Origin of the sequence: Pseudomonas sp. DVZ6 (assembly GCF_024259445.1) — a bacterium.
In the GTDB taxonomy this organism is placed as follows: domain Bacteria; phylum Pseudomonadota; class Gammaproteobacteria; order Pseudomonadales; family Pseudomonadaceae; genus Aquipseudomonas; species Aquipseudomonas peradeniyensis.
This window is the reverse complement of sequence record NZ_JANCLM010000014.1, coordinates 57,041-112,647: the sequence shown is the minus strand read 5'-3', so window position 1 is coordinate 112,647 and position 55,607 is coordinate 57,041. Positions and strand designations below refer to the sequence as shown.

Here is a 55,607-nt window from a genome sequence, read left to right as displayed (position 1 = left end):
ACTTTTACCCGAAACGTAAAGGTGAATGTCATAAGCGGCTATTTTTCCCGCGGGTTCAAGCGCTTATTCTGATCTCACTGGCCGGCACGAAGGGCTCTCCCCCCCGCCTTTCGCGCCCGCTCAGGTTCACCGACGTTGATTTTGAAGCTCCTTGATCTAACGTCTCGATTGGCCGCTGCGATTGCAGCGGCCTTTTTTATTTGTGCAAGAATCGCTTGGCAAAATCTGGTGGGAATGGGCTGGTTGAGAGCGGGCTTGGTACGGGCTGCGTGCGAGCGGGGGCTGCGTACGAGCGGGTATGCGAGCGAGGCTGCATGGGAGCGGGCTTGCCCCGCGATCACGGGCGAAGCCCGTGCCATGTGGCGCCGTTGCCTGGACCGGCCTCATCGCGGGGCAAGCCCGCTCCCACGCATACCCCGCTCGCATGCCCGCTCACAAGCCTGCTCACATGCCACGCACGCAAACCCGACCATGCCGTGATACGCGCGCCTCAACCCAACGGATGCTTTTGCAGGTTCGCCATCATCTGCTGCAACGCCTGCAGGCTGTCCTGCGGATGCCCGGCACCCTCGAAGTCGCCAATCCGCGCCCAGTTGTCCGCCACCTGCTCGGGCGTGAACCCTTCCCGCGGGTCGAAACCCACGCCCTGGCTGCGCTCCCAGCGCACCTTGCCGACCCAGCCGCCGCCCACCTCGAACAGCTCGCCGCTGTCCTGGCACTGATCGCTGCCCAGGTACACCACCAGCGGGCTGATCAGCTCGGGTTGCAGCCGCTCGAACACCTGCGGCGGGATCAGCCCCTCGGTCATGCGCGTGCCGCCGGTCGGGGCGATGGCGTTGACCAGGATGCCGTGCTTGCGGCCTTCGATGGCCAGGGTGCGGGTCAGCCCGTAAAGGCCGAGCTTGGCCATGCCGTAGTTGGCCTGGCCGAAGTTGCCGTAGATGCCCGAAGTGGACGAGGTGAAGATCACCCGCCCCCAGTTCTGCGCCCGCAGGTGCGGCCAGGCGGCGTGGGTAACCTTGTAGGCGCCCTCGACGTGCACGCGATAGACCAGCTCCCAGTCGCTGTCCTCCATCTTGTGGAAGGTCTTGTCGCGCAGGATGCCGGCGTTGTTGACCAGCACATCGACGCGGCCGTAGGTATCCAGGGCCTGCTCGACGATGCGTGCGCCGTCGGTGACCGAGTCATGGTTGGCGATCGCCGAACCGCCCGCGGCGCGGATCTCCTCCACCACGCGGTCGGCCGCCGTTGCGTTGGCGCCTTCGCCGTGGGTCGACCCGCCCAGGTCGTTGACCACCACCCGCGCGCCGCGCGCGGCGAACAGCAGCGCATGGGCCCGGCCCAGGCCGCCACCGGCCCCCGTGACGATCACCACTCGATCCTGCAGACGTACTGGTTCGCTCATGCTCAAGGCTCCTGGCAATGAAGGGATGCAACGCAGTCTCCGCCAGCCGCCGGGGCCGGGCAATCAAGCGCACCGTGGCGAATGCCGCCCGATAACGCCCGGCGATGATCGCCCGGTCAGGACCAGGCGACCTTCAGCGGCACATAGCTCATCGGTTGCTCACGAAAGGCCAGGTAGTGGCGCAGCACCTGCACCGGCGCCTCGGTGTGCGGGTAATGGCCGATGCCCTGCAGCACCACGGTGTCGGGCTCCGGCACCAGTTCGCGGTAGCGTTCGACCATGTGCGCGCCGGACAAAGGATCCACCGCGCCATTGATGAAGCGCAGCGGCACGCCCGGGCGTTGCAGCGCCGCGACCCAGCGTTCGCGCTGGGCCCTGCGCTCGGGCAGGAAGCTGATAAGCCGGTGCAGGATGCGTGGGCCGCGGTTGGAGGCGATCAGGCTCCAGTAGTCGTCCAGGGCGCTTTCGCTGGGGTGGGTGCAGGGGCCGTAGACCTGGGTGACGTTGCGCACCAGGTCGTCGCGCCCGAACGAGCGCCCGACCAGCCAGCCCAGGCGGCTGAGCAGCAGCTTTTGCACCAGCAGCACGCGGCAACTCTCGGGGAACAGCCCACTGTTGAGGAACACGCAACTGGCCACCTCCAGCCGCTGTTCATGGTGCCTGGCCAGCAGCTCCTGGGCGACACTGCCGCCGTAGTCATGGGCCAGCAGGTGCACCGGCTGGTCGATGTGCAGGTGCGCCAGCAACGCCTGCTGCAGGTCGGCCTGCTCGAGCAGGCTGTAGTCGTGGTCCGCGGGCTTGGCCGAGTCGCCGAAGCCGAGCATGTCGCAGGCCACCACGCGAAAACGCTGGGTCAGGGGTGCCCACAGGTAGTGCCAATCCCAGCTGGCCGTGGGGAAACCGTGAAGCAATAGCAGGGGCTCTCCTTGCCCTGCCGTCCAGTAGCGGATGCTCTGGCCCCGGAAGGTGAAACCCTGGCTCCGGGTGCGCCAGACGCACAATGGAATCTCGGCCAGTGGCATCACGGTCGTCCCGGTGGATAAGTGTCGGAAGAGGGCAAGGCTGCGTTCATTGCATGTCACCTCGGCACATACATGTGCTCTCTATGTCGAGGCTCAGTCTAGAAGCCTATACGAAGGTGATAAGTCGCCTTGGCAGCCAGCCTGATGACCGTGCGAGTCAGTGGCACGAACGGTCAGATCAACTTCATCAAAAGCGGCGCCGCCAGCAGGTTGAGCAGCCCGGTCAGGACCATGACCAGGCCGGCCACCGAGCCCTCCTCGCGGCCGACCTCCTGGGCCCGGCTGACGCCCGCACCATGGGCGCCGACGCCGAACAGCGCGCCCCGCGCCAACGGCGTGCGCAGTGGCAGCCAGCGCAGCAGGATGCCGCCGAACATCGCCCCGAGCACGCCGGTGAACATCACGAACACCGCCGTCAGTTCCGGCACGCCGCCCAGGTCCTGGGCCACCGGCATGGCAAACGGCGTGGTGATCGAGCGCGGCAGCAGCGACAGGCTGACCGCATCGTCCAGCGCCAGCAGGTGCGCCAGCGCCCAGGAACTGCCGATCGAGGCCACACTGCCGGCCAGCATGCCCACCAGCAGCGCCGGCCAGTGGCGCGCCAGCAGTGCCCGCTGCTGCCAGATCGGCACCGCGAAGGCGACGGTGACCGGGCCCAGCACGCCCATCAGCCAGTGGGTGTTGCGGGCATATTCGGCGTAGGCGGTGTGCAGCGGCACGGCCACCGCCAGCAGCAGCGCCGGCACCAGGATCAGCGGCGACAGCAGGTAGCGCCCGCTGCGCCGGTACAGCCAGCGGCTGCCCAGGTAGGCGCCCAGGGTCAGCGTCAGCCAGAACAGCGGCATGGGTTCAAGGCTCATGGCGCAACCTCCAGCGGCACACCAGTTCCACGGTCAGCGCGGTAACGACCATAACCAGCAGCGTGCTCAGGGCGATCACCAGCAAGATGCGCCAGCCTTCGCTGCGCAGCAGGCTGCCGTAGTCCAGCAGGCTCATCAGCGCCGGGATGAAGAACAGCAACATCTCGGCCATCAGCCAGCCGGCGCCCAGTTGCAGGGTGGCCGGCTTGAGCACGCCGGTCGCGAACAGCACCAGCAGCAGCGCCAGGCCCATCACCCCGGCGGGGATCGGCCAGGCCAGCCAGGCGGCCAGCTGGCCACCGATCAGGAACAGGCCCAGCAACACCGTCAGCTCGGCGAGCAGGCGCAGGGTTTTCTTCAGCAATTCAGGATTCATGGCGGGGTTCCTCGACAACGTGCCCATTGTAGAAGTCGCGCACCTAGGCCAGAAGCGAATTGTTAGACTGACAGCCATTCCAGAATGGAATCGAGCGATCATGGAATTCAAACAGCTGCGCAGTTTTATCGAGGTCGTCCACAAGGGCGGCTTCACCCAGGCGGCGACCACCCTGCACATCAGCCAGTCGGCGGTGAGCAAGCAAGTCGCCCAGCTGGAACAGGCTATCGGCCAGCCCCTGCTGGAACGTCAGGGTTCGCAATTGCTGCTGACCGCCGCCGGGCGCATCGTCCTGGAGCGGGGCGAGGCGCTGTTGCGCCAGCGCCAGGAGCTGCAGAGCGAACTGGACGACCTCAGCCAGATGGCCCGCGGCGAGCTGCGCCTGGGCCTGCCGCTGCTGGGCAGCGACGCGTTGTTCGCCGGGTTGTTCGCCGAGTACCGGCGGCGGCATCCGAACATCTCGATCCAACTGCTCGAAGGCGGCAGCCGCATGGTCGAGCAGGCGGTGAGAAGCGGCGAGCTGGAACTGGGCGGCAGCCTGACGCCGAGCGATCCGGCGTTCGATTACCAAGCCTTTTGCAATGAGCCGCTGGAGGCACTGCTGCCCGCCGGCCACCCGCTGGCCGGGCAAGCCGACGTCGCCCTGGCGCAACTGGCCGACACGCCGTTCCTGCTGTACCAGCGCAGCTTCGTGTTGAATGATCGGTTGCTCAGTGCCTGCCAGCAGGAGGGTTTCACGCCCAGGGAAGGCGGACGCAGCGGCCAGGCGGACTTTCTTGCCGCGCTGGTGGCGGCCGGGCAAGGCGTGGTGTTGCTGCCGGCGATCGTCGCGCGGGCGCTGGAGCGGCCCGGGGTGGTGCGTTTGCCGTTGCGGGCGCCGGAACATCTGCGCTGGGATATCGCCTTCATCTGGCGGCGCGGGGCTTACCTGTCGCGGGCAGCGCAGGCGTGGCTGGCGTTGTTGCGCGAACATTCAGCCATTCGTTGAGGCGACCGGCCCTATCGCGGGGCAAGCCCGCTCCCACGAGCATCATGCAGCTTTCGTGGGAGCGGGCTTGCCCCGCGATAGGACCGGTCCAGGCAACATCAGCCTTCAAGGGCAGCCACAAACTCCGCCAACCACGGCTCGGCATCGGTCTCCGGCGTCACCGTCTCGCTGGCATCGAGCCGCAGCATCGGCAGCACCTCGTTCACCCCCAGTTCGGCAAACAGCTCGCGCATCTGCTCGCCGCCGCCGCAGTAGGTGTCGCCATAGCTCGAGTCGCCCAGGCCGATCACCGCCCCCGGCAATCCGCGCCAGGCCGCCGGCAGCACGTCGCGAATGGTGCTGTACAGCGGCATCAGGCTGTCGGGCAGTTCACCCATGCCGGTGGTCGAGGTCACTGCCAACAACGCATCCGGGGCAAAGCCCTCGATGTCCTGCAGGGTGGCGCGGGCGGCGTGCCAGGCTTCAAGGCCGGCGGCCTTGAGCAGCGACTCGGCGTGACGGGCGACTTCTTCGGCGGTGCCGTATACCGAACCGGAAATAATGGCGACTTTCATCGGGTGAGGATTCCGAAACTGAGTGAAAACGTAGGATACTAGCACTCGACAGTGGCAAAAGGCCGCCTATGCCTAAAGTCACACACTTCAGGATTATCCGACGAATGACCGGAACGAAGCGTATTGCCCACTGTCCACCACCGTGAAGAAATCGCCCTTACCGATCGCCCCTTCGAGTTCGACCATGCAAGCAGACGCCCTACTCTCCCAGGACGAACTGGATTTCATCCAGGACATGCAGCATTCGCCCCAGCTGAACCTGGCCGACCCCATGTCGAGCCTGCTGGTCAATGGCGACCGTCGTCTGAAGGACCTGCTCACCCGCCTGGTGGCCAACGAGCAGGTGACCCTGCAGGCCAGCTTCAACAACCAGCAACTGAGCTTCCCCCTGCAACTGGTCGAGGACGAATTCCACGCCCTGCACCTGCAACTGGGCTCGCCGGACATCTACGAGGACGGCCCGATGCTGCGGCCCTGGCGCCTGTCGCTGGAGCGGCCGAGCGCCCTGCTCGACGACCATGGCCAGGCCAGCGACCTGTGGGTGCGGGACATCTCGTTCAAGGGCGTGCTGCTGGAAGTCCGTGGCCAGCGCGAGGCGCCGTCCCGCTTCAAGTTGCGCTTCGCCGCCGCGGATATCCCGCCGATCGGCCTGCACGGCGTGCTGCGCCGACGCATCGGCCCGCGCCTGGCCGCCTATGACCTGTCACATAGCCCGGCCGAAGAAATCGAACGCCTGCGCGAGTACATCCTGCAGGCCCACCGCCAGGCTCACCCCGAGCTGCACGCCCAGGCCCCTGCCGCCTTCTGACGACCGTCCAGCCGCTGAAACTGACCGGTCATGCGTGTTCGCGCATAATCTGCGCCCGATTCTTGCAAGCACGCCTGCGCCGCCCACCACCCCGGGCCGCATGCCAAGGGGCCGGCTACCCGCCAGCCCCGTCGCCAGGAGATACACGATGTCTACCCCACCCGTCACCTTGATGGTGTCGCGCCGCGCCGCCTGTGGCCGCTACCAGGACCTGCTGGCCTGGCTGCACGAAGGCGAGCAGCTGGCCACCGACTTCCCCGGTTACCTGGGCTCGGGCATCCTCGCGCCGCCGGCCGAGGCCGATGAATTCCAGATCATCTTCCGCTTCACCGACGAGCAGACCTTGCACGCCTGGGAGCACTCCGCCTCGCGCCGGACCTGGCTGGAGCGCGGCGACGGCCTGTTCGAACGCCCCAAAGAGAGGCGTGTGAGCGGCATCGACGACTGGTTCGGCACCAATACGGTGCAAAAACCGCCACGCTGGAAACAGGCCACGGCCATCTGGCTGGCGTTCTTCCCGGTCTCGCTGCTGTTCAACTTGCTGTTCGGCCACTGGCTGGCAGCGCTGGAACTACTGCCCCGCGTGCTGCTCAGCACCCTGGCCCTGACCCCCTTGATGGTGTACCTGTTCATCCCGCTGTCCACCCGTTTGCTGGCCGGCTGGCTGAACGCCGCGCCGCAGGCCCCGAGCGACCGCCCCCAGGGGCTGCGCAGCCGCTGAGGCACGGGCTCGCAAGGCCGCGCAGTTCGGGTATGCTGGGGCATCACGCACGGACAGACGAACAGACCGCCCGCACATGAACAGCCCAATCCTCATCACCGGCGCCAGCCAGCGCGTCGGGCTGGCCCTGGCCCTGGAGCTGGCCCAGGCCGGCCATACGGTGGTCAGCGCCAGCCGCAGCCTGCATGCCCAGGCGGCCCACCCGAACATCCGGCAGTTCCAGGCCGACCTGACCCGCAGTGAAGACCGTCAGGCCCTGATCGACCACCTGCACGGCCACTACGACGGCCTGCGCGGGATCATCCACAACGCCTCGCTGTGGCTCGACGACGGCCTGGACAACCTCGACACCATGTTCCGCCTGCACGTCGAGGCGCCCTACCACCTCAACCTGGCCCTCGGCGAATGGCTGAACAAGGTGGACAAGGCCGATATCATCCACATCTGCGACGAGACCTCCTCGCGCGGCAGCAAGAGCCACATCGGCTACGCCGCGACCAAGGCCGCGCTGCAGAACATGGTGCTGTCGTTCGCCGAAAAGTACGCGCCCAAGGTGCGGGTCAACGGTATCCTGCCGGGCCTGTTGATCCTCAAGGAAGGCGGCGACGAGCAGTACCGCCAGCAGACCCTGAAAAAGGCCCTGCTCGAATTCGAACCCGGCGCCCGCCCGCTGATCGACGCCGTGCTGTTCCTGCTCGAAAGCCAGTACAGCACCGGTAGCCAGGTGGTCATCAACGGTGGCCGCCATCTGAAGAACCGCATGACCTGAAGAGACCGCCCATGACCCCGCAACAACAGCTCGAACTCGAAGCCGCCGCGTTCCGGCGCCTGGTCGACCATCTGCAGAAACGCACCGACGTGCAGAACATCGACCTGATGAACCTCTCCGGCTTCTGCCGCAACTGCCTGTCGAAATGGCTCAAGGCCGCCGCCGACGATCGCCAGATCGAGCTGAGCCTGGACGATGCCCGCGAGCAGGTGTACGGCATGCCCTACGCCGAGTGGAAAGCCCAACACCAGAAAGAAGCCAGCGCCGAGCAACAGGCGGCGTTCGAACAAGGAAAACCCCGTGACTGACCTGAACACCCTGCGCAGCAGCCTCGCCAGCGGCGAACACGTTTTCGCCGACACCCTGGCGTTCATCGCCGCGAACTACAGCTACCAGCCCCAGGCCTTCGACAACGGCGACGTGCACAATGCCGCCGGGCAGAACGAAGGCTCGTGCAAGACCCTGGGCCTGGCGCTGCTGGAAGGGCTGAGCGACCAGGAAGCACTGCTGGCCTTCGGCGAGCACTACCGCAGCGTGGTGGCCACCCCCGAGGGCAGCGACCATGGCAATATCCGTGCGCTGATCAAGCATGGTTTGGCCGGCGTGAAGTTCACCGCCCAGCCGCTCACGCGCCTGGCCTGACTTCGCGTCTCGCCCATCGCGGGGCAAGCCCGCTCCCACTGCTGGTGGGAGCGGCGGTGCGCCGATGCGACTTGCCCCGCGATGGGGCCCTCAACCGATAACGCGACCCGGCACCTGGCCCTGCAACTGCCCTTCTCGCAGCCATCCCAGCGCAATCGGCCACAAACTTTCACGAAACCGATCGTGAAAGAACGCGAAATGCCCGATCTCCTCCACCGAGATATCCACAGGCGCCACCCGCAGGTGCCGACGCTCGGCCTGCCGCAGATACCCCAACAACCTCTCGGTGGCCGCCACCGTGCCGAACGGATCGTCGGTCAAGCTGACGGCCAGGGTCGCCGCCCGCACCTGTTCGAACGGCGCCGCCTCGAGCAGGCGCCCACTGGGCCGGTGCTCGTAGCGCGGCGTGCGGGTGCTCCAGTCGTGCACCACACCAGCCGGGGTATCCTCCAGCCAGCCCAGGCGCTTGCCGGGAAAGTAGCCGAACACCCGGGTCAACAGCGGCATCAGCACATGCCATTTGCCGAACAGCTGCCAACGCTGCTCCGCCGCGTAGTCACGCCAGTAGGCGAACTGCGCCCCCACCAGCACCGCATGGCGCACCTGCGCCGCCGACGGCGCCAGCCCCAGCGCCCAGCCGCCGAAACTGTGGCCGACCACATGCACCGGCTGGCCGGGATGCTCGGCGACGGCCAATTGCAGCATCGCCTCGAAGTCCAGCCGCCCCCAGTCGCTCCAGGACGCCTGGAAGCCGCGCAGCGTGGCCGGGCGCGATTCGCCGATGCCGCGGTAGTCATAGGTGAGTACGTCGAAGCCCTGGGCGAACAGGTAGTCGGCGAATCGCGAGTAGTAACGGCAGCGCACCGAGGTGGCGGCGTTGATGATCACCAGCGCTCGCCCGGGATCGGGCTCGGCGTGGCGCCAGCGGAATCCGCCGAGGCTGTAGCCGTCGGCGGCGACATGACGAAAGGCACAGGCGGGTTGGGTGAGGCTGCTCATGGCGCGCTCCCTGCGGCGTCGCGCCATGCTGGCGGACGGGCTGTTGTCGTGCGCCCACGCTAGCAAAAAAATCGGTGGCTGTACCGGCCCTATCGCGGGGCAAGCCCGCTCCCACGCTACCCTGCCCAGTTCAGGGTAGCGTGGGAGCGGGCTTGCCCCGCGATAGTTCAAGCAGTCGGCAGGGCCCGCGCCACACCCGGCTTGCGCAGCACCGCCAGGCGCGAGCCGTGGTAGCGGGTCTCGCGGAACAGCTTCCAGCGGCCAAACAGGCCATACACATGCATCACCCGACCCTGCTCGTGGTAACCCATGCGCAGGTGCAGCTTCATGGCTGGCACGTTGTGGGTCTCCACCACATCCACCACCTTGTGACAGCCTTTCTCACGCATGGCGTTCCACAGTTCGACCTGGGCGGTTACCGACAGCTCGCTGCCGAAGTAGGGCCGGGTCATTTCGCCGCCGAATTCGAAGAACTCGCCCGGTTTCACCGGGAAGGTGCAACCGTAGTAGTGCTTGTCGTGATAGTCGAGCACGCTGGCCCAGATGAAGGCCACGGCGTCGCCCTGCTCGTCCAGGTACATGTGCCCGGTGTGCCCGGCGGCGGCCAGTTCGCGCATGGTCTCGACGCGGTCGCCGAAATACGCGGCGAAGGCGTCGGCGTTGGCGGGGGTGATCTGCACCAGGGTGACCGGCGTGTGGGCCTTGAGGCTGTGGGGTGGCACTGGACTGATCAGGTCGCGCTCCATCCACAGCAGTTCCCAGTGGAAGAACACGTAGCGTTCGAACAACGTCTTGAAGGTGCGCTTGAGGCCCTTCTGGCGGATGCGTTCTTGTAGTTTTTGCAGTGCGCCCATTGCTCCCTCCCTGGCCCCGGCGGAATTGCAAGGCCAATAGCTGGGGTATAGATCAGGCGGAGGGTGCCCATGGCAAAGGGCCATTGGGTGATTTGTTTCAGAATATTAACAAGTCGTCGGCGGGAACCGCGCAGCCGTCATCAACGGCTGCGCGGTCAAGGACTTGCTTACAGCTCGATGCAGTCGAACCGTACGTCGGTCGCCACGTCTTCGTCGTAGTTGACGTCAGCGCGCTCGAAGCCGAACAGGTTGAGGAACTGCTTCTTGTAACCAGCGTAGTCGGTCAGCTCGAACAGGTTCTCGGTGGTCACCTTCGGCCACATCGCACGGCAGGCGTCCTGCACGTCATCACGCAGTTCCCAGTCGTCCAGACGCAGACGGCCTTCGTCGTCCAGGGCAGCCGGCGCACCGTCCGCACGGTACATGCGCTCACGGAACATGCGGTCCAGCTGGTGCTGGGTACCTTCGTGGATACCCTTCTCCTGCATGATCTTGAAGACCATCGACAGGTACAGCGGCATCACCGGGATCGCCGAGCTGGCCTGGGTGACCACCGACTTCAGTACGGCCACGTTGGCACTGCCACCGACTTTCTTGCCCAGGCGCTGGGCGGTTTCGTCCAGGTCCTGCTTGGCCTTGCCCAGCGCGCCGTCCCAGTAGATCGGCCAGGTGATGTCGGAGCCGATGTAGCTGAAGGCCACGGTGCGGGCCTGCGGCGCCAGCACGCCAGCGGCGTTCAGGGCGTCGATCCACAACTCCCAGTCCTGGCCGCCCATCACGGTGACGGTGTCGGCGATTTCCTGCTCGGTGGCCGGCTCGATGCTGGCCTCGATGATGGTGTCCTTGTTGGTGTCGATGGCGGTCGACTTGTACGGCTGACCGATTGGCTTCAGTGCCGAACGCACCAGCTCACCGGTCTGTGGCAGCTTGCGCACCGGCGAGGCCAGGGAGTAGATCACCAGGTCGACCTGGCCGCCCATTTCGTTCTTGATCAGCTCGATGACCTTGGCACGGGCTTCGTCGGAGAAGGCGTCACCGTTGATCGACTTGCTGTACAGGCCTTCGGCCTTGGCGAACTTGTCGAATGCGGCGGCGTTGTACCAGCCGGCGGTACCGGGCTTGGTCTCGGTGCCCGGCTTTTCGAAGAACACGCCCAGGGTATCGGCCTTGAAGCCGAACGCCGCGGTGATGCGCGCGGCCAGGCCGTAGCCGCTGGAGGCGCCGATCACCAGGACTTTCTTCGGACCATCCTCGCGCACGCCCAGCTTGCGGGTGGCTTCGATCTGGTCACGGACGTTGAGCTCGCAGCCCTTGGGGTGAGTCGTGGTGCAGATGAAACCGCGAACCTTGGGATGAATGATGGCCAATGTCTGTACCTCGTCAGGTTTAGGCTGGGGCAGCACCCGGATTCGGGGCGCTGCCGTTTGATCTAGAGGGTGAGACTACCCTCGCGGGATATCCGACACATATTACGGGGTGATTCAAAATCCTCGAACATTTTGTAGGAGCGGCCTTGTGCCGCGAAAGGGCCGCGAAGCGGCCCCGGCAATTTCAGCGATCTTCCGAAATCTGGGGCTGCTGCGCGGCCCTTTCGCGGCGCAAGGCCGCTCCTACAGGGACGGTGCTGGCTGCAAGGCTTCGCGCAACCATGCCAGGAACTGCCGCGCCAACGGATCCTCCTGGCTTTCCCAATGCACCAGGCAGCTCCACACCGGCCCGCGTACACGCTGTGCCGACAAGGGTCGCAAACGTCCCTCGTCGACCATCCGCTGCGCCAGCAGCTGACTGACCAGGGCAATCCCCAGCCCCTCGCCCGCCGCCTCCAGCAGCAGCCCCGGGTCGGAGAAATTCAGCCCCTTGCCCTGCTGCCCTACCTCCTCGCCGCCCTCCAGCTGCCAGTGGCTCCAGTCCATCTCGCGCTCGCCGTGCAAGGTCGTGCGCCCGGTCTCGGATAATGTCGGGTGACAAGCCGGATACAGCGTGTCCTGGTGTAGCACAGTGAAGCTGCATTCAGCCTGCGGGCCGATATCGTCGCGAATCGCCAGGTCGATGGTCTCGCTGGCCATGTCCGGCACCTCGAAGCTGGTGAACAGCCACAGGTCCACGTCCGGGTGACACCGGTGGAAATCCGCCAGGCGCGGTAACAGCCAATGCCGGGCGAAGGCCGGGGTGGTATTGACCACCAGCTGGTTGGGCTTGCGGTATTGGTCGAGACGACGAATCCCCACCGCCAGCTGCTGCAGCAAGGCCTGGGTGGTGCTGAGCAGGTCATGCCCGGCATCGGTCAGGCTGACACTACGCCCGCTGCGATGAAACAAGGGCTGTTCCAGGTAGCTTTCCAGGCTGCGGATCTGCTGGCTGATCGCCGACTGGGTGAGGTTCAGGGCCTCGGCGGCCTTATGGAAGCTGCCCAGGCGGGCGGCGGCTTCGAAACCACGCAGGGCGTTGAGCGGGGGCCAATGCTTGAGCATGCTGATAAGCCTGACTAATCAGAAATACGCTAAATCTATCGTTTGTCGCGCCACTTTCCCAGCCATAACATGGGCAGCAACACCCGCGACGGCGGGCTTCGTTGATAAAAACCCCTAATAGATCGGAGTTCACTATGACCCTGTCCCGCGACAGCGGCTGGCGCATGCCTGCCGAATGGGCCCGCCACGCCGCCACCTGGATGATCTGGCCACACAACAAGCCGCTGTGGGAGTCGGGCTGGGGCGTGACCCTGGCCGACGTGCAGCGCGACTATGCCCGCGTGGCCGCCGCCATCGCCCGCTTCGAGCCGGTGAAGATGGTGGTCGATCCTTCGGCCATGGCCATTGCCCGCGAACTGTGCGGCCCCGGCATCGAGCTGGTCGAACTGGCCGTGGACGACAGCTGGTGCCGCGACAGCGGCCCGACCTTCCTCGTCCACCCGCAACAGGGCGTGGCCGGCCTGAGCTGGCGCTTCAACGCCTGGGGCGACAAGTCCGAGCATGGCAAGGACCGCAGCCTGGCCCGGCGCATCCTCGACCACCTCGGCCTCGAAGGCCTGAGCACCCCGCTGTGCAACGAAGGCGGCGCCATCCACGTCGACGGCGAAGGCACGCTGATCACCACCGAGTCGGTGCTGCTCAATCCCAACCGCAACCCGGGCCTGAGCAAGGCCGACTTCGAGGACTGCTTCGCCCGCCTGCTGGGCATCCGCAAGACCATCTGGCTGCCGGGCGACCCGCAGTACGTCACCGGCGACATGACCGACGGCCATGTCGATGGCGTGTGCGCCTTCGCCCGCCCCGGCGTGCTGCTGGTGGACGCCACCCACGACCAGGGTTCGGTGTACGCCGAAGTGGCCCGCGAGAACCGCCGCGCCCTGGAACTGGCTACTGATGCCCAAGGCCGCTCGTTCGAGCTGCTCGACCTGTACGAGGCCACGGCGGCCGTGGACACCGAAGCCGAGGTGTTCTGCGCCTCCTACACCAACTTCTACCTGGCCAACGGCGCGGTGATCATGCCGGCCTACGGCATCGACGCCGACCAGGCCGCCGCGCAGCAGCTGGCCCTGGCCTTCCCCGGCCGCGAGGTCGTGCCGGTGCGCATCGACCACATCGCCCACGGTGGCGGCGGCATCCACTGCATCACCCAGCAGCAGCCAGCGTGGCAGGGGGCGCGGCCATGAGCACCTTGCGCATCGCCACCACGCAGATGGCCTGCAGCTGGGACCTGGCCGCCAACCTCGACCGTGCCGAGCAGCTGGTGCGAGAGGCCGCCGCCCAGGGCGCCCAGGTGATCCTGCTGCAGGAACTGTTCGCCACCCCGTACTTCTGCATCGAGCAGTGCCACAGCCACCAGGCCCTGGCCCAGGACTACCACGACAGCCCGTTGCTCAAGCGCTTCGCCGCCCTGGCCAAGGAGCTGGGCGTGGTGCTGCCGCTGAGCTGGTATGAGCGCGCCGGCAATGCCTTCTTCAACTCGCTGACCGTGGCCGACGCCGACGGCCGCCTGCTGGGCATCTACCGCAAGACTCACATCCCCAACGCCATCGGCTATCAGGAGAAGGAGTACTTCAGCCCCGGCGACACCGGCTTCAAGGTCTGGGACACCGCCTTCGGCCGCCTGGGCATCGGCATCTGCTGGGACCAGTGGTTCCCCGAGACCGCCCGCTGCCTGGCGCTGATGGGCGCCGAGGTGCTGCTGTTCCCCACCGCCATCGGCTCGGAGCCGGGCGCCGCCGAGTTGGATTCGCGCGACCATTGGCAGATGGCCATGCGTGGCCACGCCGCCGCCAACCTGCTGCCGGTGGTGGCCGCCAACCGGGTCGGCCACGAGGTCGCCCGTAGTGACGACAACCTGTCGATGCACTTCTACGGCTCGTCATTCATCTGCGACCACAAAGGCGCCATGCTGCAAGAAGCCGACCGCGACAGCAGCGGCGTGTGGCTGCACGACCTGGACCTGGAACGCATGCGCGAGGACCGCCTGACCTGGGGCATCTACCGTGACCGTCGCCCCAGCATGTATGCGCCGCTGATGACCCTCGACGGCCGTACCCCACAAACCGCGAGGGCCTGAACCATGCCAAGCCGTCCATCGAAACTGCTCGCCATCGCCGCCCTGGTGGCCTGCGCCGGCGCTGCCCAGGCCGAGCAGGAAGCCCTGCGTCTGTACAACTGGGCCGACTATTTTGCCGAGGACACCCTCAAGCGCTTCACCGCCGAAACCGGCATCCCGGTGATCTACGACGTCATGGACGGCAGCGAAGTGCTCGAGGCCAAGCTGATGTCCGGGCGCAGCGGCTATGACCTGGTGTTCCCCGGCGACACCGTGGCCGAACGGCTGATGCGCGCCGGCAGCCTGCGGCCGCTGGACCGCCAGCAACTGACCGCGCTGGATGACATCGAGCCCGGCCTGCGCCAGCTGCACGAGCGCTATCCCAAGGCCAGCCAGGCCACCGTGCCCTACACCTGGGGCACCATCGGCCTGACCATGGACGCGGCGAAGATCCGCGAGCGCATGCCCGACGCCCCGCTGGACAGCCTCGACCTGCTGTTCAAACCGGAGCTGGCGGCCAAGTTCGCCGACTGCGGCATCTCGATGATCGACTCGCCCGACGAAGTGCTGGCCGTGGTCCTCCACTACCTCGGTCGCGAACCACGCAGCGCCAAACGCGAAGACCTGGCCGCCGCCAGCGAACTGCTCAAGGGCATTCGCCCCTATGTGCGCAAGCTGCAGTCACAGCCGGTCACCGAGCTGGTCAACGGCAACACCTGCCTGTCGCTGGGCTACAGCGGCGACGTGATCCAGGCACAGCGCACCGCCGAGGCCGCCGGCAAGGCCATCGACTTCCAGTACCGCGTGCCCCGCGAAGGCACCACGGTGTGGATGGACACCATGGCCATCCCCGCCGACGCCAAGCACCCGGAATACGCCTATCGTTTCATCAACTTCGTCATGCGCCCGGAGAACATGGCCGCGATCAGCAACTTCACCGGCTACCCCACCGCCAGCGCCAAGGCCCGCCCATTGGTGGACGCGCGCCTGCGTGACAACCCGGACATCTACCTCGCCGATGCCACCTACACCCGGCTGATCCCGGGCAAGGACATCCCCCAGGCCGACATGCGTGCGCGCATGCGCGTCTGGACCCGTTTCAAGACTGCACAGGACTGACCCCATGCCCACTCGCCGTACCTTCCTCCAGCAAATGAGCGTCGTCGCCGGCCTCGGCGCCGCCGCCAGCTTTGGCCTGCCGTTCGGCAGCAACAGCGCCCGCGCCAGCGAGGCCGGTCGCTGGTTCATGCCCGACGAGGGTGAACCGCACCAGCGCGCCTACATCGCCTTCGGCGCCCAGGACGCCATCTGGGAAGACTTCACCGAAGACGTCCAGGCCGCGCTCGGGCGCATCGCCCGTGCCATCGCCGCGTTCCAGCCGGTGACGGTGTTCTGCCGCGCCAGCGAGCGCGACATCGCCGAGGAGGAATGCGGCAGCCACAACATCACCTATGTCGAGACCGAGCTGGACGATATCTGGATGCGCGACATCGGCGCCAACTTCGTGGTCGACGACGATGGCGCGCTGGGCGCGGTGGACTTCAACTTCAACGGCTGGGGCGGCAAGCAGCAGCACCGCTACGACGCCAAGCTGGCAGCCCGCGTCGCCAAATTGGCCGGTGCCCAGTACCAGCGCAGCGAGCTGGTGGGCGAAGGCGGCGGTATCGAAGTGGACGGCCATGGCACCGGGATCATGACCGAGAGCAGCTGGATCAACAGCAACCGCAACCCGGGTTGGAGCAAGGCTCAGGTCGAGGCGGAGCTGAAGGAGCGGCTGGGGCTGCGCAAGATCATCTGGCTGCCGGGCATCAAGGGCAAGGACATCACCGATGCACATGTGGACTTCTACGCGCGCTTCGCGGCGCCCGGCGTGGTGGTGGCGAACCTGGACAACGATCCGGACTCGTACGATCACGAAGTGACCCTTGAGCACCTGGAAATCCTGCGCAACGCCACCGATGCCGATGGCCGCAAGTTGCAGGTGCACACGATGTCGCCACCGCTCAAGCCTCGGCGCAGCAAGTTCAGCGAGGACAATCCGGACTTCGCGGCGGGGTATATCAACTACTTCGTCATCAATGACGCGGTGATCGCGCCGCAGTTCGGTGACCGCAGTGCCGACGAGAAGGCGCGGGCGTTGCTGGTGAAGCTGTATCCGGGGCGCAAGGTGGTGCAGTTGGATATCGATGCGATTGCGGCGGGTGGGGGCGGGATTCACTGCGTGACCAACCAGTGCCCGGCGGTGTAGGCACGATTGCCGGGGCTGCTGCGCAGCCCTTTCGCGGCACAAGGCCGCTCCTACAGAGAAAACGCTATCTCCTGTAGGAGCGGCCTTGCCGAGGCGTCGGACCGGCCGGAAAGGGCCGCAAAGCGGCCCCACTTTCACGGGTCCTCGGTAGACCTGCGCCGCCCCGTCACCATCGACCACGGCAGGTTCTCGCGCAGTCGCACGCTCTCCACCAGCGCCGCCAGCAGGTGCACGCAGACCAGCGCCAGCAGGCCATCGGCCAGCCAGCTGTGCACGGTTTCCAGCCACTCGGCGCCCCACAACGCATCCACCTCCAGCATCATCCAGCCGGTCAGGCCCAGGCTGGCGATGCCGGTCATCATCAGCACCATCACCAGCGCGCCGATCGGCGTGTGCCCCAGGCGGTGATAACGCTCACCGCGCCACAGCGCCCGGGCATGGCCCAGCAGCCGCGCAGGCGTCGGCCAGAAGTCCGCCCAGCGCGCACTGCGCGGCCCGACGAAGCCCCACGTCAGCCGTATCACCAGGCACACGCAGGCGTAGTAACCCAGCCACTGGTGCCAGTCGTCACCGGCCTCGTTGAAGAAATAGTCGCCGAAGAACACCAGCGCGAGCGACCAGTGACACACCCTGAGCAACGGGTCCCACAGCCGCACGCTGGCGGTCACTTATGGTACTCGGTCTTGACCGCCTTGCCCGTCACCGGGTCGTGGTAGATCTCGACCTTGCGGCCGTCCTTGTCGAACCCGTAGATCTCGTAGCAGTTGCCCTTGGTGACCTGGAATTTGTTGATCTTGTAGCCCTGCTCCTTGAGCTGGTCCTGGAACTTGTCGGCATCCTGCCAGGTGCCGCGATCGGCGGTGGTGCACTCTGTCTTGGCGAACGCACCGGCACTGGCGAGCAGCAGGGTGATGGCGAGCACTGAACGGCGCATGAATGGACCCCTTCTGGTTGGTGGGAACCAGCCAAGCTTAGCCCGCCCGATTGAAGGCACCGCCGCAAGCCAATCATTCATTTGAATTTCAGATCAATGGCAAAGAAAAACAAACTTCTCAAATAAGCCCCGGGCGGGGATGCTGTGAGGATCACGCCCGCATCCCGGAGAACAACAATGAACGAAGTCGTCATCGTCGCCGCCACCCGCACTGCCATCGGCAGTTTCCAGGGGGGCCTGGCCAACGTCTCCGCCGTGGAGCTGGGCGCCGCCGTGATCCGCCAGCTGCTGGCCCAGACCCAGCTGGACCCGGCCCAGGTCGACGAAGTGATTCTCGGCCAGGTGCTCACCGCCGGCGCCGGCCAGAACCCCGCCCGCCAGGCCGCCGTGAAGGCCGGCCTGCCCTTCGAGGTCCCGGCGCTGACCCTGAACAAGGTCTGCGGCTCGGGCCTCAAGGCCCTGCACCTGGCCACCCAGGCCATCCGCTGTGGCGACGCCGAGGTGGTGATCGCCGGCGGCCAGGAGAGCATGAGCCTGGCGCCCTACGTGATGCCTTCGGCGCGCACCGGCCAGCGCATGGGCCACGGCCAGTTGATCGACAGCATGATCACCGACGGCCTGTGGGACGCCTTCAACGACTACCACATGGGCATCACCGCCGAGAACCTGGTGGACAAGTACGCCCTCACCCGTGAACAACAGGACGCCTTCGCCGCCGAGTCGCAGCGCAAGGCCGTGGCCGCCATCGAGACCGGGCGTTTCAAGGACGAGATCACCCCGATCCACATCCCGCAGAAAAAAGGCGAGCCGCTGGTGTTCGACACCGATGAGCAACCCCGCCCCGGCACCACCGCCGAATCCCTCGGCAAGCTGCGCGCCGCGTTCAAGAAAGACGGCAGCGTCACCGCCGGCAACGCCTCCAGCCTCAACGACGGCGCCGCCGCGGTGCTGCTGATGAGTGCCACCAAGGCCAAGGCCCTGGGCTTGCCGGTGTTGGCGAAGATCGCCGCCTACGCCAGCGCCGGCGTGGACCCGGCGATCATGGGCATCGGCCCTGTGTCGGCGACCCAGCGCTGCCTGGACAAGGCCGGCTGGCAATTGGCCGATCTGGATTTGATCGAGGCCAACGAAGCCTTTGCCGCCCAGGCGCTGGCGGTGGGCAAACAGCTGGAATGGGATGCGGCGAAGGTCAATGTCAACGGCGGCGCCATCGCCCTGGGCCACCCGATCGGCGCCTCGGGCTGCCGGGTGCTGGTGACCCTGCTGCACGAAATGATCAAGCGCGATGCGAAGAAGGGCTTGGCGACCCTCTGCATCGGCGGCGGTCAGGGCGTAGCCCTGGCAATCGAGCGTTAATTCTCGCCGCCTGAACCTCAGCCGTCGCCTGGCACTGGCTTGAACCGGTGCCCGCGGCGGCGCGCCTCAGTCCTCCAGCAGCGTACAGGCCATCACCAGCGCGTCTTCGCGCCCGCCCGCCACCGGATAGTAGTCTCGACGCCGGCCGATCTCGTTGAACCCATAGCGCTCATACAGGCGATAGGCCGACTGGTTGCTGGCGCGCACTTCGAGGAAACACTCGCGGCCATTGAGCTGGTAGGCCCGCGCCATCAGGTGCTCGAGCAGGCGCAGGCCCAACCCGCAGCCCTGGTTTTCCGGCTTGACGGTGATATTGAGCAGGTGCGCCTCGTCGATGATCACGTTGATCACGCCATGGCCGACCTGCTGCTGGCCAACGAACATCAGCCACACTTCATAGGACTTCAGCGCATCCAGGAAGATGCCGCGGGTCCAGGGGTGGCTGAAGGCGGCATATTCGATCTTAAGCAGGGCATCCAGATCCGCCTCGGTTGCCGGGCGGAAACTGATCGAGTCACTCATTCAACGCTCTTCCAGCGCGCCATCAGCCGGCGCATGGCTTTCCAGACGTCCGCCTTGCGTTGCGGCTCGTCCATCAACAGTTCAAGGCCGGGCAAGGCCCAGGCGTTGCCGAGCAGGTCGACCTCGAGTTCTTGGTAGTAGGCTTCGGCATCGGCCTGGCCGGCGAAGCGGATGGCCGGCAGGCCGAGCAGCCACAGGCAGGTGCACGGCGCCTCTTCCAGGCGCGCGGCGATGAAACCCTGGACGAAGTCGCGGGCGGCGTCCGGGCCCTGGTCCATGTTGCCGCGCATCAGCAACGGCCAGCGCACCGGCTCGCCGATGATCTGCGGGGCATCCGGCAGGCCGGCGGCACGCAGCATGTCCTTGAGCAGCAGGTACGACGGGTCGCGGCTCTGGAACGGCTGGCCGGTGGCCAGTTCGACCAGCAGCAGGCAACTGCCAGCGCGCAGCAACTGCAGGGCGAAGCGCGGTGGCGGCACCGGCGCCGGGCGTGGCGCGGGGGCCTCCTGCTCGGCCTCGACCGGCTTGGCGGCCGGTTTCGGCGCGCTGCCCGGGCGCGGGATTTCGATTTTCGGCCGCTCGGCGCGCGCCTGGGGGGCCACCGGGGTGGCGCTCGGCGCAGGCGCGGGGGCGGCCGGACGCACCTCGAAGTCGAGGTCCTCGACCGGCGCCACCGGCAACAGCAGCTCCGGCCGCGACGGGGCGGCGAACGGCAGTTCAGCGCGCGGCAGCCAGTGCACCACTTGCATGGCGGACAGGTAGGCGCGGCGGCGGGACTCGATCAGCAAGGCGCGGGTATCCGGGGATAGACGAAACAGTCGGGCATTCTAACGCCGTTGCCCAGGATGCGCCGCAACAGATTATCGGCCATCGCGGGGCAAGCCCGCTCCCACGCCTTAATGCAGGTGTGGGAGCGGGCTTGCCCCGCGATGGGGCCGGTAAATCCCCCCTTGAGCCTCAGGGTTGTCCCCATAACAGACCAAGGGGTGAAATCCTCCCCCCCGGATGCAGTACAATCGCCCCTTTTATTTGGCAACGAGTCGACCCGCCAATGATCGAACCCAAGCGCGTCCTGCGCGCCCTAGCCGAACACTGGGCCCTGATCGAGCCGCTGTGCGAGCGCTTCGACCAGGGCACCCTGAGCCTGGTCGAGCTGCGCCAGCAGCTGGCCCGCCAGCAGGTGGAAAGCACCCCGCAGGACATCACCCAGCTGCTCGACGTGTGGATCCGCCTGGACATCCTGGTCCCGGTGGCCAAGAGCCCGAACCGTTTCGAGCTCAACGCGCAGATCCACGATTTCCTCGCCTACCTGCGCCGCGAACACCGGCTGGGCCTGTGCCTGGAGATCGAGGCTTACCTGCGCCACCTGGAACGCCTCGCCGGGCATATCCAGGACGCCTTCGACAACCGCGACAGCGACGACCTGGCGCGCCAGCTGCGCCTGCTCGACATGCGCGTGCGCGACGTGTTGAAGAAGCTCGACAACGACGAACAGGCGCTGGTGGCCGTGGCCGAGCGGGCCAAGACCAGCAACCGCCAGATCCCCCTGCGCCAGCGCTACGCCGAAGTGCTGGCGACCTGGGACGAGTACGTCGAACCGATGATCCAGCTGGTCAACGCCGACGGCGCCTTCGAGCAGGGCGTGCGCAAGGTCGAGACCGTGCTGCTGCGCCTTTTGGGCGAGCAGGCGCGCCTGGGCCACCTGGTCGACGACGACATGCTGCTGCGCACCCATGCGCGCATCCTCGAAATGCAGACCAGCGCCCAGCTGACCCTGCGCCACGCCCGCGAACTGCTGCTGCCGCTGCGCGAAGAAGCGCGCCGGCACAACGCCGTGACCCGTGGCGCCGCGCTGGCCTTGTCGGTGATCCGCAAGAAGGGCATCGACGCCGTGCCGCAGGCCGCCATGCCGCTGTTCACCCGCCCGCAGAGCACCTTCCTCGGCAGCGCCAGCCAAGTTGAAGCCTACGTCTACGCCCTGGCCCGCTTCGAGCCCAAGCCTGCGCGCTTCCCGAAGGCGCACAAGACCCAGAAGGGCCCGCTGCCCCGCGCCCCGCGCACGGTCAAGGAAATGCTCGAGCGCTGCGAGGACGCCCTGCCGCTGCCGGACCTGATGGTCTGGCTGCTGGAACAGGAGCCCGAGGGCGCCACCGACGAGCTGCTGTACTGGTTCTCGCGCCTGTCGCGGGAAAAGCGCTTCAGCCGCGAGCGCCTCGATCGCCAGCAATACCTCACCCGCGAACACCTGGTCAGCCTGCGCTCCTTCGCCCTGACCTCCAGCCGCGACAACAAGCCGGCGACCACGACCGAATCCACCGCGAGCCCCGTCCATGCATCTTGATCTTTCCGAACTGTCCCAGCTCGCGCCGATCTTCCGCGAGCTGTTCAAGGGCTTCCACATCAGCCGCCGCGACCCGGAGCTGTACGCCCAGCTGTCGAACTTCCAGGACCAGTACCGCACCCTGTTCAAGGCCCTGGGCTTCGAGCTGGTCTGCGACACCCGCGGCTTCTACTACTTCGTCCCCGAGCAGGCCGCCGCGCAGGTCAACAAGACCGCCCAGCGCCTGTCGCTGTTCACCTTCATCCTGGTCGAGCACCTGGCCGACCAGGGCCGCGACCCGATGGCCGTGCTCGACGGTGGCAGCATCGGCCGCGACGAGTTGCCATCGCTGCTGGACAAGTACCGCGACCTGTTCCTGCAGGCCGAAGTGCAGACCGTCGACGAGCTCGAAGAAAAGATCATGCGCCGCATGACCCAGCTGGGCTTCGCCTTCGAAGAGGGCGGCATCTACCGCTTCATGCCGCCGATGCACCGTTTCCTCGACGTGTGCCTGTCGGTCCAGCAGGACCGCGACCTGGCCGCCACCCTGCACAGCGACCTGCCGCTGCCGGTGCCCGTGCTGGTGGTGGAAGAAACCCCCGAGGAACTCAACCGCACCGACGACCCGCTCGACCTCACCCCGTTCGACGGCGAGGAAAGCGAAGAGGACGCCCTGGCCCGGGCGATCCGCGAAGAGCAACAGGAGATTGACGCATGAGCCAGGAACGCTACGGCATCCGCCGCTTCGCACTGCTCAACACCGCCGGCTACAGCCTCGGCCTGTTCCCCCTGGAACACCCGCTGTCGGTCTACGGCGCCAACAACCTGGGTAAATCGGCGTCGATCAACGCCCTGCAGTTCCCGATCCTGGCGCGCATGTCCGACATGAGTTTCGGCAAGTACAGCCTGGAACAGTCGCGGCGCTTCTACTTCGCCACCGACACCAGCTACATCCTCACCGAACTGAACCTGCCCCACGGCCCGCACGTGATCGGCGTGGTCGGCCGCGGCCCGGGCGGCGGCTTCGGCCACCAGTTCTTCGCCTACCAGGGCGAGCTGGACCTGGCCCACTACCAGAAAGACGACACCTGCCTGCGCCAGAAGGAGCTGTTCACCAACCTCGAGCGCCATGGCCTGAAAGCCTACGAGCTCAAGCCGGACGAACTGCGCCGACTGCTGGTCGGCGGCCACACCTCGGTGCCGCTGGACCTGACCCTGATCCCGCTGCGCTCGACCAGCGAGCAGAGCCTGAAGACCTTCCGCGCACTGTTCATCAACCTGCTGCACATGCGCGAGATCACCGCCGCCAAGCTCAAGCAGCTGTTCCTCGACGCCTTCGAGCACAGCCTGCGCTCCGGTAGCGTCGACTACATCGCCGCCTGCGAAGAGGCCTTCCGCGACGTGCGCCGCATGGAGGGCGACTACAACGCCCTGGTGGCCGCAGGCCCACTGGTCGAGGCCCTGGCCGGTGGCGTGGCCCAACGCGACATCCTGCGCGGCAAGCTGCACCGCATCTCGCCCTTGCTCGACAACCTGCTGGGCACCTGGCAGGAATACGCCATGGCGCGCAAGGAAGAGCTGGTGATCCAGTCCGAGCACTACCGTGGCGAGCAGGACCGCCTGCAGAACGACCAGCGCGGCGGTACCCAGGAGCTGATGCGCCTGGAGCGCGAGATTACCGGCATCCAGCGTTGGCTGGGTGAGCTGTCGGTGCTCAAGCACCGCTTCGCCCTGGTCACCGACGTCAAGGTCCTGGAGCAGCAGCTGCTGGCGGCCAAGGACGCCCACGACGAACTGGCCGGCGCCCTGGCCCAGTCGCGACAGTTCTCCGCCGAGGACCTCGACGAGCGCGTGCGCGACCTGGAAAAACGCGTCAAGGCAGTCAAGCAGCAGCTCGACCACGCCGACAACAACAGCTACGCCCGCCTGCGCGAGGAGTTCTCGCAGCAGGACGTCGACCGCCTGATGCGCCTGTTCAACGGTGCGCTGTTCAGCCTGCCGCTGGGTGACCGTGGCATCGAGCTGGACGACAGCGACGTCTGGGTGAAGACCCTCGAAGGCGTGCTCGACCGCTTCAAGGGCGAACGCTTCGAAGTGCCGGGCCTGTCCATCGACATCTCGCACATCGACCCACCCGCGCTGCAGGCCCTGGCCGACCGCGCCGCCCTGCGCGACCAGAAAGAGCGCCTGGAAAAAGAACTCAAGCAGCTCAAGACCCAGCAGGCCGTGGCCCTCGACCGCGCCGCCAGCAAGGCGCAGACCGAGGCCCTGTACCAGCAGGTGCTGGATGCGCAGAAGGCCCTGGAAGACTTCCGCCGCACCGAGACCCTGGCCGCCGAAGAGCCGGAGAAGATGGAGCAGCTGGGCCAGCTGGAAGCCGCCCAGGACGAGCTCAAGCGCTCCAGCGACGCCTTCACCGAACGCGTCCAGCAGCTGTCGGCCAAGCTGCAGCTGGTGGGCCGGCAGATCGCCGACCTCGAAGCCAAGCAGCGCACCCTGGAAGACGCCCTGCGCCGTCGCCAGCTGCTGCCGGCCGACCTGCCGTTCGGCACGCCGTTCATGGAGGCGATCGACGACTCCATGGACAACCTGCTGCCGCTGCTCAACGACTACCAGGACAGCTGGCAGGCGCTGCAGCGCGTCGACAACCAGATCGAGGCGCTGTACGCCCAGGTGCGCCTGAAGGGCGTGGCCAAGTTCGACAGCGAAGACGACATGGAGCGCCGCCTGCAGCTGTTGATCAACGCCTACTCGCACCGCACCGAGGAAGCGCTGACCCTGGCCAAGGCCCGCCGCGCCGCGGTCACCGACATCGCCCGGACCCTGCGCAACATCCGCAGCGACTACGACAGCCTCGAGCACCAGCTGGCGCTGTTCAACCGCGAGATCAACAAGCGCCAGGTGTCGAACCTGGAGAGCTTCCGCGTGGTGCTGGCACCGAACAAGGAAGCGCTCCGGCACATCGACCAGATCATCCACAGCGCCGGCCAGTACGAGGAAGGCGAAACGCTGTCGGTGTTCGACCTGACCCAGAGCGCCGAGCAGGATCACAAGAACGAAGAGGCCAAGGAATACCTGGCGCGGCTGGTGGCGGCCAACCACAACCAGCTGGGCCTGAAGGACCTGTTCGAACTGGCCTTTGAGATCACCAAGATCAACAGCCAGCCGGTGATTCACGCCGACATCGACGGCGCTGCGTCCAACGGCACCACCATGACCATCAAGGCGCTGACCAACATGTACCTGTTGCTGCACCTGATGGACCGCGACCTGGCCGGGCGCATTCGCCTGCCGTACTACCTCGACGAGGCGGCGGACATCGACGAACGCAACCAGGCGGCGTTGCTGGAGACCAGCCAGCAGCTGGGCTTCGTGCCGATCCTGGCGAGCGTGAAGCCGCAGGTGTCGGCGCGGGTGGCGATCGACCTGGAAGGCGGCAGCGGGCCGAATGGCATCTACATCGACGAGGCGGACTGGAAGTACATCAGCCGTCGCGACGAAGTGAAGGCGATCGTGCGCGAGGATGAGGCCGAGGAACTGGCCTGATTAGGTGCATGGGGCCGCTTCGCGGCCCTTTCGCGGCACAAGGCCGCTCCTACAGGGATATGCGTCCCCCTGTAGGAGCGGCCTTGTGCCGCGAAAGGAGGCCAAAGGCCTCCCAAAAATCGGGAAGTTACTGCTGTGCCCAAGGCACAATCGGAATCGCCGTCACCGCATTCTGCGGGCTGCCTTCGATCACCCGGTCGCTGTACACCAGGTACACCAGCGTATTGCGCTTCTTGTCGAGGAACCGCACCACCTGCATGGTCTTGAACACCAGCGAGGTGCGCTCCTTGAACACCTCCTCGCCATCTTTCAACTCACCCTTGAAGTGGATCGGCCCCACCTGACGGCAGGCGATCGACGCCTCGGCACGGTCCTCGGCCAGCCCCAACCCACCTTTCAAGCCACCGGTCTTGGCCCGCGACAGGTAGCAGGTCACGCCGTCGACCTTCGGGTCGTCAAACGCCTCGACCACGATGCGGTCATTGGGCCCGACAAACTTGAACACGGTGGACACCTGGCCGATTTCCTCGGCCCCGGCCAGCATCGGCAGCAGCAGCGCCGCCACGGCAAACATCCTTTTCAGCACGGTGATCTCCTTCAGACCAGGACCAGGTTATCGCGATGCACCAGCTCAGGCTCGGCGCTGTAGCCCAGCAGGCTCTCGATGGCGTCGGACGGCTGGCCGATGATCTTCTGCGCCTCCAGGGCGCTGTAGTTGGCCAGGCCACGGGCCACTTCCAGGCCATCGGGGCCGACGCAGACCACCATCTCGCCACGGCGGAAGCTACCCTGCACGGTCTTCACGCCCACCGGCAGCAGGCTCTTGTTCGATTCGCGCAGGGCCTTCACCGCGCCGTCGTCGAGCACCAGGGTGCCACGGGTCTGCAGGTGGCCGGCCAGCCACTGCTTGCGCGCGGCGAGCATGCCGCGCTCGGGCGACAGCAGGGTGCCCAGGCGCTCGCCGGCCTTCAGGCGATCCAGCACGCGCTCGATACGGCCACCAATGATGATGGTGTGGGCACCGGAACGGGCGGCCAGGCGCGCGGCGCGCAGCTTGGTCTGCATGCCGCCGCGGCCCAGGGCGCCACCGGTACCGCCGGCCACGGCGTCCAGCGACGGGTCGTCGGCACGGGCTTCGTAGATCAGCTGGGCTTCGGGGTTGTTGCGCGGGTCGGCGTCGAACATGCCGTCGCGGTCAGTGAGGATCACCAGCAGGTCGGCTTCCACCAGGTTGGCCACCAGGGCGGCCAGGGTGTCGTTGTCGCCGAAGCGGATCTCGTCGGTGACCACGGTGTCGTTCTCGTTGATCACCGGCACCACGCCCAGGTCGACCAGCGTGCGCAGGGTGCTGCGGGCATTGAGGTAACGCTTGCGGTCGGAGAGGTCGTCGTGGGTCAGCAAGATTTGCGCGGTGTGCTTGCCATGCTCGCCAAAGCTCGACTCCCAGGCCTGCACCAGGCGCATCTGGCCGATCGAGGCGGCGGCCTGCAGCTCGTTCATCGCGCTCGGTCGCGAGGTCCAGCCCAGCTGGCTCATGCCGGCGGCCACGGCCCCGGAGGAGACCAGCACCAGTTCCACGCCCGCTTCACGCAGGGCCACCATCTGCTCGACCCACACCGCCATGGCGCCGCGGTCGAGGCCCTTGCCATCGGCGGTCAGCAGCGCGCTGCCGATCTTCACGACCCAGCGCTGGGCGCCAGTCACCTTGCTTCGCATCTTCTCTTCCAACCTATGTCGAATCTGTAGATACCGTGGATACAAAAACGCCGCTCCAGAGAGCGGCGTTTAGTGTACTGCAACCGATCAGTCGCGCACGTAAATGATTTCCGGGCCGTCTTCGTCGTCCTCGAAGTCATCCCAGTCATCATCGTCACCGATGTCGTGCACGCTCTTGACGCCAGTACGACGCAGGGTGCGGGCATCGTCCAGGGCCTGCAGCTGGGCACGGGCCTCGTCCTCGATGCGCTGGTCGAGCTCGGCCAGTTCCTCGGCGTAGGCCGGGTCGTTGGCCAGGCGGTCGGCGCGGTCTTCGAGGTAGCGCATCAGGTCGTGGCTGAGCTTCTCGGTGCCCTGCTTGGCGATGGCCGAGATGACATAGACCGGACCGTCCCAGTTCAGGCGCTCGACCACTTCCTTGACGCGCTCATCCTTCTCGTCGTCCATGATCATGTCGGCCTTGTTCAGCACCAGCCAGCGCTCACGGTCGACCAGCGCCGGGCTGAACTGCGCCAGCTCGTTGATGATGATCTCGGCGGCATCGGCCGGGCTGCTGCCGTCCAGCGGCGCCAGGTCGACCAGGTGCAGCAGCACGCGGGTACGGGCCAGGTGCTTGAGGAAGCGGATGCCCAGGCCGGCACCTTCGGAGGCGCCTTCGATCAAGCCGGGGATGTCGGCGATGACGAAGCTCTTCCAGCGGTCGACACTGACCACGCCCAGGTTCGGCACCAGGGTGGTGAACGGGTAGTCGGCGACTTTCGGCTTGGCGGCCGAGACCGAGCGGATGAAGGTGCTCTTGCCGGCGTTCGGCAGGCCCAGCAGGCCGACGTCGGCCAGGACCTTCATTTCCATCTTCAGGTCGCGCTGATCGCCGGGCTTGCCCGGGGTGGTCTGGCGCGGCGCCCGGTTGGTGCTGGACTTGAAGCGGGTGTTGCCCAGGCCGTGCCAGCCGCCCTGGGCGACCATCAGCTTCTGGCCCGGGGTGATCAGGTCACCGATGACTTCCTGGGTGGCTGCGTCGATCACGGTGGTGCCCACCGGCACGCGCAGGAACAGGTCATCGCCCTTCTTGCCGGTGCAGTCGGTGCTGCCGCCGTTGGAGCCGCGCTGGGCTTCGTGGTGACGGGTGTAGCGGTAGTCGACGAGGGTGTTGAGGTTCTCGTCGGCCACCATGTACACCGAACCGCCGTCGCCACCGTCACCGCCGTTGGGGCCACCGTTCTCGATGAATTTCTCGCGGCGGAAGCTCATGCAACCGTTGCCGCCGTCACCGGCCTTAACCCGGATCGATACTTCGTCTACAAACTTCATTCAAAACCGCCTCTCGTCGGACGACGAGTCGAAAACCAGAAAACCATGAGGCTCTTGCAAAAATGAGCGCGGCGGCCCCGTACCATCAGAAACCAACGCCGGCAGCCCAGACAAACAGCTTTGCAAGAGGCTCACCACAAACGAAAAAGCCCCGTCGCATGACGGGGCTTCTGGAGCGACGTCGCGATTAAGCGGCGACGATGCTCACGTAACGGCGCATGAACTCGCCTTTCTTCTCGAACTTGATCACGCCTTCGATCTTGGCGAACAGGGTGTGATCCTTGCCCATGCCAACGCCGTAGCCAGCGTGGAATTCGGTGCCGCGCTGACGGACGATGATGTTGCCCGGCTTGATCACCTGGCCGCCATACATCTTCACGCCAAGGCGTTTAGATTCTGAGTCGCGACCGTTACGAGTACTACCACCAGCCTTCTTGTGAGCCATGGTTCAATTCTCCAATAAATTCAGGGGATCGGGGCGATTAAGCCTGGATACCGGTGATTTTGATTTCGGTGAACCACTGGCGGTGGCCCATGCGCTTCATGTGGTGCTTACGACGACGGAACTTGATGATGCGAACCTTGTCGTGGCGGCCTTGCGAAACGACTTCGGCCACTACTTTAGCACCAGCAACAACTGGAGCGCCGATGGTGACTTCTTCACCGTTGGCGACCAGCAGGACGCGATCGAAGGTCACGGATTCGCCAGTGGCGACTTCCAGTTTTTCGATCTTGAGGAATTCACCTTCAGCGACTTTGTACTGCTTGCCGCCGGTAACGATTACTGCGTAAGACATGGTATTTCTCCGATAATCCTGCTCACCCAGCGCTTTATATGATGAGTATTGGCTGGCATGGCTGCACAAGGCTGGAACGGCCCGGTGCAATTGCGTAAGGCAGGTGCTGCCCAGGAAGTTAGGGTGCGCGATTGTACGCAACCCCATAAATGCTTGCAAGTACCGGCCCGGGGCCACGGCCACCGCGCCTTGACACACCGATACCTGCGACCTAGCATGCCGCGCAACCTCAATGGAGCAGCCGATGCAACCCCAATCCTTCTACCGCGCGGTAGCTGATGATTTCAGCGCCGTCGACGAGATCATCAAGAAGCAGCTGACCTCGCGCGTCCCGCTGGTATCGAAGATCGGCGACTATATCACCTCCGCCGGCGGCAAACGCCTGCGCCCGCTGCTGGTGCTGCTGTGCGGCAAGGCCCTGGGCCGCGAAGGCGACGACCTGCGCCTGCTGGCGGCAACCATCGAGTTCCTGCACACCGCCACCTTGCTGCACGACGACGTGGTCGACATGTCCGGCATGCGCCGTGGCCGCTCCACCGCCAACGCCCTGTGGGGCAACGCGCCGAGCGTGCTGGTGGGCGACTTCCTCTATTCGCGCTCGTTCGAGATGATGGTCGAGCTGGGCTCGATGCCGGTCATGCAGATCCTCTCCAAGGCCACCCGGGTGATCGCCGAGGGTGAAGTGCTGCAGCTGTCGCGCGTGCGCGACGCCAGCACCACCGAAGAGGTGTACATGGACGTCATCCGCGGCAAGACCGCGATGCTGTTCGAGGCCTCGACCCACAGCGCCGCCGCGCTGGCCGGCGCCACCGACGAGCAGCGCGAAGCACTGCGCACTTTCGGCGACCACCTGGGCGTGGCCTTCCAGCTGGTCGACGACCTGCTCGACTACAAGGGCGACTCCGAGACCCTGGGCAAGAACGTCGGCGACGACCTGGCCGAAGGCAAGCCGACCCTGCCGCTGATCTACACCATGCGCGAAGGCACCCCGGAGCAGGCCGCGCTGGTGCGCCAGGCGATCCAGAAAGGTGGCCTGGAAGACCTGGAGCAGATCCGCATCGCCGTCGAGGCATCCGGCGCCCTGGACTACACCGCGCAGATGGCCCGCGACTACGTCGCCCGCGCCATCGCCTGCCTGGAAGTGCTGCCGGCCAGCGAGTACCGGGATGCCCTGGTCGAGCTGAGCGAGTTCGCGGTCGCACGCACCCACTGATTCATCGCAACACCCTCATCGCGGGGCAAGCCCGCTCCCACGCCAGCACACATCATGGCGTGGGAGCGGGCTTGCCCCGCGATGCATTTGTGCAGCCAGCACCAAAACCTTATACAATGTGCGCCTTTACCCGCCTGTACTTGAAAGGAAAAGCCGTGAGCACTCTGCCACCCTGCCCCCAATGCAACTCCGAATACACCTATGAGGATGGCACCCAACTGATCTGCCCCGAATGCGCCCACGAGTGGTCGGCCAACGGCGAAGCCGAAGCCGCCAGCGACGACGTGGTGAAGAAGGATTCGGTCGGCAACGTCCTGCAGGACGGCGACACCGTCACCGTGATCAAGGACCTCAAGGTCAAGGGCTCGTCCCTGGTGGTCAAGGTCGGCACCAAGGTCAAGAACATCCGTCTGTGCGATGGCGACCACGACATCGACTGCAAGATCGACGGCATCGGCGCGATGAAGCTCAAGTCCGAGTTCGTGCGCAAGGTCTGATCTCCTGCCCCTCGGGGCTGCCCTGCGGGCGGCCCTGACAGATCCTGCAACAGGATCGCCTGCACCATTTGGAAGATTTCTTCCAATAGTCCCTTGCTATTTTGATAATAAGAATTATTCTCATTGGAAACGCTATCCAAGGAGAATAGCCATGACCTATCTGATCGACGCCTGGCTCGACCGCCCCCACCCCTACCTGCGTATCCTCCACCGCGAGACTGGCGAAGTGTGCGCCGTACTCGAGGAAGACGCGCTCGACGAACTGCGTGACCAGGGTGACCTGGACCTCACGGGGTTGAATTCGAGTGAACCCGGGGTGCTCAAGGAGCTGGTGAGGAATCTGTTTCTGTTCTGCTATGCGCGGGCGTTGCGCCCGGGGGGAACGGATTGGAACTGAAAGGCATCGCGGGTCAAGCCCGCTCCCACTGGTGCTCTGCTACTTCGTGGGAGCGGGCTTGACCCGCGATCAGGCATTACAGAACGTCGAGCAGCTCGACGTCGAACACCAGGGTGCTGTGCGGCGGGATGCTGCCGACGCCCTGGGCGCCGTAGGCCAGCTCGCTCGGCACGTACAGGCGCCATTTGCTGCCGGCGTTCATCAGCTGCAGGGCCTCGGTCCAGCCAGCGATCACACCACCGACCGGGAATTCGGCCGGCTGGCCGCGCTCGTAGGAGCTGTCGAACACGGTGCCGTCGATCAGGGTACCGTGGTAGTGGGTACGCACGTTGTCTTCGCGGGTCGGCTTGGCGCCTTCGCCTGCGGTCAGCACTTCGTACTGCAGGCCCGAGGCCAGGGTCACGATGCCTTCGCGCTTGGCGTTGAAGGCCAGGAAGTCCTTGCCGGCGGCAGCGGCGGCTTCGGCCTTGGCTGCGGCTTCGGCCTGCATCACTTCGCGGATGACCTTGAAGGCGGCCGACAGGTCTTCTTCGCTGACGCGGCTGTCGGCGCCGTTGAAGGCGTCGGTCAGGCCGGCAACGATAGCGTTCAGGTTGACGCCTGGTGGCGGGTTGTCACGCAGCTGGCCGCCCAGTTGGCGGCCGATGCCGTAGCTGACGCGGGATTCGTCGGTGGACAGGTTGAGTTCGGACATTGGCTTGCTCCGCTTAAGGGCGCACTGCATCCGCGCCCTAATGAAAAGGGCGAGCAGCCTAGCACACTGGTGCCGCGCGAAGCAGCTACCAGGCCGAACGCTGGGAAATCGGGACCTTGAGGTCTTCTTCCGGGTGCAGACCCAGGCCACACATCTCATCCTGCACGGACCAGTGAACCAGGTTCATCGACAGCAGGGGAAGCGCTTGCAGGAGCTGACGCGCGTCTTCGACCGAATGCACGCGCAAGCGCTTGCCACGCGCATCGTCCAATGGGTGGGGACGGCCCTTGACCCGGGCCTCGAGCAGGTAGTCACCACCTTCGATGGCGATCAGGTTGAGTTCGTCGACATGGCCAGCCCTGGCCTCGGTATTGAGCTGATGCAGGTTCATGGGCGTACCTCGCTGCGGGAACCACGCATGAGTGCTCATTTTTTGTACGACAACGGCGAAAGCACAAGCTGCCGTCGGTCAGAAAGATCGCGGGGCAAGCCCGCTCCCACGCATACCTTGAGGGTTGCGTGGGAGCGGGCTTGCCCCGCGATAGCGCCCAAACCAATCAGTGCTTGGTAATGCGATCCAAATAACCCATGACAAACGCCGAGATGACGAAGGTCATGTGGATGATCACGTACCACATCAGGTAGTCGGTGGAGATGTTCTGCGCATCCATGAACACCCGCAGCAGGTGGATCGACGAGATGGCGACGATGGACGCGGCGACCTTCATCTTCAGCGACGAAGAATCCATCTTGCCGAGCCAGTTGAGCTTCTCCTTGCTGTCGTCGATGTCCAGCTGCGAGACGAAGTTCTCGTAGCCCGAGATCATCACCATCACCAACAGGCCGCCGACCAGCGACATGTCGATCAGCGACAGGATCACCAGGATCAGGTCGGCTTCGGCGAGGGTGAAGACGTTGGGCAGGACATGGATGATTTCCTGGAAGAACTTCAGGGCCAGTGCCAGCAGGCCAAGCGAGAGGCCGAAGTAGATCGGGGCGAGCAGCCAGCGTGAGGCATACATCGCGTTTTCGAGGATACGTTCCATGGACAGTAGGGGACTCGTGAAGTGACTGGAAAAGCGAGCGCGAGTATAGCCAGCCACCTGTGACAGCAAAAGCCTGCGGCTGGTTGCCGCACGTGGGAACGGGCTTTGTGGAGACGACTTCGTGGGAGCGGGCTTGCCCCGCGATGGCGCCAGCCATCTTGTCACAATGGCCAGGCCGGGCCTTTATCGCGGGGCAAGCCCGCTCCCACGGGAACCTGGTTCCACAGCAAAGACGCTCAGGTCTCCGGATGGAACTGATAGTCCCCAAGATTGCGGCAACGCTCACCGTTGATCCGGCGCAACTGCGCCTGCAGGTGCAGGCACCAGATCTGCGGGTCTTCCGCGACCTGATAACCATGAAGGGTGAGGCTGTCGACGATGGCGTTCATCACCGACTCGGCCACCATCGGCCCATGGAACGGGCCCTGGGCCTTGATCGCCGAGGGTTGTTCGCCGGCCATGCCGGCGGCGAACAGCAAGGTCCACATGCCGTTGTCCCCGGCCAGCGGACGGATGCTGCATTCGATGCGGGTCACCAGGCCCAGGCACTGGCGGGTGAGGCTGAGGTTGCGCATGGCGGCGTCCCCTCTGTAAAGCCCTGTTCAGCCTGAAACCCTCAGGCTGTTTCCATCCTGAACCCTGACAACGTCCTTAAGTTCCACTTTAGCCGAGCTGAGGGAAAAGTTGGAAAACCGGCGCTGAACGGTAGCACATGGCCGCCAGCGCCGGTTTATTGACTCAGGCAGGCTTGGCCTGGGCGATGACCTCCTCCATGCGCTCCTTCTCGGCCTCCTTGATCTCCTCCTCGCTGATCATCTCGGCGATCACCCGCAGGCGCTCGACCACCCGGGCGTTGACGCTGCCCTCGGCGAATTCGCCCTTGTCGTCGACCGCGCCGGCTTCCTCGCCGACCAGCAGGCTCAGCGCCTCGTCGGCCTGGCTGACGGCGTAGACATGGAAGCGCCCGGCCTCGACCGCCTGCACCACCCGCTCGTCGAGCATCAGTGTGGCGACGTTGGCCCGCGGGATGATCACGCCCTGTTCGCCGGTCAGGCCACGGGCCTCGCAGAGACGGAAGAAGCCTTCGATCTTCTCGTTGACCCCGCCGACCGCCTGCACCTCGCCGAACTGGTTGATCGAGCCGGTGATGGCGAAGCACTGCTTGAGCGGCGTGCGCGACAGCGCCGAAATCAGTGTGCAGGCCTCGCCCAGCGAGGCGCTGTCGCCATCGACGTAGCCGTAGGACTGCTCCAGGGCGATGCTCGCCGAGATCGCCAGGGGGAACTCCTGGGCGTAGCGGCTGCCCAGGTAGCCGGTGAGGATCATCACCCCCTTGGAGTGGATCGGCTGGCCGAGGTTGACCTCGCGCTCGATGTCGACGATGCCGCTGCCGCCGGGGTAGACGGTGGCGGAAATCCGCGCCGGCATGCCGAACGCCGAATCACCGACCTCGAGCACGGTCAGGCCGTTGCACTTGCCGATCGCCGCGCCTTCGGTGTCGATCAGGATGATCCCGGCGAGCATGTCGTCGAGCACCCGCTGCGACACCCGCCCGGTGCGCTGGGCCTTGGCCTTGAGCGCGCGCTCGATGTGGCCGGCATCGGTCATGGCCTCGTTGGCCAGCTGGCGGATGAAGTCCGCCTCGCTGACCAGCTGGAACAGGTCGCCGATCCGTGCCGACAACCGCGACTGGTTCTCGGCCAGGCGCGCGCTGTAGGTGGCCAGGCGCGCCACCGCATCGCTGGTCAAAGGCGCCATGCCCTCTTCGTTGGTGCGGGTGCGCAACAGCTGGGCGAACTGCTCCAGGTTCTCGTCGACCATGGGCATGTCTTCGTCGAAATCCACCAGCACCCGGAACATCTCCTGGAAGTCCGAGTCGTGGTCCTGCAGCGCGTAGTACAGCTGGCGCGAGCCGATGATCACCAGCTTGACGCTGAGCGGGATCATCTGCGGCGTCAGGCTGACGGTGGCGACACGACCCAGTTCGCCCAGCGGCGACTCCATCTTCAGCTTGCGCGATTGCAGGGCGCGCTTGAGGGCGTCCCACACGAACGGCTCGCCGAGCATCTTCTCCGCTTCCAGGATCAGGAAGCCGCCGTTGGCGCGGTGCAACGCCCCCGCGCGCAACTGGCGGTAGGAGGTGTACAACGCGCCCTGGTCGGTGCTGTATTCAATGCGGCCGAACAGGTTGTCGTAGGTCGGGTGCGGCTCGAACACCACCGGCGCCCCGCCCTTGCCGGGATGGCCGACCACCAGGTTGGGCGCGTACTGCTCCTCGAGCATCTTGCGCGCCACGGCGTCGGTCTTGCTGTCATCGACCAACTGCTCGACCACGGTGCGCAGCAGGTTCAGCTGCACCGATTGCAGGTAGGCGCACACTGCGGCGTTTTCCGCGTACTTCTCCGACAGCGGCGCCAGCAGCGGCTGCAGGGCGAGGGTGATGGTCTCTTCATTGAGCTGGCGCAACTGGTTGTTCGATTCGCGCTTCCACTGCGGCAGGCTGGAGAGCTCCTCGTTCAGGCGTTCCTCCAGCTCGGCGATGTCCTCGTGGAAGCGCTCGCGCAACGCCTCCGGCAGTTGGGCGAATTCGGCTTCATCCAGCGCCTTGCCATCGGCCATGGGGGTGAAGGCGACATTGCTGCTGTCGCGGTACAGGGCCACGTCCTTTTCCAGCGAGGCCCGTTCGATCACGTCCAGCGCCCGGTCGTAACGCTGGTTGAAGGCGCGGTCGATGGCGCTCTTCTTCTGCTGGTAGGACGGGTGCTCGAACACCGCCGGGAAGGTAGCCAGCAAGTTGTCGATCAGCCCGTTCATGTCGCTGATGAACTCATGGGCGCTGCCGGACGGCAGCTCGAGGGCGCGGGGCTCGCGGGAGTCCTCGAAGTTGTTGACGTACAGCCAGTCGGCCGGGGTGTGCTGGCGCTTGCCTTCGGCCTTGAGGTAACGCTTGACGAACGAGAAGCGGCCCGTGCCGGGCTCGCCCATCACATACACGTTGTAACCGGGGCGCGGCATGGCCACGCCGAACTGCAGGGCCTCGACGGCACGCTCCTGGCCCAGGACGCCACGAAACGGCTCCAGGTCGTCGGTGTTGGAGAAAGCGAACTGTTCAGCGGAGAAACGCCGGGTCAGGGCTTCGGGCGCGAGACGCAGGCGCGAGGCGACAGAATCGGGCATTGGGTTTCCTTACTTCGGCGGGGCGGATGGAAGGCATTCTGGCGCCGCCAGCGCGCAGCGGCAAGGCTCCGTGGGACTTTATGTCACAGCCCAACATGGCCGATCGCGCAAGCAATTTTTCGCAATAAACAACGCAACCTTTGGATCGTGCCTAAACTCCAAGCTGCGCAGGGGGATGGAAATCCTCCCGCCCTGGCAACCGCGTTGCCAGAACCCTGACCATTGGTACGTCACTTGAGAAAGAGAACAACGCTATGAAACGGATTCTTCTGGGTACTCTGTTCGCCGCTGTCTCGATCAACGCCATGGCCGAAGCGCCGGGCGGCCCGAACTGCGGCTGGGGCAACCTGCTGTTCGAGGGCCAGCGCGGCACACCGGCCCACTTCCTGGCTTCCACCACCAACGGCACCTCCGGCAACGCAACCTTCGGCATGACCTCGGGCACCAACGGCTGCTCGACCAAGGCCGCGCTCACCTATGGCGGCAAATCCTGGTTCGCCATGAACGGCATGATGAACGAGCTCTCCGAAGACATGGCCCAGGGCCAGGGCGAAGCCCTGACCACCTATGCCGTGGTCCTCGGTGTAGCCCCTGAAGACCGCGCGCGCTTCGCCGCCGTCACCCATGAGCACTTCCAGCAGATCTTCAGCAGCGCCGACGTGACTGCCGAGACTGTCCACTCCAACACCCTGGCCGTGCTCAAGAGCGACCCGCAACTGGCCAAGTACGCCACCGAGGCTTGAGTTCCACGCCTCCCGCCCCGGTTGCGGGGCGGGTTTGGCGCTTCACCTTCCGGCATCATCAGGATGTAGTTGCCCGACATGCTCAAACGCCTCGCTTCCCTGGCGCTGCTCGTCAGCGCACCGATTCATGCCGCACCCCAGCTCGACCCGGCCCGCGTCCAGCAGTTGGCGGCCACGCCCTACTGGATCGCCCTCGGGCACTACGAGACCGCCAAGCTCGGCGGCTGGCGCAGCTATGTGGACGATCGACGCTTCTTCCTCGCCGAAGATGGCGCCCATCACCCGGACCTGGAGCTGCAGGCCACGGTCGCCGCCCTGTACGCCCCGGCCAGCCTGGGCGACAAGCATGCCCAGTGCGTGTTCCCCGCACGCACCCGCTGGCTGCGCGAGCAGCTGGACCTCACCGGCCTGCCGAGCCCGGACTGCCAGGAATTCAAGACCTGGTACAAATCCATCGACCCGCACAGCGCAACGCTGATCTTCCCAGCGGCCTACCTCAACAGCCCGTCGTCGATGTTCGGCCACACGCTGCTGCGCATCGACCAGTCCAACACCCGCCGCGACGACACCACGCTGCTGAGTTACGCGATCAACTTCGGCGCCTACATCGAAGGCAGCGACAACAGCATCCTCTATGCCTGGAAGGGCCTGATGGGTGGCTATCCCGGCCTGTTCGCGATGATGCCCTACCAGGAGAAGCTCTCCGAGTACCGCAGCCTGGAAAACCGCGACCTGTGGGAATACCAGTTGGACCTGACGCCCGAGGAGACCGGACGCATGGTCGAGCACGTGTGGGAGCTCAAGCAGATCAAGTTCGACTACTTCTTCTTCGACGAGAACTGCTCCTACCGCCTGCTGGAACTGCTGCAGGTGGCACGCCCGAGCCTGGACCTGACCTCGCAGTTCCCGCTGACCGCCATTCCCACCGACACGGTCAAGGCGGTCAAGCAGTCGGGGCTGGTCTCCGACGTGCGCTACCGCCCCTCCCGCGAGCGCGAGCTGCTGGCCCGCGCCGAGCCGCTGGACCATGAGGAGAAACAGCAGGTTTTGGCCATCAGCGCCGACACCGCCCAGCTGCAGAGTCCTGACTTCACCGCCCTGCCCCGCGAGCGCCAGGCGCTGGTGCAGGATGCCGCCTACCGCCTGGAACGCTACCGGGCCAACGGCCAGGAACGCGACCCGGCCCAGGCCGCGCGCAGTTTCGAACTGCTCAAGGCGATCAACCGCAACCCGCCGCCACCGCTGGCGATCGAGCGTCCAGGCCTGCCCGAGGACGGCCACCAGTCGCGCACCTGGCAACTGGGGGTCGGCAGCCGCGAGGACCGCGCCTATGCCGAGTACGGCCTGCGCATGGCCTATCACGACCTCAACGACAACCTGTATGGCTTCCCGCTGGGCGCGCAGATCGAGATCCTCCAGCTCAAGCTGCGCCAGTACGAGGGCAACGACTGGCAGGTGCAGCGCCTGGACCTGGCCACCATCCGCTCGCTGACCCCGCGCAATGAGTTGCTCAAGCCCTGGTCGTGGCAGGTCGCCGGGGGCCTGGAGCGGGTGCCGGGCAAGCACGACGACGAGGTGCTGGTCAGCCATGTCAACGGCGGCGCCGGCGGCACCTGGCAGCTGGGCGACGACCTGCTGGGCTTTGCCCTGGGTACAGTGCGGGTTGAACACCACAATGATTTCGCCGAGTTCATCTCGCCGGCGGCCGGGTTCAATGGCGGGCTGCTGTGGCGCAATCCGCTGGGCAACCTGACCCTGGAGGCCAAGGGGGATTACTTTGCCAATGGCGAGGTACGGCGCAGCGTTAGCCTGAACCAGCAGTGGGAGATTAGCCGTGACCTGGGGCTGAGGTTGAGCGCTTCGCGGCAGTTCAGTCATCTGGCCACGGCGCAGAACGAGGTGATGCTGGAACTGAAGTGGTATCAGTATTGAAACCGTGGGGTCGCTGCGCAGCCCTTTCGCGGCACGAGGCCGCTCCTACACTGTAGGAGCAGCCTTGCGCCGCGAAAGGACCGCAAAGCGGTCCAGGTGCAATCCTTCGACAGCGTTTTGACATCGCGCCGACAATTCCCCTCCTAGACTTTGCGCTATCACTCCGAGGGGCTGGTGGCCATGTTGCGGTACGGGTTGGGATTGTGCGTCGTGTTACTGCTGGCGGGGTGCGAGACCACCCACGAACAGATGGTCAATCAAGGCTATCCCCCCGCCTACGCCGACGGCTTCCAGGACGGCTGCAGCAGCGGTCGCCAGGCCGCCGGGCTGATGGCCGGCGACTTTCGCAAGGATGTCCCGCGCTACCTGCGCAATCGCCAGTACGAAAGCGGCTGGGACGACGGCTTTCGCCAGTGCCACTCGATGCAGTCCAACGAAGACCTGCGCGAATACCGCGAACGCTACTGGGATGAGCGCGACCGCGACTGGCAGCAGGAAAAGGACCAGGACGCCGCCCGCGCCTATCGCCGCAAGTGACGTCGCAAACGGACAACCGTTGCAACCCGCAACCTGCCACCATGGTCTCCAGTACAAGGAGGCCTTTGCATGAGCCGAGCATTCGTCAACGAGGACCAGGCCGCCGCCCAGGCCAGCCAGCCGGTGGAGCGACGCGTCAGCGACCAGCCCAACTATGTCACTGCCAGCGGTCTTGCCCAGTTGCAGCAACGGCTGGCCGCGCTCAATGCGCTACGCGGCGAGCTGCAAGCGCAGGGCGAGCGCGCCGACCGACAGCGATTGGCCGATACCGAGCGTGACCTGCGCTACTTCAACGCCCGCGTACAAAGTGCGCAGGTGGTGCCTACTGCCACGTCCACGCAGAAGGTACAGATTGGCAGCCGGGTGCGCTTTGTCGATGAGAATGGCCAGGAGCATCAGGTGCAACTGGTGGGCGAGGACCAGGCAGATGCGCAGCATGGGCTGATCAACTGGGGCTCACCGCTGGGGCGGGCGTTGCTGGGGGCGGGGCCTGGGGATGAGGTGTTGTGGCGAAGGCCGGCGGGGGATCAGATGATCGAGATTGCCGGGATCGAGGTTGAGGGTTGAGGGGCTGCTTTGCAGCCCTTTCGCGGCACAAGGCCGCTCCTACAGGTATTGCGCAAAGATTGGACCATGCGCTGTACCTGTAGGAGCGGCCTTGTGCCGCGAAAGGGCCGCAGAGCGGCCCCTGCGATCCGAGATCAGACCACGCCCTGGGCCAGCATGGCATCGGCGACTTTCACAAAGCCCGCGATGTTGGCGCCTTTCACATAGTTGATGCGGCCATCAGCCTCTTCCCCATAATGCACGCACGCATGGTGGATCGACTGCATGATGTGGTGCAGCTTGCTGTCCACCTCGCCTGCAGTCCACAGCAGGCGCATGGCGTTCTGCGACATCTCAAGGCCCGACACGGCCACGCCACCGGCGTTGGAAGCCTTGCCCGGCGCATAGAGGATGCCGGCCTCGATGAAGATATCCACAGCCTCCAGGGTAGTCGGCATGTTGGCGCCCTCGGCCACGCAGATGCAGCCGTTGCGCAGCAGGGTACGGGCGTCCTCGGCGTTCAGCTCGTTCTGGGTGGCGCACGGCAGGGCGATGTCGCACGGCAGGCTCCACGGCGTCTGCCCCTTGCGGAACTCCAGGCCGAACGGCCCGGCCAGCTCGCTGAGGCGGCCACGCTTGACGTTCTTCAGTTCCATCAGCGCATCCCATTGCGCGTCGCTCAGCCCGGCTTCACAGAACAGGGTGCCTTCGGAGTCGGACAGCGAGATGACCTTGCCGCCCAGGTCCATGACCTTGCGCGCGGCGTACTGGGCAACGTTGCCGGAGCCAGAGATCGCCACGCGGCGACCGTCGATGCGCTTGTCCTGGCGCTTGAGCATCTCTTCGGCGAAATACACGCAGCCGTAGCCGGTGGCCTCCGGACGGATCAGGCTGCCGCCGTAGGTCATGCCCTTGCCGGTCAGCACCGAGGTGAACTGGTTGGCCAGGCGCTTGTACTGACCGAACAGGAAGCCGATCTCGCGGGCGCCGACGCCGATGTCACCGGCCGGCACGTCAAGGTCGGCGCCGATGTGACGGTACAGCTCGCTCATGAATGCCTGGCAGAAGCGCATCACTTCGGCGTCGCTCTTGCCCTTCGGATCGAAGTCCGAACCGCCCTTGCCGCCGCCCATGGGCAGCGAGGTCAGCGAATTCTTGAACACCTGCTCGAAGGCCAGGAACTTGAGCACGCCCAGGTTCACCGACGGGTGGAAACGCAGGCCGCCCTTGTACGGGCCGATGGCGCTGCTCATCTGGATGCGGTAGCCGCGGTTGACCTGGACCTTGCCCTGATCATCGACCCACGACACACGAAACAGCACGGCGCGCTCGGGCTCGACCATGCGCTCGAGGATGCCCGCCTGCAGGTAGTGAGGATTGGCTTCGAGGAAAGGCCACAGGCTGCGCAGCACCTCCTCCACGGCCTGGTGGAACTCGGGCTGGGCCGGGTCGCGCTGTTGCAGGCGGGCCAGGAAATCGTCGACAGATTCGATCATGGTAGACATCTCACCAAGAGGGATTGTTTTTGGTTTTTTCCCGAATGTACCAAGAACCAATCGCACTGGAACAGGGCGAGATGTCGTTTTTATGAAATTATTTGGTGCAATTTCTATAAGTGTATACAGAATCAATGACTGAATCGTGAGAGCGGGCTTGCCCCGCGATTGCCTGAGCGCGAGCCATCGCGGGGCAAGCCCGCTCCCACGCAAACAAAACAAACAGCATATTCCAGGCACAAAAATGGGGCCCCGAAGGGCCCCATTCTTGTGCAACCGAAACCGCCTTACTGGGCCAGTTTCTTGTGACGCACACGGTGCGGCTGGGCAGCGGCGTCGCCCAGGCGCTTCTTGCGGTCGGCTTCGTACTCGGTGTAGTTGCCCTCGAAGAACACCACGCTCGAGTCGTCCTCGTACGCCAGGATGTGAGTGGCCACACGGTCCAGGAACCAACGGTCGTGGGAAATCACGATGGCGGCGCCCGGGAAGTCCAGCAGGGCTTCCTCCAGGGAACGCAGGGTTTCGACGTCGAGGTCGTTGGACGGTTCGTCGAGCAGCAGGACGTTGCCGCCCTCCTTCAGGGTCAGGGCCAGGTGCAGGCGGCCACGCTCACCACCGGAGAGGTCCTTGACGAACTTCTGCTGGTCGCCGCCCTTGAAGTTGAAGCGGCCGACGTAGGTGCGCGACGGGATCTCGTAGCTGCCGATGCGAATCTGGTCGGAACCGTCGGAGATCTGCTGGAACACGGTCTTGCTGCCGTCCAGGTCCTCGCGGCTCTGGTCGACGCAGGCCAGCTGCACGGTTTCGCCGATCTCGATGCTGCCCGAGTCCGGTTGCTCCTTGCCCATCAGCATGCGGAACAGGGTCGACTTACCGGCACCGTTGCCGCCGATCACGCCAACGATGGCGCCCTTGGGCATGGCGAACGACAGGTTGTCGATCAGCACGCGATCGCCGTAGCCCTTGGTGACGTTCTTGAACTCGATGACCTTGTCGCCCAGGCGCGGACCGGCCGGGATATAGATCTCGTTGGTCTCGCTGCGCTTCTGGAATTCCTGCGACTGCATCTCTTCGAAGCGCTGCAGACGGGCCTTGGACTTGGACTGGCGGGCTTTCGCGCCTTTGCGCACCCACTCCAGTTCCTCTTTCATGGCCTTCTCGTGGGCGCTCTGCTGCTTGGATTCCTGGGCCAGACGATCCGACTTGGCCTCCAGCCAGCCCGAGTAGTTGCCTTCGTACGGGATGCCGGCGCCGCGGTCCAGTTCGAGGATCCAGCCGGCGACGTTGTCGAGGAAGTAACGGTCGTGGGTGATCGCCACCACGGTGCCGGGGAAGTCGTGGAGGAAACGCTCAAGCCAGGCCACCGAGTCGGCGTCCAGGTGGTTGGTCGGTTCGTCCAGCAGCAGCATGTCGGGAGCCGACAGCAGCAGGCGGCACAGGGCCACGCGGCGCTTCTCGCCACCGGACAGGTGCTCGATCCTGGCGTCCCAGGCCGGCAGGCGCAGGGCGTCGGCGGCGACGTCCAGCTGACGCTCCAGGTTGTGGCCGTCGGCGGCCTGCAGGATGGCCTCGAGCTTGGCCTGCTCGGCGGCCAGCTTGTCGAAGTCGGCATCCGGGTCGGCGTAGGCGGCGTAGACCTCGTCCAGGCGAGCCTGGGCGTCCTTGATCACGCTGACCGCTTCCTCGACCACTTCACGCACGGTCTTGGTCGGGTCCAGTTGCGGCTCCTGGGGCAGGTAGCCGACGTTGATGTCGGGCATCGGACGGGCTTCGCCGTCGAATTCCTTGTCGACGCCTGCCATGATCCGCAGCAGGGTCGATTTACCCGCGCCGTTCAGGCCCAGCACGCCGATCTTGGCGCCCGGGAAGAACGACAGGGAAATATTCTTGAGAATTTCCCGCTTCGGCGGCACGACCTTGCTCAGCCGATGCATGGTGTAGACGTATTGAGCCAAAACCAAGCCCTCTATCAGATAGGTAAAGACACGCGCCCCGGCATGGGCCAGGGGGATGTAGTTACGGGGTGTCGTTGAACAAAGTGGGCCATTCTACGCCAAGTCGCGGCGTTGCACAGATGGGGTAGATGGCGGGGCCGCTCGGCGGCTATCGCGGGTCAAGCCCGCTCCCACGCCACGGCATTGTTTCGTGGGAGCGGGCTTGACCCGCGATAGGGTGAGCAGGCTCAGACGTGAGCTTGCTTTACCTTGCCACGCGGCAAACGGCAACGGTCCGACTGTTCGGACAGACGCGCGGCCCAGGCGGCCTTGACGCTGAAGCCACCGCTGCGAGCAGGTTTTTCAGCAGCCTTGGCGGCGGCGGGCTTGCTCGCGACCTTGGCGGGCGCGGCAACAGGCTTGGCAGGCGCCGGGGCGACGGGCTCGACCGCAGGCTTGGCCTGTTTGCGCAGTTCGGCCAGCGACGGCGTCTTGTTGGCACTGACGGCAGCCGTGTCCGGCTTGGCCAGCGAACGCTGGCAGGTCTTGCAGGATACGTCCTCGGCCACGGCCGTGCTGACCAGGGTCTGACTGCTACGCCCACAGGCGGAATCGAGGCCGTTGGAGGAATAGTGGGTAACCAAAACCGTACATCTCCGTTGCGTTGACTATGAAGCGGGCGGCATTCTCGCACAGGTTGCAGGGGCTTGCCGAACCGACATGACCGGCTGCTGACCAGACCGCGGACACACGGACTGGCACTTTGCCATATTTGAAGGCATGCTAGTCGGCTTCTCGCCTGCGTCTTATAGTGCGCAGCGACCACGGCACGCGCCGTGCATGCTGCGAGAACCCAACCCCTGCCATCGCCAGCCCAATCGCAGGACCCAACGCTTGACCAATCTCACGCAACCGTCATCCCTGCGGCCTGCCGACACCTCGGCCGGCGCACACCTGCGTGGCTCGCTCAAGGGGGCGCTGGCCCTGCTCGCCCTGGTTTTGCTGGGCTTGCTGCTGTGGCAACTGTTCGCCCAATTCCGCCATACCCAGGCCGACCTGCGCCAGCACAGCCTGGCGACCAGCGCCGAACTGGCCGACCACCTGAGCCTGAACATGGCGCTCAAGGCCCAGCAATCGCTGAACCTGGTCCAGCCTTACGTCAAACCACCGGCGCCCGCCGCCCTGCCGAGCCTGCTCACTACCTTGCAGGCGCGCCTGCCGGCCCTGCGCGACCTGGCCTGGCTGGACGCCGCCGGGCAGGTGCGCAGCGACAGCCTCGACGGTACCCCGGACCGTCAGCTGATTGACGACCTCCTGCAACTGAATCAGGGCCGCGCCTTCTTCTATGGCAACGGCCCCGACAATAAACAGGTGTACCTGCTGCTGCGCCAGCCGACCGAACAGGACCGCGGCTACTGGCTGCTGCGCCTGAGCCCGGACTACTACTCAGAGCTGACCCGTCACCTGGACGGCCCCACCCACCCCCTGTGGCTGCTGGAAAACAGCCGCAGCGGCGAGGTCATCGAGCACCACGGCCACCGCCAGACCAGCGATGAACCGCTGCAGAGCGTGATGCTTGCGTTCATCGACAACAGCACCTGGCAACTGCGCGGCCTGTTCGACGCCGGCCTTGCCCGCGACAAACTGCTGCCGGCGCTGATCGGCAAGTGCGTGCTGGTGCTGTTCTGCGCCCTGCTGCCGGTGCTGGCGCTGATCAACATGCGCCGGCGCCAGCGCGCCCTGCAGGAAGATCGCCGACGCTACCAGGAAATCTTCGAGGGCACCGGCGTGGCCCTGTGCGTGCTCGACCTCTCCAGCCTGCCCGGCCAGCTCGACCGCTATCACCTGCGCAACCGCGCCGCGCTCAAGCAGAGCCTGGCGCTGGACACCAGGCTGCGACGCACACTGCTGGCGGAACTGAAGATCACCGAGATCAACCAGGTGGCGCGCCAGTTGCTCAACGTCGACTGCCACGAAGGCGCCTGGCAGCGCCTGATCGAAGGCAGCGGCGACAGCCGCGACAGTGTCGGCATGCAGTTGCTCGACGCGCTGATCGAAGAGCGCCAGCAGCTTGAGCTGGAAGTGCGCCTGCCCGCCCCGCTGGGCGGCGAGCTGCACCTGTGGCTGATGGCCCGCCTGCCCCAGCAGCGTCGCGACTACCAGGCGGTGATCCTGAGCATCAGCGACATCACCAGCCGCAAGCAGGTGGAGCTGTCGCTGCTGGAGCGCGAAGGCTTCTGGTCGGATGTGGTGCGCACCGTGCCCGACCAGCTCTACGTGCAGGACGTCAACAGCCAGCGGATGATCTTCAGCAACCGCCACCTCGGCCAGACCCTGGGCTACGACCGCGTGGAGCTGGCACAGATGGGCGACCGTTTCTGGGAGATGCTCCTGCACCCCGGCGACGCCGAGCACTACCGCGCCCTGCGCCAGCAGCAGCGCGATACCAGCTACGGCGAGTCGCTGCACTGCCAGCTGCGCTTCCGCCACCGTGACGGCGGCTGGCGCTGCTACGACATCCGCGAACAAGTGCTGACCCGCGACAGCGAGGGCCTGGTCACCCGCATCATCGGCGTGGGCAAGGATGTCACCGTGCAGATCGAGGCCAGCGAGTCCCTGCGCGACAGCGAACAGCGCTACCGCATGCTCGCCGAGAGCATCAGCGACGTGATCTTCTCCACCGACAGCCAGCTGCAGCTGAACTACGTCAGCCCCTCGGTGCAGGCGGTGCTGGGCTATCAGGCCGACTGGATCTTCGCCAACGGCTGGCAGTCGATCGTCGCCAACCCCGCCCAGCTCAGCGGCGTCTACAACCTGCTGGAGCGGGTCAGCAAGGTGCTGGGCGACAGTGAGCAACTGGCCCAGTTGCGCAGCACCCTGCCCACCCAGCTGTTCCTGTTCGACTGCCTGCGCGCCGATGGCCGCAAGATCCCCATCGAATTGCGCCTGGTGCTGGTGTGGGACGAACACGAGCGTTTCGAGGGCGTGCTTGGCGTGGGCCGCGATATCAGCCAGCAGCGCCGGGCCGAGAAAGACCTGCGCATGGCCGCGACAGTGTTCGAACACTCCACCTCGGCGATCCTCATCACCGACCCGGCCGGCTATATCGTCCAGGCCAACGAGGCCTTCAGCCGGGTCAGCGGCTATGCCGTGGCCGAGGTACTCGACCAGCTGCCCGGCATGCTCACCGTCGAACAGCAGCAGAGCGCCCAGCTGGGCTACGTGCTCAAGCAACTGAGCCAGCGCGGCACCTGGGAAGGCGAGGTCTGGCTCAAGCGCCGCAACGGTGAGCACTACCCGGCGTGGGTGGGCATCACCGCAGTGCTCGACGACGAGGGCGACCTGGCCAGCTACGTGTGCTTCTTCACCGATATCAGCGAGCGCAAGGCCAGTGAACAGCGCATCCATCGCCTGGCCTACTACGATGCCCTGACCCACCTGCCCAACCGCACACTGTTCCAGGACCGCCTGTACACCGCCCTGCAACAGGCCGAACGGCAGAAGGCCTGGGTGGTGCTGATGTTCCTCGACCTCGACCGATTCAAGCCGATCAACGACTCCCTCGGCCATGCCGCGGGCGACCGCATGCTCAAGGACATGGCCGAGCGCCTGCTGGCCTGCGTCGACGACGACGACACCGTGGCGCGCATGGGCGGCGACGAGTTCACCCTGCTGCTGCAGCCCAAGGCCAGCCGCGAGCAGGCGCTCAACCGGGCCATCCATGTCGCCGAGAACATCCTCGAGGGGCTGGTCACGCCGTTCGTCCTGGAAAACCGCGAGTTCTTCGTCACCGCCAGTATCGGCATCGCCCTGAGCCCGCAGGACGGCAGCGAGCTCAGCCAGCTGATGAAGAACGCCGACACGGCGATGTACCACGCCAAGGAACGCGGCAAGAACAACTTCCAGTTCTACCAGACGGACATGAACGCCAGCGCCCTTGAGCGCCTGGAGTTGGAAAGCGACCTGCGCCATGCCCTGGAGCAGAACGAGTTCATCCTCTACTACCAGCCGCAGTTCAGCGGCGACGGCAAGCGCCTGACCGGCGCCGAGGCGCTGCTGCGCTGGCGCCACCCAACCCGCGGCCTGGTGCCGCCGGGCGACTTCATCCCGGTGATCGAAGAGCTGGGCCTGGTGGTCGACGTCGGCGACTGGGTGCTGCGCGAGGCGTGCCGCCAGCTCAAGGCCTGGCACAAGGAGAAGGTGCGGGTGCCGAAGGTGTCGGTGAACATTTCCGCCCGGCAGTTCTCCGACGGCCAGCTGGGCACGCGCATCGCCACCATCCTCGAGGAAACCGGGCTGCCCCCGGCCTGCCTGGAGCTGGAGCTGACCGAGAGCATCCTGATGCGCGAGGTCAACGAGGCCATGCAGATCCTCGACAGCCTGAAGAACCTCGGCCTGAGCATCGCGGTCGATGACTTCGGCACCGGCTACTCGTCGCTCAACTACCTCAAGCAGTTCCCCATCGACGTGCTCAAGATCGACCGCACCTTCGTCGACGGCCTGCCCGAGGGCGAGCAGGACGCGCAGATCGCCCGGGCAATCATCGCCATGGCCCACAGCCTCAACCTGGCGGTGATCGCCGAGGGCGTGGAAACCCACGAGCAGCTGGAGTTCCTGCGCGAGCACGGCTGCGACGAGGTGCAGGGCTACCTGTTCGGCCGGCCGATGCCGGCCAACCAGTTCGAGGCGCAGTTCAGCAACGAGACGTTGTTCATGTTCCAGTAATCGCAAAACCACACGGCCCTGTAGGAGCGGCCTTGTGCCGCGAAAGGACCGCAAGGCGGTCCCCGCCAACCTTGCATCAACGCTGAAATCCTGGGGCTGCTACGCAGCCCTTTCGCGGCACAAGGCCGCTCCTACAAGGGCACGGCGTAGCGCCGGAAAAGCGGACCCAAAAGTCAACTCCAGCCCAGAAACGGCGCGGGTTGCAACATGAGGGCCATTGGTCCGCGACTTGATGCCACTTCATATGCCAGCGGCGAATCAATCGGTTAGAATGCACCCCCAATTCTGCCCGATCCTTGAGGACCGCCATGTTCAGCCGTGATTTGACCATTGCCAAGTACGACGCCGAGCTCTTCGAAGCCATGCAGCAAGAAGCCCTGCGCCAGGAAGAGCATATCGAGCTGATCGCTTCGGAAAACTACACCAGCCCGGCGGTCATGGAGGCCCAGGGTTCGGTTCTGACCAACAAGTACGCCGAAGGCTACCCAGGCAAGCGTTACTACGGTGGTTGCGAGTACGTCGACGTCGTCGAGCAACTGGCCATCGACCGCGCCAAGGAACTGTTCGGCGCCGACTACGCCAACGTCCAGCCGCACGCCGGTTCCCAGGCCAACGCCGCTGTCTACCTGGCCCTGCTGTCGGCCGGTGATACCATCCTCGGCATGAGCCTGGCCCACGGCGGTCACCTGACCCACGGCGCCAGCGTTTCCTCCTCGGGCAAGCTGTACAACGCCATCCAGTACGGCATCGACGCCAACGGCCTGATCAACTACGACGAAGTCGAAGCACTGGCCCTGGAGCACAAGCCGAAGATGATCGTCGCTGGCTTCTCCGCCTACTCGCAAGTCCTGGACTTCCCACGCTTCCGCGAAATCGCCGACAAGGTCGGTGCCTACCTGTTCGTCGACATGGCCCACGTGGCTGGCCTGGTCGCCGCTGGCGTGTACCCGAACCCAGTTCCGTTCGCCGACGTGGTCACCACCACCACCCACAAGACCCTGCGCGGTCCGCGTGGCGGCCTGATCCTGGCCCGTGCCAACGCCGACATCGAGAAGAAGCTGAATTCCGCGGTCTTCCCGGGCGCCCAGGGCGGCCCGCTGGAGCACGTCATTGCCGCCAAGGCGATCTGCTTCAAGGAAGCGCTGCAGCCTGAGTTCAAGGCCTACCAGCAGCAAGTCGTGAAAAACGCCCAGGCCATGGCCAGCGTGTTCATCGAGCGTGGTTTCGACGTCGTTTCCGGCGGCACCCAGAACCACCTGTTCCTGCTGTCGCTGATCAAGCAGGAAATCTCCGGTAAGGACGCCGACGCCGCCCTGGGCAAGGCTTTCATCACCGTCAACAAGAACTCGGTCCCGAACGACCCACGTTCGCCTTTCGTCACCTCGGGCCTTCGTTTCGGCACCCCAGCCGTCACCACCCGTGGCTTCAAGGAAGCCGAGTGCCGCGAACTGGCTGGCTGGATCTGCGACATCCTGGCCGACCTGAACAACGAAGCGGTGATCGACGCCGTGCGTGAGAAGGTCAAGGCCATCTGCAAGAAGCTGCCGGTGTACGGCAACTGATTGGCAGACGCCTGATGTGAAAAAGCCCGGCCATGTGCCGGGCTTTTTTGTGCTTCTTCTCAGCGAGTTGTTGCGACATCCGGCACGAGACGTATTTCCACGCGCTGCCCCAACGCCCTCGCCGCACTGGCCAGCGTTGCCAGCGTCATGCCGGCATCCGTCTGATCAAGCGCTCGATCGACCGCCGTACGGCTGGTGTGCATGCGCTCGGCAAGCGCCTTCTTGCTGACCTTCTGCTGCTTCATCGCCTCAGTCAGCTGCCAGGCAATCACCCGTTTGAGCGCTGTGGCCGTGACCTCCTCCAGAATGCCTTCTTCGGCAAGAAAATCATCGAAATCCGAACCGATGTGCGGGTTCATATCGTTTGCCTCCGCAAGCTTGCCCTGCGCTGCCTGGCCAATGCGAGGTCGATCGAGGGCGTCTTTTGACTTTTCTTGATGAATCCATGGAGCAAGACCATCACCCCATCGGTGATCGTGAACATCACCCGTCCCACGCTATCCCCCAGGTCGATACGGATCTCCCAGAGTCCGCTTTCCATCTTCCGAACCAGAGGCATGCCAAGCGGCCAACCGAATTGAACAGACTTGATCTTGTTTCCGATCAACCTGTGCTGGTTGCGCGGCAACGCTTTCAACCACTCCCGCACTGGCTCATTACCGAGGTCACTGCGAAAGAAAAACACCCGAAGCTGTGGATGTGACTCGACCAAGTGTACCAAAAAAGGTACCTCTTTCAAGGGGGCCATAGCGTATGGCCAACGAATTGAACGAGGCAAAAAAATGCCGCCATTCGGCGGCATCAACCAGTCAGCTACGTCCCACTCATGCGTGATACAACGCCTCAAACCCTGCCCGAATATTCTCCTCCGGCAACTCATCGGCGATGAACACCATCACGCTTTCCCGCTTCTCGCCTTCCTTCCACTCGGCGTCCCAGTCGAACCCGTACAGCTTCAACACCCCCTGGAACACCAGGCGGCGGTCCTCGCCGGCAATGTTCAGTACCCCCTTGTAGCGCAGCAATTGCTTGCCGTGCTCTTCCAGCAGCTCGTTCATGAAGTCGCTGAGCCGATCGATGTCCAACGGCGTTTCAGTGCGCAGCACCAGCGTCGAGATACGGTCAGGCGTGGCCGGCTTGAGCACCGGGCGCAAGGTGGGCTTTGGGCTGATGCCCAGATCCGGGTTGAGGTTGAAGCCGCGCACATCGAGTAGCTCGGCCAGGTCGATGCGGCCGTGCTCGACCACACGGATCGCCGCCCGGCCATTGATGCGCGCCAGGCGCTCGCGCAGGGCTTCGACCACCTGCGGCTCGACCAGGTCGGTCTTGCTCAGCAGCAGGCGGTCAGCGAAGCCGACCTGGGCCTGGGCGATGGCCTGGGTCAGGTGCAGCTCGGCGTGGGCAGTGTCGACCAGGGTGATGATGCCGTCGAGGATATAGCGCTCGCGCAGCTCTTCATCGATGAAGAAGGTCTGCGCCACCGGTGCCGGGTCGGCAAGGCCGGTGCATTCGATGACCAGGCGATCGAAGGCGATTTCACCGGCATCCAGCCGTTCGAGCAGCAGGTACAGGGCCCGGGTCAGGTCGCCATGGATGCTGCAGCACACGCAGCCGTTGGCCAGGGTCATGACCTGCACCGGTTCATCGCCCAGCAGCTGGCTGTCGATGCCGGCCTCGCTGAATTCGTTCTCGATCACGGCGAGCTTCAGGCCATGCTCGGCCTTGAGCATGTGCTTGAGCAATGTGGTCTTGCCGGCGCCAAGGAAGCCGGTCAGCACGGTAACGGGAATCGGCGTTTGCACGCGGAAATCTCCTGTGCGGAAAAAAAAGAAAGGCCGCGATCCCTTGCAGGAGCGGCCTTGTGTCGCGACAGGGCCGCAAAGCGGCCCCAGATTTTCAGGTTCGCAGCAGATATTGCCGGGGCCGCTGCGCGGCCCTTTCGCGGCACAAGGCCGCTCCTACAAGGACCGCGCCGGCATCAGGTTCAACAGCACTTGGGCCCGGACTTGCCACCATAGCGCGCTTCCTGGCGCTCGCGGAAGAACGCCTCGTAGCTCATTACCGGCTTGTCCGGGTGCTTCTTCTGCATGTGCTCGACATAGTTGTCGTAGTCGGGCATGCCGACCATCAGGCGGGCGGCCTGCCCCAGGTACTTACCCAGTCGACCCAGGTCGTTGAACATCGCGGCGGTCCTCTCAAGCGTCAGGCAGGGCCTGGAACGGGGTTTCCTTGTCGCTGCGCTCCTTGCGACCCAGGGCGGCGAGGCCGACCTTGACGGCAAAGAACAGCACGCTGAATACCACCACCAGGAACAGCACGGTCAGGCCGGCGTTGGTGTAGGCGTTGAAGATCACGTGCTGCATCTGGCCGATGTCCTTGGCCGGGGCCAGCACCTGGCCGGCGTCCAGCGCGGTGCTGTACTTCTTGGCCAGGGCCAGGAAGCCGACCGCCGGGTTCGGGTCGAACAGCTTGATAAGACCCGCGGTGGTGGTGCAGATCAGCAGCCACACGGCCGGCAGCAGGGTGACCCAAACGTAGCGCTGGCGCTTCATCTTGATCAGCACCACGGTGCCCAGCATCAGGGCGATGCCGGCGAGCATCTGGTTGGAGATGCCGAACAGCGGCCACAGGGTGTTGATGCCACCCAGCGGATCGATCACGCCCTGGTACAGCAGGTAGCCCCACAGCGCCACGCAACCGGCGGTGCCGATCAGGTTGGCGGTCCACGACTCGGTGCGTTTCAGCGCCGGCACGAAGCTGCCCAGCAGGTCCTGCAACATGAAGCGTCCGGCACGGGTACCGGCGTCCACCGCGGTGAGGATGAACAGTGCTTCGAACAGAATGGCGAAGTGGTACCAGAACGCCATGGTGTTCTCACCCGGCAGCACCTGGTGGAGGATCTGCGCGATACCGACCGCCAGGGTTGGCGCACCGCCGGCACGGGCCAGGATGGTGTGCTCGCCGATGTCGCGGGCGGTGGCCTCGAGCTGCTCGGGGGTGATCATGAAGCCCCAGCTGCTCACGGTCTGCGCCACCGAGACGACGTCGGCACCGACCACTGCGGCCGGGCTGTTCATGGCGAAGTACACGCCCGGCTCGATCACCGAGGCGGCGACCATGGCCATGATGGCGACGAACGACTCCATGAGCATGCCGCCGTAGCCGATGTAGCGGGCGTTGGTTTCGTTGTCCAGCAGCTTGGGCGTGGTCCCCGAGGAGATCAGCGCGTGGAAGCCGGACACCGCGCCGCAGGCGATGGTGATGAACAGGAACGGGAACAGGGTGCCCTTCCACACCGGGCCCGTGCCGTCGGTGAACTGGGTCAGCGCCGGCATCTTCAGTTCGGGCGCGATGATCAGGATGCCGATGGCCAGGCCGACGATGGTGCCGATCTTGAGGAAGGTCGACAGGTAGTCACGCGGCGCCAGCACCAGCCACACCGGCAGCACGGCGGCGACGAAGCCGTAGCCGACCAGCATCCAGGTGATCTGCACGCCGGTGAAGGTGAACGCCGGGCCCCACACCGGATCCGCGGCGATCTGGCCCCCCAGCCAGATCGACAGCAGCAGCAGGACCACGCCGATGACCGAGATCTCGCCGATGCGGCCCGGGCGGATGTAGCGCATGTAGATGCCCATGAACATCGCGATCGGGATGGTCGCCATCACAGTGAACATGCCCCACGGGCTCTCGGCCAGGGCCTTGACCACGATCAGCGCCAGCACCGCGAGGATGATGATCATGATCAGGAAGCAGCCGAACAGGGCGATGGTGCCGGGGATGCGGCCCATTTCCTCGCGCACCATGTCGCCCAGCGAGCGGCCGTTGCGGCGGGTGGAGAGGAACAGGACCATGAAGTCCTGCACCGCGCCGGCCAGCACCACGCCGGCGATCAGCCACAGCGTGCCGGGCAGGTAGCCCATCTGCGCGGCGAGCACCGGGCCCACGAGCGGGCCGGCGCCGGCAATGGCGGCGAAGTGGTGGCCGAAGAGAATGTGCTTGTTGGTCGGGACGTAGTCCAGGCCATCGTTGTTGAGTACCGCGGGCGTGGCCCGGCGGGGGTCGAGCTGCATCACCTTGGTGGCGATGAACAGGCTGTAGTAACGGTAGGCGACCAGGTAGAGGGCCACTGCCGCGACCACGATCCACAAGGCATTGATCGCCTCACCGCGACGCAGGGCAACCACACCCAGCGCGCAGGCCCCTATGACTGCCAGCGCCAGCCACGGAATGTGGCGTAGCAGGCTATTATTGTTGTTCATGGTTTACTTCCAGCTGGTGGATTGGAAAGACCGCCCATCGAGTCTAGGGCCAGTCAAAGCGCATTGCCACACTTGCTTTGGTCTAGAGCCTCTGCGGCCAGATTGCGGTACCTGATACGGCAACATAACCCACTATAGTCAGGTTGAACCCCCGAGGGCTTTTCCCATGAGCGACCACGACGAACGCCGCCGCTTTCAACGCATCGCCTTCGATGCCCCCACTGAACTGCGCCAGGGCGAGCGGCGCTGGCCGGTAAAACTGCTCGACCTGTCGCTCAAGGGATTGCTGATCGAGCGCCCCGATCCCTGGAATGCCGACCTCACCCAGGACTTCGAAGCGATCATCCACCTCAACGACAAGAAGACCCAGGTGCTGATGCAGGTCGAACTGCGCCACGAGGAGCCGAGCCGGCTGGGTTTCATCTGCCTGCACATCGATATCGATTCGATGACCCATCTGCACCGTCTGGTGGAGCTGAACGTGGGTGACAGCACCGAAATGATGCGCGAGCTGCGCGAACTCATCGAAGATTGATATCTCTTAGCCTGCTATCTATCTGGCTGTGACGGCTTTCCTGTCCAGCCAGACAGCTTTCCTACACCCGCCAGCCTGTTTGTACACACCCCTCTGGAACAGCCTCCTGCATGTTGGAACGCAACCTGCATCCAGGTTTCACGCACCCTGGACGCACCCTGGACGCACCCGTTCCGTCGCTACGATCAAAACTTTGTATACAATTTTTGTGGCAATTTTTTGTGGTAGTTGTCTACAGTAGCGGCACAACAATAAACAGAGAGCCTGCTCCAATGACCACGTCCCCCAGCACGTCTCCCGCCCCGCGCCCCGAGGACGAAAATCTCGGCCTTGGCGCCAACCTGGCCTACGGGCTGCAGCATGTCCTGACCATGTATGGAGGGATCGTCGCCGTACCCCTGATCCTCGGCCAGGCCGCCGGCCTGGCCCCGGCGGAAATCGGCCTGCTGATCGCCGCCTCGCTGTTCGCGGGAGGCCTGGCCACCCTGCTGCAGACCCTCGGCCTGCCGTTCTTCGGTTGCCAGCTGCCACTGGTGCAGGGCGTATCGTTCGCCGGCGTGGCGACCATGGGCGCGATCCTCGGCAGTCAGAGCGGTGGCGGCTTGCCTTCGGTGCTGGGCGCGGTGATGGCGGCTTCGCTCATCGGATTCCTGATCACCCCGGTGTTCTCGCGCATCACCAAGTTCTTCCCGCCGCTGGTCACCGGCATCGTCATCACCACCATCGGCCTGACCCTGATGCCCGTGGCCGCACGCTGGGTGATGGGCGGCAACAGCGCCTCGCCGGAGTTCGGCAGCGTGGCCAACATCGGTCTGGCCGGGCTGACCTTCGCCATCGTCCTGCTGCTGAGCAAGCTGGGCAGCGCGAGCATCTCGCGCCTGTCGATCCTCCTGGCCATGGTCGCCGGCACCCTGATTGCCTGGGCGCTGGGCATGACCGACTTCAGCAAGGTCACCGAAGGCCCGATCTTCGCCTTCCCCACGCCGTTCCACTTCGGCATGCCGACCTTCCATATCGCCGCGATCCTGTCGATGTG

General features: G+C 65.3%; 56 protein-coding genes (1 of these 56 cut by a window edge). 25 read left to right on the top strand and 31 right to left on the bottom strand.

The window, feature by feature from the left end:
- Positions 1-490: 490 nt before the first annotated feature.
- The 4 genes from NMG10_RS10655 to NMG10_RS10640 all read right to left on the bottom strand — a co-directional run bounded on the left by NMG10_RS10655 (position 491) and on the right by NMG10_RS10640 (position 3,663).
- A complete protein-coding gene (locus NMG10_RS10655) occupies positions 491-1,405 on the bottom strand; it encodes an SDR family oxidoreductase (RefSeq protein ID WP_254464316.1) in 915 nt (304 codons plus the stop codon).
- Between the two features lie 116 nt (positions 1,406-1,521).
- Positions 1,522-2,427 (bottom strand): alpha/beta fold hydrolase, encoded by a 906-nt coding sequence (locus NMG10_RS10650; protein WP_110736894.1) that lies wholly within the window; start codon positions 2,425-2,427, stop codon positions 1,522-1,524.
- A 173-nt stretch (positions 2,428-2,600) separates the two neighbouring features.
- Positions 2,601-3,287, bottom strand: coding sequence for an LrgB family protein (locus NMG10_RS10645; RefSeq protein ID WP_254464315.1), 687 nt, complete (start codon positions 3,285-3,287; stop codon positions 2,601-2,603).
- The gene (locus NMG10_RS10640; protein ID WP_203650585.1) at positions 3,277-3,663 is read right to left on the bottom strand and encodes a CidA/LrgA family protein; all 387 of its coding nucleotides are present in this window, start codon (positions 3,661-3,663) and stop codon (positions 3,277-3,279) included. The genes NMG10_RS10645 and NMG10_RS10640 overlap by 11 nt, the downstream gene beginning before the upstream one ends.
- A gap of 100 nt (positions 3,664-3,763) precedes the next feature.
- On the opposite strand from NMG10_RS10640, the gene NMG10_RS10635 reads away from it, so the two are divergent.
- Positions 3,764-4,651 carry a LysR family transcriptional regulator gene (locus NMG10_RS10635; protein WP_232855714.1) on the top strand — a complete coding sequence of 296 codons (888 nt, stop codon included), beginning with the start codon at positions 3,764-3,766 and terminating at the stop codon, positions 4,649-4,651.
- Between the two features lie 98 nt (positions 4,652-4,749).
- On the opposite strand, the gene NMG10_RS10630 is transcribed toward NMG10_RS10635, so the two are convergent.
- Positions 4,750-5,205: a flavodoxin gene (locus tag NMG10_RS10630; RefSeq protein WP_232855715.1), complete on the bottom strand. Its 456-nt coding sequence runs from the start codon at positions 5,203-5,205 to the stop codon at positions 4,750-4,752.
- Positions 5,206-5,389: 184 nt separating this feature from the next.
- Between NMG10_RS10630 and NMG10_RS10625 the strand changes: the two genes are divergently transcribed.
- From NMG10_RS10625 to NMG10_RS10605, 5 genes are all read left to right on the top strand, one after another.
- Positions 5,390-6,013 carry a hypothetical protein gene (locus NMG10_RS10625; RefSeq protein ID WP_203650579.1) on the top strand — a complete coding sequence of 208 codons (624 nt, stop codon included), beginning with the start codon at positions 5,390-5,392 and terminating at the stop codon, positions 6,011-6,013.
- Positions 6,014-6,161: 148 nt separating this feature from the next.
- Complete coding sequence (locus NMG10_RS10620; protein ID WP_232855716.1) at positions 6,162-6,734, top strand: antibiotic biosynthesis monooxygenase; 573 nt, start codon at positions 6,162-6,164, stop codon at positions 6,732-6,734.
- A 76-nt stretch (positions 6,735-6,810) separates the two neighbouring features.
- A complete protein-coding gene (gene folM, locus NMG10_RS10615; RefSeq protein ID WP_203650575.1) occupies positions 6,811-7,503 on the top strand; it encodes a dihydromonapterin reductase in 693 nt (230 codons plus the stop codon).
- 11 nt (positions 7,504-7,514) lie between these two features.
- A complete protein-coding gene (locus NMG10_RS10610; protein ID WP_050706872.1) occupies positions 7,515-7,811 on the top strand; it encodes a DUF1244 domain-containing protein in 297 nt (98 codons plus the stop codon).
- Positions 7,804-8,145, top strand: coding sequence for a HopJ type III effector protein (locus NMG10_RS10605; protein ID WP_203650564.1), 342 nt, complete (start codon positions 7,804-7,806; stop codon positions 8,143-8,145). Before NMG10_RS10610 ends, NMG10_RS10605 begins: the two co-directional genes overlap by 8 nt.
- Positions 8,146-8,235: 90 nt before the next feature.
- Here the strand turns inward: NMG10_RS10605 and NMG10_RS10600 are convergent, their stop codons facing one another.
- The 4 genes from NMG10_RS10600 to NMG10_RS10585 form a co-directional block, all read right to left on the bottom strand.
- Positions 8,236-9,144 carry an alpha/beta fold hydrolase gene (locus NMG10_RS10600; protein ID WP_232855718.1) on the bottom strand — a complete coding sequence of 303 codons (909 nt, stop codon included), beginning with the start codon at positions 9,142-9,144 and terminating at the stop codon, positions 8,236-8,238.
- A 167-nt stretch (positions 9,145-9,311) separates the two neighbouring features.
- Positions 9,312-9,998, bottom strand: a complete 687-nt coding sequence (locus NMG10_RS10595; RefSeq protein ID WP_232855719.1) for a GNAT family N-acetyltransferase — start codon at positions 9,996-9,998, stop codon at positions 9,312-9,314.
- Between the two features lie 167 nt (positions 9,999-10,165).
- Complete coding sequence (gene fabV, locus NMG10_RS10590) at positions 10,166-11,365, bottom strand: enoyl-ACP reductase FabV (protein ID WP_232855720.1); 1,200 nt, start codon at positions 11,363-11,365, stop codon at positions 10,166-10,168.
- A 243-nt stretch (positions 11,366-11,608) separates the two neighbouring features.
- Positions 11,609-12,469 carry a LysR substrate-binding domain-containing protein gene (locus NMG10_RS10585; protein WP_203650556.1) on the bottom strand — a complete coding sequence of 287 codons (861 nt, stop codon included), beginning with the start codon at positions 12,467-12,469 and terminating at the stop codon, positions 11,609-11,611.
- A 134-nt stretch (positions 12,470-12,603) separates the two neighbouring features.
- On the opposite strand from NMG10_RS10585, the gene NMG10_RS10580 reads away from it, so the two are divergent.
- Genes NMG10_RS10580 through NMG10_RS10565 form a run of 4 tightly spaced genes read left to right on the top strand, consistent with a single transcriptional unit; the run spans position 12,604 to position 16,773 of the window.
- Complete coding sequence (locus NMG10_RS10580) at positions 12,604-13,653, top strand: agmatine/peptidylarginine deiminase (RefSeq protein WP_234562978.1); 1,050 nt, start codon at positions 12,604-12,606, stop codon at positions 13,651-13,653.
- Positions 13,650-14,546, top strand: coding sequence for an N-carbamoylputrescine amidase (gene aguB / locus NMG10_RS10575; protein ID WP_254464314.1), 897 nt, complete (start codon positions 13,650-13,652; stop codon positions 14,544-14,546). Before NMG10_RS10580 ends, aguB begins: the two co-directional genes overlap by 4 nt.
- Positions 14,547-14,549: 3 nt before the next feature.
- Positions 14,550-15,644, top strand: coding sequence for an extracellular solute-binding protein (locus NMG10_RS10570; RefSeq protein WP_232855723.1), 1,095 nt, complete (start codon positions 14,550-14,552; stop codon positions 15,642-15,644).
- A gap of 4 nt (positions 15,645-15,648) precedes the next feature.
- Positions 15,649-16,773 (top strand): agmatine/peptidylarginine deiminase, encoded by a 1,125-nt coding sequence (locus NMG10_RS10565; RefSeq protein WP_254464313.1) that lies wholly within the window; start codon positions 15,649-15,651, stop codon positions 16,771-16,773.
- Positions 16,774-16,907: 134 nt separating this feature from the next.
- Here the strand turns inward: NMG10_RS10565 and NMG10_RS10560 are convergent, their stop codons facing one another.
- On the bottom strand, positions 16,908-17,441 hold the full coding sequence (locus NMG10_RS10560) for a cytochrome b/b6 domain-containing protein (protein WP_254464312.1): 534 nt from the start codon (positions 17,439-17,441) through the stop codon (positions 16,908-16,910).
- Positions 17,438-17,707, bottom strand: a complete 270-nt coding sequence (locus NMG10_RS10555; RefSeq protein ID WP_234562974.1) for a PepSY domain-containing protein — start codon at positions 17,705-17,707, stop codon at positions 17,438-17,440. Before NMG10_RS10555 ends, NMG10_RS10560 begins: the two co-directional genes overlap by 4 nt.
- Positions 17,708-17,884: 177 nt before the next feature.
- Between NMG10_RS10555 and NMG10_RS10550 the strand changes: the two genes are divergently transcribed.
- Entirely contained in the window at positions 17,885-19,063 is a 1,179-nt protein-coding gene (locus tag NMG10_RS10550; RefSeq protein WP_254464311.1) for an acetyl-CoA C-acetyltransferase, read from the top strand.
- Between the two features lie 66 nt (positions 19,064-19,129).
- Here NMG10_RS10550 and rimI read toward each other — a convergent pair whose 3' ends face one another.
- Together rimI and NMG10_RS10540 are read right to left on the bottom strand one after the other, a co-directional pair.
- Positions 19,130-19,585 carry a ribosomal protein S18-alanine N-acetyltransferase gene (gene rimI, locus NMG10_RS10545; RefSeq protein WP_050706883.1) on the bottom strand — a complete coding sequence of 152 codons (456 nt, stop codon included), beginning with the start codon at positions 19,583-19,585 and terminating at the stop codon, positions 19,130-19,132.
- Positions 19,582-20,373 carry an energy transducer TonB gene (locus tag NMG10_RS10540; RefSeq protein ID WP_234562972.1) on the bottom strand — a complete coding sequence of 264 codons (792 nt, stop codon included), beginning with the start codon at positions 20,371-20,373 and terminating at the stop codon, positions 19,582-19,584. The genes rimI and NMG10_RS10540 overlap by 4 nt, the downstream gene beginning before the upstream one ends.
- A 263-nt stretch (positions 20,374-20,636) precedes the next feature.
- Here NMG10_RS10540 and mksB point away from each other — a divergent pair, with 263 nt between their 5' ends.
- The 3 genes from mksB to mksF are packed head-to-tail and all read left to right on the top strand — an operon-like array spanning position 20,637 to position 25,451.
- Positions 20,637-21,926 (top strand): Mks condensin complex protein MksB, encoded by a 1,290-nt coding sequence (mksB, locus tag NMG10_RS10535; protein WP_110735926.1) that lies wholly within the window; start codon positions 20,637-20,639, stop codon positions 21,924-21,926.
- Entirely contained in the window at positions 21,916-22,623 is a 708-nt protein-coding gene (mksE, locus tag NMG10_RS10530) for an Mks condensin complex protein MksE (RefSeq protein WP_011532174.1), read from the top strand. Before mksB ends, mksE begins: the two co-directional genes overlap by 11 nt.
- Positions 22,620-25,451, top strand: coding sequence for an Mks condensin complex protein MksF (gene mksF / locus NMG10_RS10525; RefSeq protein WP_203650533.1), 2,832 nt, complete (start codon positions 22,620-22,622; stop codon positions 25,449-25,451). Before mksE ends, mksF begins: the two co-directional genes overlap by 4 nt.
- 127 nt (positions 25,452-25,578) lie before the next feature.
- Here the strand turns inward: mksF and NMG10_RS10520 are convergent, their stop codons facing one another.
- The 5 genes from NMG10_RS10520 to rplU all read right to left on the bottom strand — a co-directional run bounded on the left by NMG10_RS10520 (position 25,579) and on the right by rplU (position 29,275).
- Positions 25,579-26,025, bottom strand: a complete 447-nt coding sequence (locus tag NMG10_RS10520) for a CreA family protein (protein WP_186713018.1) — start codon at positions 26,023-26,025, stop codon at positions 25,579-25,581.
- A gap of 23 nt (positions 26,026-26,048) precedes the next feature.
- On the bottom strand, positions 26,049-27,167 hold the full coding sequence (gene proB / locus NMG10_RS10515) for a glutamate 5-kinase (RefSeq protein WP_203650531.1): 1,119 nt from the start codon (positions 27,165-27,167) through the stop codon (positions 26,049-26,051).
- 87 nt (positions 27,168-27,254) lie between these two features.
- Positions 27,255-28,478 carry an Obg family GTPase CgtA gene (gene cgtA / locus NMG10_RS10510; RefSeq protein WP_110735931.1) on the bottom strand — a complete coding sequence of 408 codons (1,224 nt, stop codon included), beginning with the start codon at positions 28,476-28,478 and terminating at the stop codon, positions 27,255-27,257.
- Positions 28,479-28,665: 187 nt separating this feature from the next.
- Positions 28,666-28,923: a 50S ribosomal protein L27 gene (gene rpmA, locus NMG10_RS10505; RefSeq protein WP_003247464.1), complete on the bottom strand. Its 258-nt coding sequence runs from the start codon at positions 28,921-28,923 to the stop codon at positions 28,666-28,668.
- 37 nt (positions 28,924-28,960) lie between these two features.
- A complete protein-coding gene (gene rplU / locus NMG10_RS10500) occupies positions 28,961-29,275 on the bottom strand; it encodes a 50S ribosomal protein L21 (protein ID WP_003247466.1) in 315 nt (104 codons plus the stop codon).
- A 244-nt stretch (positions 29,276-29,519) separates the two neighbouring features.
- Here rplU and NMG10_RS10495 point away from each other — a divergent pair, with 244 nt between their 5' ends.
- The 3 genes from NMG10_RS10495 (at position 29,520) to NMG10_RS10485 (ending at position 31,382) form a co-directional block, all read left to right on the top strand.
- Positions 29,520-30,488, top strand: coding sequence for a polyprenyl synthetase family protein (locus tag NMG10_RS10495; RefSeq protein ID WP_186712958.1), 969 nt, complete (start codon positions 29,520-29,522; stop codon positions 30,486-30,488).
- Positions 30,489-30,643: 155 nt separating this feature from the next.
- Positions 30,644-30,985, top strand: coding sequence for a zinc ribbon domain-containing protein YjdM (locus tag NMG10_RS10490; protein WP_046857186.1), 342 nt, complete (start codon positions 30,644-30,646; stop codon positions 30,983-30,985).
- A gap of 151 nt (positions 30,986-31,136) precedes the next feature.
- Positions 31,137-31,382 carry a hypothetical protein gene (locus NMG10_RS10485; RefSeq protein ID WP_028691179.1) on the top strand — a complete coding sequence of 82 codons (246 nt, stop codon included), beginning with the start codon at positions 31,137-31,139 and terminating at the stop codon, positions 31,380-31,382.
- A 76-nt stretch (positions 31,383-31,458) separates the two neighbouring features.
- On the opposite strand, the gene NMG10_RS10480 is transcribed toward NMG10_RS10485, so the two are convergent.
- The 5 genes from NMG10_RS10480 to NMG10_RS10460 form a co-directional block, all read right to left on the bottom strand.
- Positions 31,459-32,076, bottom strand: coding sequence for an FKBP-type peptidyl-prolyl cis-trans isomerase (locus NMG10_RS10480; protein ID WP_203650529.1), 618 nt, complete (start codon positions 32,074-32,076; stop codon positions 31,459-31,461).
- An 85-nt stretch (positions 32,077-32,161) separates the two neighbouring features.
- Positions 32,162-32,467 (bottom strand): DUF6482 family protein, encoded by a 306-nt coding sequence (locus tag NMG10_RS10475; protein ID WP_254464310.1) that lies wholly within the window; start codon positions 32,465-32,467, stop codon positions 32,162-32,164.
- Between the two features lie 166 nt (positions 32,468-32,633).
- Positions 32,634-33,122 carry a TIGR00645 family protein gene (locus NMG10_RS10470; RefSeq protein WP_203650525.1) on the bottom strand — a complete coding sequence of 163 codons (489 nt, stop codon included), beginning with the start codon at positions 33,120-33,122 and terminating at the stop codon, positions 32,634-32,636.
- A 236-nt stretch (positions 33,123-33,358) separates the two neighbouring features.
- Positions 33,359-33,697 (bottom strand): hypothetical protein, encoded by a 339-nt coding sequence (locus tag NMG10_RS10465; RefSeq protein WP_023631147.1) that lies wholly within the window; start codon positions 33,695-33,697, stop codon positions 33,359-33,361.
- 163 nt (positions 33,698-33,860) lie between these two features.
- Positions 33,861-36,299, bottom strand: coding sequence for a Lon protease family protein (locus NMG10_RS10460; RefSeq protein ID WP_203650523.1), 2,439 nt, complete (start codon positions 36,297-36,299; stop codon positions 33,861-33,863).
- Between the two features lie 254 nt (positions 36,300-36,553).
- Here NMG10_RS10460 and NMG10_RS10455 point away from each other — a divergent pair, with 254 nt between their 5' ends.
- The 4 genes from NMG10_RS10455 (at position 36,554) to NMG10_RS10440 (ending at position 40,078) form a co-directional block, all read left to right on the top strand.
- On the top strand, positions 36,554-37,042 hold the full coding sequence (locus NMG10_RS10455) for a DUF3015 domain-containing protein (protein WP_028691183.1): 489 nt from the start codon (positions 36,554-36,556) through the stop codon (positions 37,040-37,042).
- 78 nt (positions 37,043-37,120) lie between these two features.
- Positions 37,121-38,974 (top strand): DUF4105 domain-containing protein, encoded by a 1,854-nt coding sequence (locus tag NMG10_RS10450; RefSeq protein WP_232855729.1) that lies wholly within the window; start codon positions 37,121-37,123, stop codon positions 38,972-38,974.
- 180 nt (positions 38,975-39,154) lie between these two features.
- Positions 39,155-39,511, top strand: coding sequence for a hypothetical protein (locus NMG10_RS10445; protein WP_203652588.1), 357 nt, complete (start codon positions 39,155-39,157; stop codon positions 39,509-39,511).
- 69 nt (positions 39,512-39,580) lie between these two features.
- Positions 39,581-40,078, top strand: coding sequence for a GreA/GreB family elongation factor (locus NMG10_RS10440; protein ID WP_232855730.1), 498 nt, complete (start codon positions 39,581-39,583; stop codon positions 40,076-40,078).
- A gap of 134 nt (positions 40,079-40,212) precedes the next feature.
- Here the strand turns inward: NMG10_RS10440 and gdhA are convergent, their stop codons facing one another.
- From gdhA to NMG10_RS10425, 3 genes are all read right to left on the bottom strand, one after another.
- A complete protein-coding gene (gdhA, locus tag NMG10_RS10435; protein ID WP_203650517.1) occupies positions 40,213-41,553 on the bottom strand; it encodes an NADP-specific glutamate dehydrogenase in 1,341 nt (446 codons plus the stop codon).
- Between the two features lie 287 nt (positions 41,554-41,840).
- Positions 41,841-43,508 (bottom strand): energy-dependent translational throttle protein EttA, encoded by a 1,668-nt coding sequence (gene ettA / locus NMG10_RS10430; protein WP_186734197.1) that lies wholly within the window; start codon positions 43,506-43,508, stop codon positions 41,841-41,843.
- A gap of 227 nt (positions 43,509-43,735) precedes the next feature.
- Positions 43,736-44,131 (bottom strand): hypothetical protein, encoded by a 396-nt coding sequence (locus tag NMG10_RS10425; protein ID WP_203650514.1) that lies wholly within the window; start codon positions 44,129-44,131, stop codon positions 43,736-43,738.
- A 250-nt stretch (positions 44,132-44,381) separates the two neighbouring features.
- On the opposite strand from NMG10_RS10425, the gene NMG10_RS10420 reads away from it, so the two are divergent.
- Together NMG10_RS10420 and glyA are read left to right on the top strand one after the other, a co-directional pair.
- A complete protein-coding gene (locus NMG10_RS10420; protein WP_232855731.1) occupies positions 44,382-48,212 on the top strand; it encodes a GGDEF and EAL domain-containing protein in 3,831 nt (1,276 codons plus the stop codon).
- A 308-nt stretch (positions 48,213-48,520) separates the two neighbouring features.
- On the top strand, positions 48,521-49,774 hold the full coding sequence (glyA, locus tag NMG10_RS10415; RefSeq protein ID WP_232855732.1) for a serine hydroxymethyltransferase: 1,254 nt from the start codon (positions 48,521-48,523) through the stop codon (positions 49,772-49,774).
- A gap of 59 nt (positions 49,775-49,833) precedes the next feature.
- Here the strand turns inward: glyA and NMG10_RS10410 are convergent, their stop codons facing one another.
- From NMG10_RS10410 to NMG10_RS10390, 5 genes are all read right to left on the bottom strand, one after another.
- Complete coding sequence (locus NMG10_RS10410; protein WP_110739110.1) at positions 49,834-50,133, bottom strand: helix-turn-helix domain-containing protein; 300 nt, start codon at positions 50,131-50,133, stop codon at positions 49,834-49,836.
- Positions 50,130-50,522, bottom strand: a complete 393-nt coding sequence (locus tag NMG10_RS10405; RefSeq protein ID WP_232855733.1) for a type II toxin-antitoxin system RelE/ParE family toxin — start codon at positions 50,520-50,522, stop codon at positions 50,130-50,132. The genes NMG10_RS10410 and NMG10_RS10405 overlap by 4 nt, the downstream gene beginning before the upstream one ends.
- A 76-nt stretch (positions 50,523-50,598) precedes the next feature.
- A complete protein-coding gene (gene yjiA, locus NMG10_RS10400; protein ID WP_232855734.1) occupies positions 50,599-51,576 on the bottom strand; it encodes a GTPase in 978 nt (325 codons plus the stop codon).
- Positions 51,577-51,758: 182 nt separating this feature from the next.
- On the bottom strand, positions 51,759-51,956 hold the full coding sequence (locus NMG10_RS10395) for a YbdD/YjiX family protein (RefSeq protein ID WP_050706909.1): 198 nt from the start codon (positions 51,954-51,956) through the stop codon (positions 51,759-51,761).
- 13 nt (positions 51,957-51,969) lie between these two features.
- On the bottom strand, positions 51,970-54,036 hold the full coding sequence (locus tag NMG10_RS10390; protein ID WP_050706910.1) for a carbon starvation CstA family protein: 2,067 nt from the start codon (positions 54,034-54,036) through the stop codon (positions 51,970-51,972).
- 166 nt (positions 54,037-54,202) lie between these two features.
- On the opposite strand from NMG10_RS10390, the gene NMG10_RS10385 reads away from it, so the two are divergent.
- A complete protein-coding gene (locus NMG10_RS10385) occupies positions 54,203-54,571 on the top strand; it encodes a PilZ domain-containing protein (protein ID WP_028691346.1) in 369 nt (122 codons plus the stop codon).
- Between the two features lie 272 nt (positions 54,572-54,843).
- Positions 54,844-55,607 carry the 5' portion of a nucleobase:cation symporter-2 family protein gene (locus NMG10_RS10380; protein WP_050706911.1) on the top strand. It continues 754 nt past the right edge of the window, so 764 of the gene's 1,518 nt are visible here — the first part of the coding sequence; the start codon lies at positions 54,844-54,846; the stop codon falls past the right edge of the window.

What these genes read in the sequence shown, in the direction of transcription:
- NMG10_RS10655 (WP_254464316.1), bottom strand. Translation starts at nt 1,405, where the DNA reads ATGAGCGAACCAGTACGTCTGCAGGATCGAGTGGTGATCGTCACGGGG.
- NMG10_RS10650 (WP_110736894.1), bottom strand. Translation starts at nt 2,427, where the DNA reads ATGCCACTGGCCGAGATTCCATTGTGCGTCTGGCGCACCCGGAGCCAG.
- NMG10_RS10645 (WP_254464315.1), bottom strand. Translation starts at nt 3,287, where the DNA reads ATGAGCCTTGAACCCATGCCGCTGTTCTGGCTGACGCTGACCCTGGGC.
- NMG10_RS10640 (WP_203650585.1), bottom strand. Translation starts at nt 3,663, where the DNA reads ATGAATCCTGAATTGCTGAAGAAAACCCTGCGCCTGCTCGCCGAGCTG.
- NMG10_RS10635 (WP_232855714.1), top strand. Translation starts at nt 3,764, where the DNA reads ATGGAATTCAAACAGCTGCGCAGTTTTATCGAGGTCGTCCACAAGGGC.
- NMG10_RS10630 (WP_232855715.1), bottom strand. Translation starts at nt 5,205, where the DNA reads ATGAAAGTCGCCATTATTTCCGGTTCGGTATACGGCACCGCCGAAGAA.
- NMG10_RS10625 (WP_203650579.1), top strand. Translation starts at nt 5,390, where the DNA reads ATGCAAGCAGACGCCCTACTCTCCCAGGACGAACTGGATTTCATCCAG.
- NMG10_RS10620 (WP_232855716.1), top strand. Translation starts at nt 6,162, where the DNA reads ATGTCTACCCCACCCGTCACCTTGATGGTGTCGCGCCGCGCCGCCTGT.
- folM (WP_203650575.1), top strand. Translation starts at nt 6,811, where the DNA reads ATGAACAGCCCAATCCTCATCACCGGCGCCAGCCAGCGCGTCGGGCTG.
- NMG10_RS10610 (WP_050706872.1), top strand. Translation starts at nt 7,515, where the DNA reads ATGACCCCGCAACAACAGCTCGAACTCGAAGCCGCCGCGTTCCGGCGC.
- NMG10_RS10600 (WP_232855718.1), bottom strand. Translation starts at nt 9,144, where the DNA reads ATGAGCAGCCTCACCCAACCCGCCTGTGCCTTTCGTCATGTCGCCGCC.
- NMG10_RS10595 (WP_232855719.1), bottom strand. Translation starts at nt 9,998, where the DNA reads ATGGGCGCACTGCAAAAACTACAAGAACGCATCCGCCAGAAGGGCCTC.
- NMG10_RS10585 (WP_203650556.1), bottom strand. Translation starts at nt 12,469, where the DNA reads ATGCTCAAGCATTGGCCCCCGCTCAACGCCCTGCGTGGTTTCGAAGCC.
- NMG10_RS10580 (WP_234562978.1), top strand. Translation starts at nt 12,604, where the DNA reads ATGACCCTGTCCCGCGACAGCGGCTGGCGCATGCCTGCCGAATGGGCC.
- aguB (WP_254464314.1), top strand. Translation starts at nt 13,650, where the DNA reads ATGAGCACCTTGCGCATCGCCACCACGCAGATGGCCTGCAGCTGGGAC.
- NMG10_RS10570 (WP_232855723.1), top strand. Translation starts at nt 14,550, where the DNA reads ATGCCAAGCCGTCCATCGAAACTGCTCGCCATCGCCGCCCTGGTGGCC.
- NMG10_RS10565 (WP_254464313.1), top strand. Translation starts at nt 15,649, where the DNA reads ATGCCCACTCGCCGTACCTTCCTCCAGCAAATGAGCGTCGTCGCCGGC.
- NMG10_RS10555 (WP_234562974.1), bottom strand. Translation starts at nt 17,707, where the DNA reads ATGCGCCGTTCAGTGCTCGCCATCACCCTGCTGCTCGCCAGTGCCGGT.
- NMG10_RS10550 (WP_254464311.1), top strand. Translation starts at nt 17,885, where the DNA reads ATGAACGAAGTCGTCATCGTCGCCGCCACCCGCACTGCCATCGGCAGT.
- rimI (WP_050706883.1), bottom strand. Translation starts at nt 19,585, where the DNA reads ATGAGTGACTCGATCAGTTTCCGCCCGGCAACCGAGGCGGATCTGGAT.
- mksB (WP_110735926.1), top strand. Translation starts at nt 20,637, where the DNA reads ATGATCGAACCCAAGCGCGTCCTGCGCGCCCTAGCCGAACACTGGGCC.
- mksE (WP_011532174.1), top strand. Translation starts at nt 21,916, where the DNA reads ATGCATCTTGATCTTTCCGAACTGTCCCAGCTCGCGCCGATCTTCCGC.
- mksF (WP_203650533.1), top strand. Translation starts at nt 22,620, where the DNA reads ATGAGCCAGGAACGCTACGGCATCCGCCGCTTCGCACTGCTCAACACC.
- NMG10_RS10520 (WP_186713018.1), bottom strand. Translation starts at nt 26,025, where the DNA reads ATGTTTGCCGTGGCGGCGCTGCTGCTGCCGATGCTGGCCGGGGCCGAG.
- proB (WP_203650531.1), bottom strand. Translation starts at nt 27,167, where the DNA reads ATGCGAAGCAAGGTGACTGGCGCCCAGCGCTGGGTCGTGAAGATCGGC.
- cgtA (WP_110735931.1), bottom strand. Translation starts at nt 28,478, where the DNA reads ATGAAGTTTGTAGACGAAGTATCGATCCGGGTTAAGGCCGGTGACGGC.
- rpmA (WP_003247464.1), bottom strand. Translation starts at nt 28,923, where the DNA reads ATGGCTCACAAGAAGGCTGGTGGTAGTACTCGTAACGGTCGCGACTCA.
- rplU (WP_003247466.1), bottom strand. Translation starts at nt 29,275, where the DNA reads ATGTCTTACGCAGTAATCGTTACCGGCGGCAAGCAGTACAAAGTCGCT.
- NMG10_RS10495 (WP_186712958.1), top strand. Translation starts at nt 29,520, where the DNA reads ATGCAACCCCAATCCTTCTACCGCGCGGTAGCTGATGATTTCAGCGCC.
- NMG10_RS10485 (WP_028691179.1), top strand. Translation starts at nt 31,137, where the DNA reads ATGACCTATCTGATCGACGCCTGGCTCGACCGCCCCCACCCCTACCTG.
- NMG10_RS10480 (WP_203650529.1), bottom strand. Translation starts at nt 32,076, where the DNA reads ATGTCCGAACTCAACCTGTCCACCGACGAATCCCGCGTCAGCTACGGC.
- NMG10_RS10475 (WP_254464310.1), bottom strand. Translation starts at nt 32,467, where the DNA reads ATGAACCTGCATCAGCTCAATACCGAGGCCAGGGCTGGCCATGTCGAC.
- NMG10_RS10470 (WP_203650525.1), bottom strand. Translation starts at nt 33,122, where the DNA reads ATGGAACGTATCCTCGAAAACGCGATGTATGCCTCACGCTGGCTGCTC.
- NMG10_RS10465 (WP_023631147.1), bottom strand. Translation starts at nt 33,697, where the DNA reads ATGCGCAACCTCAGCCTCACCCGCCAGTGCCTGGGCCTGGTGACCCGC.
- NMG10_RS10460 (WP_203650523.1), bottom strand. Translation starts at nt 36,299, where the DNA reads ATGCCCGATTCTGTCGCCTCGCGCCTGCGTCTCGCGCCCGAAGCCCTG.
- NMG10_RS10455 (WP_028691183.1), top strand. Translation starts at nt 36,554, where the DNA reads ATGAAACGGATTCTTCTGGGTACTCTGTTCGCCGCTGTCTCGATCAAC.
- NMG10_RS10450 (WP_232855729.1), top strand. Translation starts at nt 37,121, where the DNA reads ATGCTCAAACGCCTCGCTTCCCTGGCGCTGCTCGTCAGCGCACCGATT.
- NMG10_RS10445 (WP_203652588.1), top strand. Translation starts at nt 39,155, where the DNA reads ATGTTGCGGTACGGGTTGGGATTGTGCGTCGTGTTACTGCTGGCGGGG.
- NMG10_RS10440 (WP_232855730.1), top strand. Translation starts at nt 39,581, where the DNA reads ATGAGCCGAGCATTCGTCAACGAGGACCAGGCCGCCGCCCAGGCCAGC.
- gdhA (WP_203650517.1), bottom strand. Translation starts at nt 41,553, where the DNA reads ATGATCGAATCTGTCGACGATTTCCTGGCCCGCCTGCAACAGCGCGAC.
- glyA (WP_232855732.1), top strand. Translation starts at nt 48,521, where the DNA reads ATGTTCAGCCGTGATTTGACCATTGCCAAGTACGACGCCGAGCTCTTC.
- NMG10_RS10410 (WP_110739110.1), bottom strand. Translation starts at nt 50,133, where the DNA reads ATGAACCCGCACATCGGTTCGGATTTCGATGATTTTCTTGCCGAAGAA.
- NMG10_RS10405 (WP_232855733.1), bottom strand. Translation starts at nt 50,522, where the DNA reads ATGGCCCCCTTGAAAGAGGTACCTTTTTTGGTACACTTGGTCGAGTCA.
- NMG10_RS10395 (WP_050706909.1), bottom strand. Translation starts at nt 51,956, where the DNA reads ATGTTCAACGACCTGGGTCGACTGGGTAAGTACCTGGGGCAGGCCGCC.
- NMG10_RS10390 (WP_050706910.1), bottom strand. Translation starts at nt 54,036, where the DNA reads ATGAACAACAATAATAGCCTGCTACGCCACATTCCGTGGCTGGCGCTG.
- NMG10_RS10385 (WP_028691346.1), top strand. Translation starts at nt 54,203, where the DNA reads ATGAGCGACCACGACGAACGCCGCCGCTTTCAACGCATCGCCTTCGAT.